Annotated in this window: 50 protein-coding genes (1 of these 50 only partly in view); 6 read left to right on the top strand and 44 right to left on the bottom strand. The window is 62.7% G+C overall.

All coding sequences use genetic code 11. From position 1 onward, the window contains the following. Both INF37_RS02565 and INF37_RS02560 read right to left on the bottom strand, forming a co-directional pair. Positions 1 to 66 carry the 5' end (the start) of a TIM barrel protein gene (locus INF37_RS02565; protein WP_193536239.1) on the bottom strand. 795 nt of this gene lie to the left of the window's left edge, so 66 of the gene's 861 nt are visible here — the first part of the coding sequence; it begins with the start codon at positions 64 to 66; its stop codon lies off the left edge, out of view. 1 nt (position 67) lies between these two features. Continuing rightward, on the bottom strand, positions 68 to 571 hold the full coding sequence (locus tag INF37_RS02560; RefSeq protein WP_328821007.1) for a YqeG family HAD IIIA-type phosphatase: 504 nt from the start codon (positions 569 to 571) through the stop codon (positions 68 to 70). Positions 572 to 692: 121 nt separating this feature from the next. On the opposite strand from INF37_RS02560, the gene INF37_RS02555 reads away from it, so the two are divergent. Continuing rightward, positions 693 to 1,469, top strand: a complete 777-nt coding sequence (locus INF37_RS02555) for a hypothetical protein (protein ID WP_193536237.1) — start codon at positions 693 to 695, stop codon at positions 1,467 to 1,469. Between the two features lie 3 nt (positions 1,470 to 1,472). Here the strand turns inward: INF37_RS02555 and INF37_RS02550 are convergent, their stop codons facing one another. The 3 genes from INF37_RS02550 to leuS form a co-directional block, all read right to left on the bottom strand. Beyond that, positions 1,473 to 4,142 carry a tetratricopeptide repeat protein gene (locus INF37_RS02550; protein WP_193536235.1) on the bottom strand — a complete coding sequence of 890 codons (2,670 nt, stop codon included), beginning with the start codon at positions 4,140 to 4,142 and terminating at the stop codon, positions 1,473 to 1,475. A 244-nt stretch (positions 4,143 to 4,386) separates the two neighbouring features. Then, the gene (rpsU, locus tag INF37_RS02545; protein WP_101693723.1) at positions 4,387 to 4,569 is read right to left on the bottom strand and encodes a 30S ribosomal protein S21; all 183 of its coding nucleotides are present in this window, start codon (positions 4,567 to 4,569) and stop codon (positions 4,387 to 4,389) included. Between the two features lie 180 nt (positions 4,570 to 4,749). Next, positions 4,750 to 7,173 carry a leucine--tRNA ligase gene (gene leuS / locus INF37_RS02540; protein ID WP_101693724.1) on the bottom strand — a complete coding sequence of 808 codons (2,424 nt, stop codon included), beginning with the start codon at positions 7,171 to 7,173 and terminating at the stop codon, positions 4,750 to 4,752. 198 nt (positions 7,174 to 7,371) lie between these two features. Between leuS and INF37_RS02535 the strand changes: the two genes are divergently transcribed. Continuing rightward, positions 7,372 to 7,881, top strand: coding sequence for a hypothetical protein (locus tag INF37_RS02535; RefSeq protein WP_193536233.1), 510 nt, complete (start codon positions 7,372 to 7,374; stop codon positions 7,879 to 7,881). A gap of 304 nt (positions 7,882 to 8,185) precedes the next feature. On the opposite strand, the gene INF37_RS02530 is transcribed toward INF37_RS02535, so the two are convergent. Continuing rightward, positions 8,186 to 9,319, bottom strand: a complete 1,134-nt coding sequence (locus INF37_RS02530) for an AI-2E family transporter (RefSeq protein WP_186962906.1) — start codon at positions 9,317 to 9,319, stop codon at positions 8,186 to 8,188. Positions 9,320 to 9,536: 217 nt separating this feature from the next. On the opposite strand from INF37_RS02530, the gene INF37_RS02525 reads away from it, so the two are divergent. Beyond that, positions 9,537 to 9,974, top strand: coding sequence for an iron-sulfur cluster assembly scaffold protein (locus INF37_RS02525; RefSeq protein ID WP_101693729.1), 438 nt, complete (start codon positions 9,537 to 9,539; stop codon positions 9,972 to 9,974). Between the two features lie 54 nt (positions 9,975 to 10,028). Here the strand turns inward: INF37_RS02525 and rsfS are convergent, their stop codons facing one another. From rsfS to INF37_RS02455, 14 genes are all read right to left on the bottom strand, one after another. Continuing rightward, entirely contained in the window at positions 10,029 to 10,391 is a 363-nt protein-coding gene (rsfS, locus tag INF37_RS02520) for a ribosome silencing factor (protein ID WP_101693730.1), read from the bottom strand. Between the two features lie 30 nt (positions 10,392 to 10,421). Next, positions 10,422 to 11,981, bottom strand: coding sequence for an LCP family protein (locus INF37_RS02515; RefSeq protein WP_101693731.1), 1,560 nt, complete (start codon positions 11,979 to 11,981; stop codon positions 10,422 to 10,424). Positions 11,982 to 11,986: 5 nt separating this feature from the next. Beyond that, the gene (nadD, locus tag INF37_RS02510; protein WP_235964160.1) at positions 11,987 to 13,189 is read right to left on the bottom strand and encodes a nicotinate (nicotinamide) nucleotide adenylyltransferase; all 1,203 of its coding nucleotides are present in this window, start codon (positions 13,187 to 13,189) and stop codon (positions 11,987 to 11,989) included. 38 nt (positions 13,190 to 13,227) lie between these two features. Next, positions 13,228 to 13,551 carry a ribosome assembly RNA-binding protein YhbY gene (gene yhbY / locus INF37_RS02505; protein ID WP_101693732.1) on the bottom strand — a complete coding sequence of 108 codons (324 nt, stop codon included), beginning with the start codon at positions 13,549 to 13,551 and terminating at the stop codon, positions 13,228 to 13,230. 31 nt (positions 13,552 to 13,582) lie between these two features. Next, positions 13,583 to 14,173 (bottom strand): RdgB/HAM1 family non-canonical purine NTP pyrophosphatase, encoded by a 591-nt coding sequence (gene rdgB / locus INF37_RS02500; protein WP_193536231.1) that lies wholly within the window; start codon positions 14,171 to 14,173, stop codon positions 13,583 to 13,585. Between the two features lies 1 nt (position 14,174). Further along, positions 14,175 to 14,894 carry a ribonuclease PH gene (gene rph / locus INF37_RS02495; RefSeq protein WP_101693734.1) on the bottom strand — a complete coding sequence of 240 codons (720 nt, stop codon included), beginning with the start codon at positions 14,892 to 14,894 and terminating at the stop codon, positions 14,175 to 14,177. 59 nt (positions 14,895 to 14,953) lie between these two features. Then, positions 14,954 to 15,862 (bottom strand): signal recognition particle-docking protein FtsY, encoded by a 909-nt coding sequence (gene ftsY, locus INF37_RS02490; RefSeq protein WP_101693735.1) that lies wholly within the window; start codon positions 15,860 to 15,862, stop codon positions 14,954 to 14,956. An 18-nt stretch (positions 15,863 to 15,880) separates the two neighbouring features. Then, a complete protein-coding gene (locus INF37_RS02485) occupies positions 15,881 to 16,144 on the bottom strand; it encodes a hypothetical protein (protein ID WP_101693736.1) in 264 nt (87 codons plus the stop codon). Between the two features lie 56 nt (positions 16,145 to 16,200). Continuing rightward, a complete protein-coding gene (gene smc, locus INF37_RS02480) occupies positions 16,201 to 19,779 on the bottom strand; it encodes a chromosome segregation protein SMC (protein WP_193536229.1) in 3,579 nt (1,192 codons plus the stop codon). 133 nt (positions 19,780 to 19,912) lie between these two features. Next, entirely contained in the window at positions 19,913 to 20,587 is a 675-nt protein-coding gene (rnc, locus tag INF37_RS02475; protein ID WP_101693738.1) for a ribonuclease III, read from the bottom strand. Positions 20,588 to 20,664: 77 nt separating this feature from the next. After that, positions 20,665 to 20,895, bottom strand: coding sequence for an acyl carrier protein (locus tag INF37_RS02470; protein WP_101693739.1), 231 nt, complete (start codon positions 20,893 to 20,895; stop codon positions 20,665 to 20,667). 135 nt (positions 20,896 to 21,030) lie between these two features. After that, positions 21,031 to 22,071, bottom strand: coding sequence for a phosphate acyltransferase PlsX (gene plsX, locus INF37_RS02465; protein WP_193536227.1), 1,041 nt, complete (start codon positions 22,069 to 22,071; stop codon positions 21,031 to 21,033). Positions 22,072 to 22,112: 41 nt separating this feature from the next. Continuing rightward, positions 22,113 to 22,343 (bottom strand): helix-turn-helix domain-containing protein, encoded by a 231-nt coding sequence (locus tag INF37_RS02460; protein ID WP_193536225.1) that lies wholly within the window; start codon positions 22,341 to 22,343, stop codon positions 22,113 to 22,115. A gap of 82 nt (positions 22,344 to 22,425) precedes the next feature. Continuing rightward, positions 22,426 to 22,656: a helix-turn-helix domain-containing protein gene (locus INF37_RS02455; RefSeq protein ID WP_101693742.1), complete on the bottom strand. Its 231-nt coding sequence runs from the start codon at positions 22,654 to 22,656 to the stop codon at positions 22,426 to 22,428. Positions 22,657 to 22,722: 66 nt separating this feature from the next. Here INF37_RS02455 and INF37_RS02450 point away from each other — a divergent pair, with 66 nt between their 5' ends. Beyond that, positions 22,723 to 22,956: a hypothetical protein gene (locus INF37_RS02450; RefSeq protein ID WP_180956895.1), complete on the top strand. Its 234-nt coding sequence runs from the start codon at positions 22,723 to 22,725 to the stop codon at positions 22,954 to 22,956. A 7-nt stretch (positions 22,957 to 22,963) separates the two neighbouring features. Here the strand turns inward: INF37_RS02450 and trmFO are convergent, their stop codons facing one another. From trmFO to INF37_RS02375, 15 genes are all read right to left on the bottom strand, one after another. Further along, positions 22,964 to 24,274, bottom strand: coding sequence for a methylenetetrahydrofolate--tRNA-(uracil(54)-C(5))-methyltransferase (FADH(2)-oxidizing) TrmFO (gene trmFO, locus INF37_RS02445; protein ID WP_101693744.1), 1,311 nt, complete (start codon positions 24,272 to 24,274; stop codon positions 22,964 to 22,966). Positions 24,275 to 24,283: 9 nt separating this feature from the next. Continuing rightward, positions 24,284 to 26,608, bottom strand: a complete 2,325-nt coding sequence (topA, locus tag INF37_RS02440; RefSeq protein WP_193536223.1) for a type I DNA topoisomerase — start codon at positions 26,606 to 26,608, stop codon at positions 24,284 to 24,286. Positions 26,609 to 26,793: 185 nt separating this feature from the next. Next, complete coding sequence (gene dprA, locus INF37_RS02435) at positions 26,794 to 28,026, bottom strand: DNA-processing protein DprA (protein WP_193536221.1); 1,233 nt, start codon at positions 28,024 to 28,026, stop codon at positions 26,794 to 26,796. Positions 28,027 to 28,088: 62 nt separating this feature from the next. Then, positions 28,089 to 28,853, bottom strand: a complete 765-nt coding sequence (locus INF37_RS02430) for a TrmH family RNA methyltransferase (RefSeq protein ID WP_193536219.1) — start codon at positions 28,851 to 28,853, stop codon at positions 28,089 to 28,091. 11 nt (positions 28,854 to 28,864) lie between these two features. After that, positions 28,865 to 29,515 carry a potassium channel family protein gene (locus tag INF37_RS02425; RefSeq protein ID WP_101693748.1) on the bottom strand — a complete coding sequence of 217 codons (651 nt, stop codon included), beginning with the start codon at positions 29,513 to 29,515 and terminating at the stop codon, positions 28,865 to 28,867. 16 nt (positions 29,516 to 29,531) lie between these two features. Beyond that, positions 29,532 to 30,908: a TrkH family potassium uptake protein gene (locus INF37_RS02420; protein WP_235964158.1), complete on the bottom strand. Its 1,377-nt coding sequence runs from the start codon at positions 30,906 to 30,908 to the stop codon at positions 29,532 to 29,534. A 261-nt stretch (positions 30,909 to 31,169) separates the two neighbouring features. Then, positions 31,170 to 33,110 carry a lysine--tRNA ligase gene (gene lysS, locus INF37_RS02415; RefSeq protein ID WP_186962916.1) on the bottom strand — a complete coding sequence of 647 codons (1,941 nt, stop codon included), beginning with the start codon at positions 33,108 to 33,110 and terminating at the stop codon, positions 31,170 to 31,172. Between the two features lie 20 nt (positions 33,111 to 33,130). Further along, complete coding sequence (greA, locus tag INF37_RS02410) at positions 33,131 to 33,610, bottom strand: transcription elongation factor GreA (RefSeq protein ID WP_101693853.1); 480 nt, start codon at positions 33,608 to 33,610, stop codon at positions 33,131 to 33,133. A gap of 114 nt (positions 33,611 to 33,724) precedes the next feature. Beyond that, positions 33,725 to 34,447, bottom strand: a complete 723-nt coding sequence (locus INF37_RS02405; protein ID WP_193536217.1) for a hypothetical protein — start codon at positions 34,445 to 34,447, stop codon at positions 33,725 to 33,727. A gap of 40 nt (positions 34,448 to 34,487) precedes the next feature. Beyond that, positions 34,488 to 35,672 (bottom strand): S41 family peptidase, encoded by a 1,185-nt coding sequence (locus INF37_RS02400; protein ID WP_193536216.1) that lies wholly within the window; start codon positions 35,670 to 35,672, stop codon positions 34,488 to 34,490. Between the two features lie 79 nt (positions 35,673 to 35,751). After that, positions 35,752 to 37,020, bottom strand: a complete 1,269-nt coding sequence (locus INF37_RS02395; protein ID WP_235964156.1) for a murein hydrolase activator EnvC family protein — start codon at positions 37,018 to 37,020, stop codon at positions 35,752 to 35,754. 19 nt (positions 37,021 to 37,039) lie between these two features. Continuing rightward, positions 37,040 to 37,927 carry a permease-like cell division protein FtsX gene (gene ftsX / locus INF37_RS02390; protein ID WP_193536212.1) on the bottom strand — a complete coding sequence of 296 codons (888 nt, stop codon included), beginning with the start codon at positions 37,925 to 37,927 and terminating at the stop codon, positions 37,040 to 37,042. Beyond that, complete coding sequence (gene ftsE / locus INF37_RS02385) at positions 37,914 to 38,603, bottom strand: cell division ATP-binding protein FtsE (protein WP_101693859.1); 690 nt, start codon at positions 38,601 to 38,603, stop codon at positions 37,914 to 37,916. Before ftsE ends, ftsX begins: the two co-directional genes overlap by 14 nt. A 157-nt stretch (positions 38,604 to 38,760) precedes the next feature. Further along, positions 38,761 to 39,852 carry a PucR family transcriptional regulator gene (locus INF37_RS02380; RefSeq protein ID WP_101693860.1) on the bottom strand — a complete coding sequence of 364 codons (1,092 nt, stop codon included), beginning with the start codon at positions 39,850 to 39,852 and terminating at the stop codon, positions 38,761 to 38,763. Positions 39,853 to 40,004: 152 nt separating this feature from the next. Continuing rightward, positions 40,005 to 40,742 (bottom strand): pseudouridine synthase, encoded by a 738-nt coding sequence (locus INF37_RS02375; protein ID WP_186962919.1) that lies wholly within the window; start codon positions 40,740 to 40,742, stop codon positions 40,005 to 40,007. A 120-nt stretch (positions 40,743 to 40,862) separates the two neighbouring features. Here INF37_RS02375 and INF37_RS02370 point away from each other — a divergent pair, with 120 nt between their 5' ends. Next, on the top strand, positions 40,863 to 41,339 hold the full coding sequence (locus tag INF37_RS02370) for a DUF4830 domain-containing protein (protein WP_193536210.1): 477 nt from the start codon (positions 40,863 to 40,865) through the stop codon (positions 41,337 to 41,339). Between the two features lie 47 nt (positions 41,340 to 41,386). On the opposite strand, the gene INF37_RS02365 is transcribed toward INF37_RS02370, so the two are convergent. The 9 genes from INF37_RS02365 to rpoB form a co-directional block, all read right to left on the bottom strand. Further along, positions 41,387 to 41,989: a hypothetical protein gene (locus INF37_RS02365; RefSeq protein WP_186962920.1), complete on the bottom strand. Its 603-nt coding sequence runs from the start codon at positions 41,987 to 41,989 to the stop codon at positions 41,387 to 41,389. A gap of 4 nt (positions 41,990 to 41,993) precedes the next feature. After that, positions 41,994 to 42,932, bottom strand: a complete 939-nt coding sequence (locus tag INF37_RS02360) for a mechanosensitive ion channel family protein (RefSeq protein WP_186962921.1) — start codon at positions 42,930 to 42,932, stop codon at positions 41,994 to 41,996. Between the two features lie 162 nt (positions 42,933 to 43,094). Further along, positions 43,095 to 44,294: an elongation factor Tu gene (tuf, locus tag INF37_RS02355; RefSeq protein WP_101693865.1), complete on the bottom strand. Its 1,200-nt coding sequence runs from the start codon at positions 44,292 to 44,294 to the stop codon at positions 43,095 to 43,097. A gap of 106 nt (positions 44,295 to 44,400) precedes the next feature. Then, positions 44,401 to 46,509 (bottom strand): elongation factor G, encoded by a 2,109-nt coding sequence (gene fusA / locus INF37_RS02350; protein WP_193536208.1) that lies wholly within the window; start codon positions 46,507 to 46,509, stop codon positions 44,401 to 44,403. A 15-nt stretch (positions 46,510 to 46,524) separates the two neighbouring features. Then, on the bottom strand, positions 46,525 to 46,995 hold the full coding sequence (gene rpsG / locus INF37_RS02345; protein ID WP_180956904.1) for a 30S ribosomal protein S7: 471 nt from the start codon (positions 46,993 to 46,995) through the stop codon (positions 46,525 to 46,527). 209 nt (positions 46,996 to 47,204) lie between these two features. Next, positions 47,205 to 47,639: a 30S ribosomal protein S12 gene (rpsL, locus tag INF37_RS02340; protein WP_101693868.1), complete on the bottom strand. Its 435-nt coding sequence runs from the start codon at positions 47,637 to 47,639 to the stop codon at positions 47,205 to 47,207. A gap of 66 nt (positions 47,640 to 47,705) precedes the next feature. Next, positions 47,706 to 47,954 carry a ribosomal L7Ae/L30e/S12e/Gadd45 family protein gene (locus INF37_RS02335; protein WP_101694023.1) on the bottom strand — a complete coding sequence of 83 codons (249 nt, stop codon included), beginning with the start codon at positions 47,952 to 47,954 and terminating at the stop codon, positions 47,706 to 47,708. A gap of 286 nt (positions 47,955 to 48,240) precedes the next feature. Next, on the bottom strand, positions 48,241 to 52,062 hold the full coding sequence (rpoC, locus tag INF37_RS02330; protein WP_235964155.1) for a DNA-directed RNA polymerase subunit beta': 3,822 nt from the start codon (positions 52,060 to 52,062) through the stop codon (positions 48,241 to 48,243). Positions 52,063 to 52,087: 25 nt separating this feature from the next. Then, positions 52,088 to 55,798 (bottom strand): DNA-directed RNA polymerase subunit beta, encoded by a 3,711-nt coding sequence (gene rpoB / locus INF37_RS02325; RefSeq protein ID WP_101693869.1) that lies wholly within the window; start codon positions 55,796 to 55,798, stop codon positions 52,088 to 52,090. A 388-nt stretch (positions 55,799 to 56,186) separates the two neighbouring features. Between rpoB and INF37_RS02320 the strand changes: the two genes are divergently transcribed. Continuing rightward, on the top strand, positions 56,187 to 57,542 hold the full coding sequence (locus INF37_RS02320; RefSeq protein ID WP_193536206.1) for a conjugal transfer protein TraL: 1,356 nt from the start codon (positions 56,187 to 56,189) through the stop codon (positions 57,540 to 57,542). Positions 57,543 to 57,671: the final 129 nt, after the last annotated feature.

Here is a 57,671-nt window from a genome sequence, read left to right as displayed (position 1 = left end):
CAGAGAGGACTTGTGCGCCCGGGAGAAGGAGTCGGAATTGCCCGCGGGCCCAAATGATACGCTCATGCTATTTGCTCCTTTGCTTGGCCAGGGCGCGGAAGGGCCACTCCGCCGCGTAGCGCAGATAGCGGCCCGGATTGCCCGCCAGCCGGATGGGCTCCACCAAAAGGGTGCGCACCCCGGCCCGCTTCCCGCCCAGAATATCGGTAAAGATCTGATCGCCCACGATGGCGGTCTGCCCGGGGCCCACGCCCATCTGCTCCATGGCCCGGTGGAAGGAGCCCGGCTTGGGCTTTCCCGCGTGTCCGATGTAGGGCACGCCCAGGGACTGGGCATAGCGCCTGGCCCGCTCGGGTTTGCGGTTATTCGAGAGGATGAAGAGGGTCACGCCCGCCTCCCGCAGGGCCCTTTCCCAGGCCCGCACCGGCTCGTCCGGCTCAGGCACGCCATAGGCTGAAAGGGTATTGTCCAGATCGGCCAGCAGGAGGGTGATGCCCTCTTGCGCCAGCCACCGGGGCGATATGGCTTGTACGGATGGGAATACCCGGTCCGCCAGCAGGGAAAGCGCCACGGTCCACCGCCTTTCCGCAGGACTGTTTCCAACTTGCCCTGCATAGAGTCCATTATACCGGCTTACGCCGTAATTTGCATTATAACATTGCTCCACCATGGATACAAGGGGGTACCTCAGCATGGTTACCGATTGCAAACTCATTTTTCTCACGCCGCCCGCCCTGGAGCGGTCCGCCCGGGAACAGAACCTGCCCGCGGCCCATCTGGCCTACCGGGTGGGCGGCGGGCCCCACCTGTTCCGGGCCAATCTGCCCGTGGCCGCCCGGGGCGGGATCCTGGCCATGGATTGTGAGGGCTTCGACGGCCGGGGAGAGCCCTCCGCCTTCTGCCAGGAGGTCCTGCGGGAGTGCTCGGCCCGGGGCTTTCAGGGGGTATACTGCGCCTTTCCCGACCGGCCCATCCCCGTGCTCCAGCGGGCGGTGGCCGAGCTGGGGGAGGCCCTCCAGCGCCGGGGCTGGCCCCTCTATGTGCCCGAGAGCTATGGGGCGGCCTCGGACCACGCCTGCGTGCTCATCCCCACGGCCCTGTCGGGCGGCTCCCTGGAGCAGCGCCTGGCCGAGGCGGCCGAGCAGTACGGCCCCTCCCGTCTGGCCCTCCGGATCGAGCGGCTGGCCCAGGATTTCCTCCTCCCCTCCCCCACGGGAGAGGGGGTCCCCCTCTCCCGTCCGGCGCTGGCCGAGCAGCTGGAGGAGCGGGGCGGCTCGGTCTTTTTCTCCCATGAGCTGTGCGCTCACTACTTCACCTACATGACCAAAACAGATGGAGCCCACTTCGTCCTCTTCGACGATGCGGGCTCCATCCGGAAAAAATGTCAGCTGGGCGCCCGGATGGGCATCTCCCACGCCTTTATTCCCTACGCACAGGTGGACGACCTGCTGCCCGGGCTGCTGGAATAGCCCTCAGCCCTTCAGCCGCTCCATGAGGCCCTCCAGTGCCTCCCGGAGATGGGCGTCCCCCTCGTTCTCCAGGTCCTGGCTCTCCAGGGCGCGGCGGCACAGCTCCCGGGCGGCGGCCGGGTCGGTCTCCACCGCCTTCCCCTCCAGATAGCACAGGGCCAGACGGTACATCCCCTCGGCGTCCTCCCGGTCGGCCGCCTGCCGGTAATAGGAGAGGGCCTTGGCCGGATCGGCCGTCACCTGGACGCCCTTCTCATAGAACCGGCCCAGGGCGCACAGGGCGCTCCCCTCCCCCAGCTTGGCGGCATGGCGGTAGTAGGTGAGGGCCTTTTCCAGATCGGGCTCCACCCCCTGCCCCAGCTCATAGCACTCGCCCAGGTTGTAGAGGGCGGTGTCGTCCTCCCGCTCGGCGGCACGGCGGTAGAGGGCCAGGGCGGCGTCATAGTCCCGTTCCACGCCCTTTCCCTTCCGGTAGAGCTCTCCCAGGTTGTTCATCCCGCGCAGGCTGCCCTCTTCGGCGGCCCGGCGGTACCAGTGGATCGCCTGGGGATAGTCGGTCTCCATCCCCAAGCCCCGCTCGCAGCACCAGGCCAGATTGCACATGCCGGTCAGGCTGCCCCGGTCGGCGGCGCGGCGGTACCACTCCACAGCGGTACTCCAGTCCTGCTCCACGCCCTCGCCCCGCTCATAGCGCAGGCCCAGCACGCACATGGCGTCGGAATCGCCCTGCTCGGCGGCACGGCGGAACCAGGCCACGGCCTGCTCCTCCTCTGCCGGGACCCCTTCGCCCCGGGTGTAGAGCCAGCCCAGATTGTACTGGGAGGAGGCGTCCCCCTGTTCCGCGGCCCAGCGGTACCAGCGCGCGGCCTCTTCTCCGCTCTGCTCCGCACCCCAGCCCCGCTCGGCGGCCAGGCCCAGGTAGAAGCCCGCGCGGACCACGCCGGCCTCGGCGGCGCGGCGGAACCAGTCCACGGCGGCGGTACGGTCCTCGGCCATGCCCCGGCCGTTCCAGGCGCACAGACCCAGCCAGTAGGCGCTCTCCTCATAGCCGCTGTCCAGGGCGCGGCGGAACCAGTCTGCCGCCTGGGCGTCGTCCTGCTCCACGCCGCCGTCTCCGTAGTAGTAGTTAATCCCCACATAGCACTGGGCCCGGCCATAGTCCTGCTCGGCGGCGGCACGGTAGAGGCGCATGGCCTCCCGGCTGTCGGCCTGTGGGACGCCCCGGCCCTGCTCATAACACACCCCCAGATTGGTCATGGCCCGGGGATAGTTCTGCTTCGCCGCCTTCTCATACCACGCCACGGCCTGGGCGTCGTCCTGGGGCACGCCGGAGCCGAACTCATAGCACCAGCCCAGATTGCACATGGCGGGCACATCCTCCAGCTCGGCGGCCCGGCGGTACCACTCCACAGCGGCGGCCGGGTCCTTAGGCACGCCGGAGCCGGTCTCACAGCACACCCCCAGCTCCCGCATGGCACGGGGATAGCCCTGTTCGGCGGCGGCACGATACCAGCGCACCGCCTCCTCCGGGTCCTGCTCCACACCGATCCCCATGTAGTAGCAAAAGCCCAGACAGCACTGCCCGGGGGCATAGTCCTGCTCCGCGGCGGCACGGTAGAGGGCCACTGCCCCCGGCACATCGGCCTTCGTCCCCTCGCCCCGCTCCAGACACACGCCCAGGTTGCACTGGGCCCGGGCATAGCCCAGAGCGGCGGCGGCACGGTACCAGCGCACCGCCTCGCTCATATCCCTTGGGACGCCGGTGCCGTACTCATAGCACCAGCCCAGACAGCACATGCCCCGGGGATTGCCCCGCTCGGCGGCGGCGCGATACCAGCGGGCGGCCGTCTCCAGGTCCTGGGGGACTCCGGAGCCGGTCTCACAGCACCAGGCGTAGTTTCCCATGGCCCGCACGTCTCCCGCCTCAGCGGCGGCACGGTACCACTGGGCGGCCCGGGCACGGTCGGCGGGCACGCCCACCCCGTACTCATAGCACACCCCCAGGCAGCACATGCCGTCCGCATGGCCCTGCTCGGCAGCGGCCCGGTACCAGCGCACGGCGATGGCGGCGGACTGCTCCACCCCGTCGCCGAACTCATACCGGCGGCCCAGCTCGGCCTGTCCGCCCGGGTCCCCCTGAAAGGCCGCCGCCTTCAGCCAGGCCAGGGATTCCGCCTCGTCCTGCTCTACCCCGATGCCCTCGTGGTAGCAGCGGGAGAGCAGGATCTGGGCCCGGGGAAAGGTCATCTCCGCGGCCTTGCGGTACCACTCCACCGCCCGCTCCGGGTCCCGTCCGGTGCCGATGCCGTTTTGCAGGCAGAAGCCGAAATTACACATGGCCGGGACGTAGTCCAGCAGGGCGGCCTGCTCGTAGAGCCACGCGGCCTGTCTGGGGTCGGCCTCCACCCCGATGCCGTTTTCCAGGCACCAGCCCAGATTGCTGATGCCGCAGGGATCCCCCACCTGGGCGGAGCGCCGGAAGCAGGCATAGGCCCGCGCCTCGTCCCGCCGGGGACCCTCGATCCACCAGCTGCCCAGCAGGGCCCAGTCCTTTCCGGTGAGGGCGGCCTCGCTCACCGCCCCCATGGAATGCCCGCACTCCGGACATACCGCGCCGTTCTCCTCCTGTTCCAGGATCATGGAGCATCCCGGATGGCTGCATCGATAAATCATGGCGTGAACCGCCCTCCTTCTCGGGGAGAGCACCCAGGCCCGCCCTGTCTCTGTGATCCGTACTTCATGGAAAAGCGTCCCCCGCCCGGATCTGGCTGGGACGCCGCTGAACTGGAACCAAAGTTCCATCGTAATAGGTCCAGTCTACCATTTTTCCCGTCCCATTGCAAGAATCCGGCATCCTTCCCGCCGTCTGCGGACAAGAAAAGCCCCGCACCGATGTGGTGCGGGGCCCAGCTTGCTTTTAATAAAACTTCTTGCGGTTCTTACGGGCAGCCTCAGACTTCTTGCGGCGCTTGACGCTCGGGCTCTCGTAGTGCTCACGCTTGCGCACTTCGGCCAGGACGCCCGACTTGGCGCAGCTGCGCTTGAAGCGCTTGAGCGCGTTCTCCAAGGACTCACCGTCCTTCACACGGACTTCCGACATTGATTTCCCCTCCCTCCGAAGCGGCGGTCACGCCGCCAAAGGGCCACATACTGATAGTTATGGCTTTAACAATAAGATATTATATGCAAATTTTCTGTTTTTGTCAAGCTATAAATTTTCCTTTGTCCACATCCCGGCGGGACGCGGTGGAAAAAATTCTGCTCAGACCGGGGCGCCGTCTTACTTCGCGATCAGGTTGACCAGCTTGTTGGGCACCAGGATGGTCTTGACGATCTGCTTGCCCTCCACAAACTTCTGCACCTTGGGATCGGCCAGGGCGGCGGCCACCACGGCCTCCTCCCCGCTGTCCATGGGAACGGTGATGGTGCCGCGGAGCTTGCCGGAGACCTGCACGGCCATGGTGACCTCGCTGGCCACGGTCTTGCTCTCGTCGTAGGTGGGCCAGCTCTGGGTGCAGGCCATGCCGCGCTCCTTGGCCAGGCCCAGGTTCTCCCACATCTCCTCCACCATGTGGGGGGCAAAGGGAGAGAGCATGAGCAGCAGGGCGCTCAGGTCGCCCTTGGAGCAGCCGTTCTGATAGAAGTCGTTGACCAGCGCCATGAGGGCGGCGATGGCGGTATTGAACTTCATGGCCTCAATGTCGGCGGAGACCTTCTTGATGGCCTTGTGGATGGCGCTCTCGTTGGCGCTGGAGTACTCCATGGAGTCGGCGCACTGCTCGGCCAGGTTCCACACCCGGTCCAGGAAGCGCTTGCAGCCCTTGACGGCGTTGTCGCTCCAGGCGGCGGCCTTCTCAAAGTCGCCGATGAACATGATATACAGGCGCATGGTGTCGGCGCCGTACTGGGCCACCACGTCGTTGGGGTTGATGACGTTGCCGCGGGACTTGGACATCTTCTCTCCGCCCTCGCCCAGGATCATGCCGTGGCTGGTGCGCTTCTGATAGGGCTCCTTGGTGGGCACCACGCCGATGTCGTAGAGGAACTTGTGCCAGAAGCGGGAGTAGAGCAGGTGCAGGGTGGTGTGCTCCATGCCGCCGTTGTACCAGTCCACGGGGGACCAGTACTTCAGGGCCTCGGGCGAGGCCAGGGCCTTGTCGTTGTGGGGGTCCATATAGCGCAGGAAATACCAGGAGGAACCGGCCCACTGGGGCATGGTGTCGGTCTCCCGCCGGGCGGGACCGCCGCAGCAGGGGCAGGTGGTGCTGACCCAGTCGGTCATCTTGCTGAGGGGGCTCTCGCCGTCGTCGGTGGGCTCATAGCTCTCCACGTCGGGCAGGAGCAGGGGGAGCTGGTCCTCGGGAATGGGCTGCCAGCCGCACTTCTCACAGTAGACCATGGGAATGGGCTCGCCCCAGTAGCGCTGACGGGAGAAGACCCAGTCGCGCAGCTTGAAGTTGACCTTGGCGTGACCGATGCCCTTCTCCTCCAGCCACTTGGTGATGACGGGGATGGCGTCCTTCACGGTCATGCCGTTGAGGAACTCGGAGTTGACCAGGATGCCGGTCTCGTCCTTGGCGGTGAAGGCGGCCTTCTGCACGTCCTCGCCGCCGGAGACCACCTCAATGATCTCACAGCCGAACTTCTTGGCAAACTCCCAGTCGCGGTCGTCGTGGGCGGGCACGGCCATGATGGCGCCGGTGCCGTAGGTGGAGAGGACGTAGTCGGAGATGAAAATGGGGATCTCCTTCCCGTTGACCGGGTTGACGCCCTTCACACCGGCCAGGCACACGCCGGTCTTTTCCTTGTTGAGCTCGGTGCGCTCCAGATCGGACTTGGAGGCGGCGGCGGCCTGGTAGTCCTTCACCTCGGCGGCGTTGGTGAGGGTGCCGTTCTCCAGCCACTTCTTCACCAGGGCATGCTCAGGGGAGAGCACCATATAGGTGGCGCCGAAGAGAGTGTCGGGACGGGTGGTAAAGACCACGATCTCCTCCCCGGTGGTGGCCTTGAAGGTGACCTCCGCGCCGGTGGAGCGGCCGATCCAGTTCTTCTGCTGGGTCTTGACCCGCTCGATGAAGTCCAGTCCGTCCAGATCGTCGATGAGGCGCTGGGCGTACTCGGTGATCTTGAGCATCCACTGGCTCTTCTCCTTGCGGATGACGGGGGAGCCGCAGCGCTCGCACACGCCCTCCACCACTTCCTCATTGGCCAGGACGCACTTACAGGAGGTGCACCAGTTCACGGGCATGGTGGTCTTGTAGGCCAGACCCTTCTTCCACAGCTGAAGGAAGATCCACTGGGTCCACTTGTAGTAGCTGGGGTCGGTGGTGTTGACCTCCCGGTCCCAGTCGAAGGAGTAGCCCAGCATCTGGAGCTGCTTGCGGAAATTCTCGATGTTGTCGTGGGTCACCTTGGCGGGGTGGATGTGGTTTTTGATGGCATAGTTCTCGGTGGGCAGGCCGAAGGCATCGTAGCCCATGGGGAAGAGAACGTTATAGCCGTCCATGCGCCGCTTGCGGGCCACCACGTCCATGGCGGTGTAGGGGCGGGCATGGCCCACGTGCAGACCCTGTCCGGAGGGATAGGGGAACTCCACCAGGGCGTAGAACTTGGGCTTGTCGCTGTGGTCGGGCGTCTTGTAGACGCCGGCCTCCTGCCACTTCTTTTGCCACTTGGGCTCAATGGATGCGAAATCGTACTTCAACGCTATCACGCTTTCCTAGAAAATATCGGTTCCGGCCCCAGCTGACGCCCTTGGACCGGCTTTTTACGGAATCTGTTTCATTATACCGAAAAAGTGCCGGGATTGCAAGGGGCTCCCGTCAAAAGCGGGCGGAGCGGGTGTTTTTCTTGCCTGATCCGGCCCTCCATGCTAAAATGAGGCAAAAGGAGGTGGTCCCATATGAGAAAACGGGGCATCTCAGTCCACGCCCTTGTGATCGCTCTGGCCGTGCCGGCGGTTTTACTGGCAGCTGCGGCGGCTCTCCTGTTTCTCCTTCTGCACAGCTTTGGATTCCATCCGATCCACAGTCTTGCCGATATTACCGATGAGGACCTGCGCGGGGGAAGCAGCTCCTATCGCCAGACCTTTTGGATGGGCCACACCCTACCCGGCGGCTATGCCGCTCAGTGGCACTCCATGACCGGGTGGGACACCCTGGGCACCCTCTCCCTGCCGGAGGGTGGGACCTGTACCCTGCGCTATACGGTGGAGGACCCCGGTACCGGCTACCGTCTGGTCCTCTCCGATCCGGAGGGCGGCCTCACCGATCTGGAGCCGGGGGACAATACCCTCACGCTCCCTGCCGGGGAGACCCGGGTGGTCCTGGCTGCCTATGAGACCAGCGGAGCCTTCTCGCTGGAACTTCTGCCCGGAAGTCCTGCCAAGCCGGATTTCCAGGTCGACGACTGATCTTTTCCACAAACTGCGCCGCTCCCGGACTGCTGCGATGGTCCGGGAGCGGCGCTTTCTGTCTCTATTCCGGCAATTGCTCCAGCCAGTGTCCAGGCCCAGCGGCATCCTCGGAGCCGATGGGGATGTACCAGTATTGCAAGGTGCACCACGACCCGGTACCGCTCCACCACCTGCCCGGCTTCCTCTCTGTCCATGACCGTCACCTCCTGTCCCTTCTACTCATAACACGGCCTATGGCGTGAAAAGGTTACCAGTCCTTCCAAAAAAATTCCCGGTCCGACTGGACCGGGAAATGGGTGTATCACAGATCATGTCTTTCGGCGAGGCGCTTGCGCACATCCTTTTTCAGCAGCGCATAGAGCACCGAGGCCACGGGAACGCTGAGGAGCACGCCCGGCAGTCCGAAGAGACCGCCGCCCACCGTGACCGCCGTCAGCACCCAGATGCCGGGCAGGCCAATGGAGGTGCCCACCACCCGGGGATAGATGACGTTGCCCTCGATCTGCTGGAGGATGGACAGGAAAATCAGGAAAATAAGGGCCTTGAGGGGGGAGACCATCACCAGCAGAAAGGCCGCCAGAATGGCTCCGATATAGGCGCCCGCCACCGGAATGAGGGCGGAGACGCCGATGATGACGCCCACCAGGGGGGCATAATCGGCCTGGATGAAGAGCATTCCCCCGGCGCACAGACCGCCCAGGATGCAGGCCTCGATGAGCTGTCCGGTGACAAAATTCGTGAAGGTGTCCGCCGTCAGATGGACCACATCCAGCACCGCCGCCGACGTGCGGGGCCGGGTGTAGGCCTGGAGCAGCCGCCGGCACTGGGGCAGCAGCTTCTCCCGGCCGCCCAGCATGTAGATGGAGAAAATGATGGAGAGTACGCCGGTCACCACCATAGAGATCAGGCTGCTGGTCAGGGAGACCACGCCCAGCAGGGTGCTGCTCAGTCCCTGGGCCAGGTTATCCAGGATGTCCTTCAGATAGGTGCTGAGCTGGGGAATGTTGGGCAGACTCTGGGCCAGATTCTCCAGATGCAGATACTGAGAGAGTTCCCAGCATATCTTTTGCAGATTATAGAGGTATCCGCTCAGGTTCGAGGCAAAGATCTGGATGCTCTCCACCACCTTGGGCGTGATGAAAGAGGTGATGACGGTCACCACCGCGATCAGCAGCACATAGGAGGAGGCCACCGCCAGGGGGCGGCTGAGTCCGTCGGCTCTGGTGCGGCCAAGCCCTCGGTGATAGAGCCGGTAAAGGGCCTGACAGGGCCGGTTGAGGATAAAGGCCAGCGCAAACCCGATATAGACCGGCTTGAGCAGCCCCACCAGATAGGAAAACAGCCGCATCAGCTCATCAAACTTGATGACCACCAGCACCAGCAACACGGTATAGGTGATGATGAGAAGAATGCTCCGAAGTAATTTTTTATCCATACGTTCTCCTTTCCTGCCCCTCTATTCCGGCGGGAGCAGGTTTCTGTGCGGCCCTTCCCTTCGCAGAATATGCCGCTTTTTGTCCACTATACCATTCCCCGAACCGTTCGTCAATGAAAAGCCCCTGTCTTGACTTTTCCCACCCTGCTTCTTATAATTCATATTAGGACTTTTAAACTGTTTGGTGCGCCTGTGGGCGCCCGGAAAGGATCCTGCTATGTATACCGATCAGGTCATGGACCATTTTTATCATCCCCGCAATCTGGGCACCATCGAGCATGCCGACGCGGTCGGCGTGGCCGGAAACCCCAAGTGCGGCGACATCATGCAGATCACCCTGCGGGTGGAGGACGGCATCATCACCGACGCCAAATTCAAGGTCTTTGGCTGCGGCGCCGCCGTGGCCACCAGCTCCATGGCCACCGAGCTCATCAAGGGCCGCACGGTGGAGCAGGCCTTCACCCTGACCAACGACCAGGTGGCCCAGGCCCTCGGCGGACTCCCCCTGCACAAGATGCACTGCTCCGTACTGGCCGAGCAGGCCATCAAGGCCGCCATCGGGGACTACTATGTCCGGCAGGGCATCCTCTCCCCGGATGAGGTCCAGGTCTATGACGACCCCCACGGGGAGGATACTCCGGACGAAGAGGTCTGAGCTCCTCCGTACACAAAAAAGCCCCATCTCCGCTGCGGAGATGGGGCTTTTTCTTTAGCCGTTGGGCAGCACGATGTCGCTGATGTCCACCTCGGTGGCATCGGACCAGAGCCGCTCCAGATCATAAAACTTCCGGGACTCCTCCATGAACACATGGATCACCACGGAGGAGAAGTCCAGCAGGATCCAGCCGCCGTCCCGGTGGCCTTCCACATGGTGGGGCATCTCCCCCTGATCCTTGAGCATCTTCTCACAGGTGTCGGCCAGGGCCTTGACCTGCGTGGTGGAGGTGGCGGTACACAGGACAAAATAGTCGGCCAGGGTGGTCAGGTGTCCGGTCTCCAGGACCTTGATGTCCTGGCCCTTTTTGCTGTCCAGGGCCTTGACCGCGGCCAACGCAAGTTCTTTGGGCGTCATAGACGATTCTCCTTCTTTCTCTTTTGTGGATTAACTGACCGCCTCGGGCGGGAGCACGACCTCTCCGCCGCCATCTGCGGGCGGAGCGGTGGGCGCTGCCGTGGGAGCGGCCGTCGGCGCCGGAGTGGGTTCTGCGCTGGGCGCCGGGGTAGTTGTCTCAACCGGGGTGCTGGGCGCGGGGGTCGCGCTCTCCACCGGCTGAGAGGGCTGTGCGCTCTCGGTGGGGGTCTCGCTGGGCTTGGTTGTCGGAGTGGCCGTCACCTCGGGCTTGGGGGTCGCAGAGGGCTTTGGCGTGCTGGAGGGCTTGGAGGTGCTGCTCCCGCTCTGGCTGCTGGAGGAGGAACTTCCGCCGCCGGAGCTGTTGGCCTTGGTGTCCTCCACCCGCCCAGTGGTGGAATGGAGGCGGCCGTTGTCGTCCACGCTCATGATGTCCAGCTCACTGGGGTCCAGATCTTCCTTATAGGGATTGAAGCACTCGTTGACCAGATCCACCAGCTCGTCCTCAATGGGGGTCACATAGGACTGGTAGTTGTGGTAGCTGCGGCTCCACACCATCTCTCCCTGGTTGGGCATGGTGCAGAAGTTCACGTTCTCCATCTGCAAGCCGCCGAAAATGGCCTGCTGGGCAAACCACGCCAGGTTGTTGACGGTGAGGTCGGTGGTCACATTCTTGGTAAAGACCTTGGCCAGCTCATTGATGCGGGTCACATTCTGGATCTGGAGGCACTGCTCCACCACGGCGGTGAGGAAGGCCTGCTGGGTCTCGATCCGGCCCAGGTCCCCGTTGGGGTAGCCCTTCATCTTGCCGTTGACCATATTGTCGTGGCGGTAGCGGACCACGCCCATGGCCTGCTCGCCGTTGAGCTTCTGATAGCCCTTGTTGATGTGGATGTGCAGGTCCTGGGTGGGATCGTCATAGTTCATGTCGATGGGGACGTCGAAATACACGCCGCCCAGGGCATCCACCAGCTCGCCCACAGCCTCCCACTCCACGATGACCTCGTAGTCGGGGACAAAGCCCACCAGCTGGCTGATCTCCTTGTACAGGGCCTGGATGCCCTCATCCCCGCCGCCGTAGAAATTATAGACCGAATTGATCTTTTTAATATCCCAGGGCACATTGACCATGGTGTCGCGGGGGATGCTCATGACATTGAGCTTCTGATTGGGCACATCGTAGGCCGCCAGCATGAGGGTATCGGTGTTACCGCCGCCGCCGGTATCCCGGCCGATCACCAGGAAGGTGAAGAAATCCTCCTTCCGGTCGGCGGAGGTGCGGCCGGGCCGGTCCGTGGCCAGCAGCTCCCCGCTCTCCTGCGGCATGGGGACCTTGGGCTCCGTGGGGAGCGTGGGCTTTTGAATAAAGAAGTGCAGAAAGAGGAAGGCTGCCAGCAGCACCGCGGCCAGCACCGCGGCCACGATCAGAAGGACCCGGAGGACCTTCTCCTGCGTTCTGAGCTGCTTCCATGGCTTTTTCGGCCCTTTGGACCGGTTTTTCCGGGGCTTGCCCGGCTCTTTCCTGCTGGGACCGGAGGCAGTATGCTGCAGCCGCGCGCCGCCCCGCCGGTGTTCTCTCTTATCTGTTTCCATTCCGTCTAGTCTCGCTTTCTGTTCCGCAACCAATCATAGGCCTCCTGGGTACGGAAGTGGACGGGCTGTCCCCGCTCCTCCATATCCTGGATGCTCATTTCACACCCCAGGAGCACCGCGGCGTCCAGGTCGCTGTAAGCCAGCTCCCTTAGCCGCTCCACTCCCTCAAAATCCCGGTTTGGCTCCATATAGTCGGCCACATAGAGGATCTTCTCCAGCAGGGTCATATTCCCCTTGCCGGTGGTGTGCCAGTAGATGGCGTCATACACCTCCTGCGGCATGCCGAAGACCTCCCGGGCGATGGCCGCGCCGGTCTTGGAGTGAAGCAGCTTGACCGCGCGCCGCTCCAATTCGTCCAAAACGATACCATATTTCGCGCATAAATGCAACTGCTCGTCCAACTCCAAATATTTCGTGCAGTCATGGAGGATGCCCGCTTTGCGGGCCAGCTCCGCATCCGCGCCCCAGTGGAGGGCCAGGCGCACCGCCTCCTCCTCCGTCCCGCGGATGTGCCGGATCCGCTTGGCCCGTACCATGGAATAGGAGCAGGCCCGCAGCTGCTCGTCGGTGAGCCTGGTCAGATCCGCGTGGGTGCCGTACAGCCCGTGCATCAGGATATAGCCGTACACGGCGGGACACAGATAGGTCCCCCCCTCCCCCCGGGCCAGCATGCCCCGCAGCTCGGTGGAGGAGACCTCCACGATCTCGGGCAGCTGCACGGTGCACACCCGCGCGCCGTAGGTGTCGTGGAGATACTTGCTCTGGATCTCCAGCATCTCCCCGCAGTCAGACTGGGTGCGGGCAAAGGCCGCCACCCCCGCGTAGCGCAGGATGACCTCCGGCTCGTGCCAGTTTTGGAGGGTGAGGAACATATCGGTCCCCATGAGGAACCACAGCTCATCCTCCGGATAGCGCTCGTGGAGCGCCCGGATGGTGTCGGAGGAGTAGCTCTTCCCCGTCCGGTGGAGCTCCAGGTCGTCCACCTCCACCTGTCCGGGGCGCAGGAGATTGTCCGCCATCAATTCGGTCATGGCAAGGCGTTCCGCCGCAGGGGGTGTCCCCTCCGGCAGCGTCTTATGGGGCGGGAGGGCCGCCGGGACAAAGAGCAGCTTGTCCAGGCCCAGGGCGTCCATGGCGAAGCGGGCCGCTGCCATATGGCCCAGATGTGGCGGATTGAAGGTTCCTCCGTAAATACCGATTTTCATCATACCGCACCCTTTCCGCGCCGGGATTCCGGCCTAATTGTTTATCCCCGCTTTTTGGTGTCCTTCACCAGCACGATGGGGTTTTTCAGATCCTTGCGGTGGCTCTTCCGGTAGAGGACAAATTTGGTACCGATGACCTGCACCACCTCGGCCCGGGCCTTGACGGCCAGCTCCTCGGCGGCCTCCCGGGGGGAGAGCATGGAGTTCTCCAGCACCCGGCCCTTGATGAGCTCCCGGGCCTCCAGGGCGTCGTTGACCTGCTTGAGCAGGTTCTCCCCGATGCCGTCCTTGCCCACCTGTACGATGGTGTCGATGCTGTTGGCCAGGCCCCGAAGCTGGGCCCGCTGCTTGCTTGTCAGATCCAATGTTCTATCTCCTTTGTATTTGATTTGTGGTTCAGCCTTCCAGGTAGGCCTTGAGCTTCTCGCCAAAGGCCTCCAGCGCCCTGCCCCGGTGGGAGATGGCGTTCTTCTCCTCCGCCGTCAGCTCAGCAAAGGTCTTTTTCCGCTCGGGCAGGAAGAAAATGGGGTCATAGCCGAAGCCGTCGCTCCCCTTGGGGGCATAGGCCAGGGTGCCCGGGCACTCGCCCCGGGCCTCCACCCGGTCCCCGTTGGGGAAGCAGCAGCAGATGGCCGAGACGAACCGGCACCGCCGGTCCAGCTGGCCCCGCATGTTCTCCAGCAGGAGCCGGTAGCGGCCCACGTCGTCCAGCCCCGGCCCGCCGTACCGGGCGGAGTAGACCCCGGGAGCGCCGTTCAGGGCGTCCACGCACAGGCCCGAGTCGTCGGCCACGGCGGGGAGACCGCCGGCCTCCATCACCGCATGGGCTTTGAGGAAGGCGTTCTCCTCAAAGGTAGTGCCGGTCTCCTCCACGTCCACGTCGATGCCCACCTGGGACTCCAGCACCACCTCGATCCCCTGGGCGGAGAGGATGGCCTGCAATTCCAGGAGCTTTTTGGGGTTCTTGCTGGCTAATACCATTTTCATCTCACAGCACCCCCACGATGTCGGCCTGGAGCTTCTGGAGCTCCTGAATGCCCTTGCCGCACAGGTCCACCAGGGCGCGCTGCTCCTCGATGGTGAAGGGGCGGCCCTCGCCGGTGCCCTGGATCTCGATGAGGCGGCCGCTGCCGTCCATGACGCAGTTCAGGTCCACCTGGGCGGAGGAGTCCTCCTCATAGCACAGGTCCAGCAGGGGGGTGTCCCCCACGATTCCGGCCGAGACCGCCGCCACATAGCCCCGCAGGGGCATCTGCTCCAGCACGCCCTCCTCCATCAGCTTCCGGCAGGCCAGGGCCAGGGCCACAAATCCGCCGGTGACCGAGGCGGTACGGGTGCCGCCGTCTCCCTGGAGCACATCGCAGTCCACGGTGATGGAGCGCTCGCCCAGGGCCTTGCGGTCCACCACGGCCCGGAGTGCCCGGCCGATGAGCCGCTGGATCTCCGCCGAGCGGGGAGAGAGCTTGAGCTTGGCGATGTCCCGCTTGGAGCGCTCCCGGTTGGCCCGGGGGAGCATGGAGTACTCCGCGGTCACCCAGCCCTCCCCCTCGGGGACGTGGGGCGGGGTGCGGTCCTCCACACTGGCGGTGCACAGCACATGGGTGTTGCCGCAGCGGATCAGGCAGGAGCCCTCCGCAAACCGGTTGATGCCGGGAATAATCTCCACCGGCCGGAGCTGGTCCGGGCGGCGGCCGTCGATTCTTTCCATGGTATAAAACCTCCTGACTGTGGGCCGCCGGGGCGGCCGTTTGTTCCGAATGGTCCCTTTTATACGAATGCCTTCACAAACTCGGCGGGCTCAAAGGGCATCAGGTCGTCGATGCCCTCGCCCACGCCGATGAACTTGACGGGCACGCCCAGCTCCTGGGCGATGGCGATGACGATGCCGCCCTTGGCCGAGCCGTCCAGCTTGGTGAGGACGATGCCGGTGATCCCGGCGGCCTCCTTGAACTGCTTGGCCTGGATGAGCCCGTTCTGCCCGGTGGTGGCGTCCAGCACCAGCAGGGTCTCCCGGTCGGCGCCCGGCAGCTCCCGGTCCAGAATGCGGCTGATCTTGTTGAGCTCGTTCATCAGATTCTGCTTGTTGTGGAGCCGGCCGGCGGTGTCCACCAGCACCACGTCGGTTCCTCTGGCCTTGGCCGCCGAGAGGGCGTCAAAGACCACTGCCGCCGGGTCGGCCCCCTCGTGCTGGCGGACGATGTCCACCCCGCAGCGCTGGGACCAGATCTCCAGCTGGTCGGCAGCGGCCGCCCGGAAGGTGTCGGCGGCGGCCATGAGTACCCGCCGGCCCTCTCCCTTCAGGTGGGCCGAGAGCTTGCCGATGGTGGTGGTCTTGCCCACGCCGTTTACCCCGATGAACAGGGCCACCGACGGCTTGGTATCCAGCTTGAGGGAGAGGTCCCCCACCTCCAAAAACTCCGTGAGGATAGCGCGCAGGCACTCCCGGCCCTCCTCGGCGTTCTTGATCTTCTCCGCTTTGGCCCGGCGGCGCAGCTCCTCCACCGCCTTCATGGCGGTCTCCACTCCCATGTCGGAGAGGATGAGGGTCTCCTCCAGCTCATCATAGAAGTCATCGTCCAGCTCCCCTGCAAAGAGCTGGTCGAAGGAGTGGCCGATGTTGGAGATATTCTCCTTTGTGCGGGTCAGGCCCGCCTTGATCTTATCAAAAAAGCCCATATCCTTCTGTTCCTTTCGTTAATTCAGTTCCTTGTGGCATTTCGGGCACATCTTGGGCATACGCATCAGCCAGTCGGTCACCCGCAGCCGGTCCCCGCAGTGGGGACAGCGGCACCACTTGAAGTGCACCACAAAGCCGGCTGCCGCCAGCACCACCGCCAGTCCCACCAGTCCCCAGAACAGGATCTGGGAGCGGGTGGCAAAGTAGCCGCCCAGCATGACGATGAAGACCGCCAGCACGGTCAGCCGGTTGGAGTATTTCCAGGCTTTCTTATAATCCATCTCTTGTTTCCTCTCTCTTTCTTATCGGTTGCGTTCCGCGGTAGGTCCTGTGGAATTTACTCGATGCCCAGCTCCCGCTCCACATCGTTGAGGTTGATGGTCAGCATCCGGCTCACGCCCCGCTCCTGCATGGTCACGCCGTAGAGCACATCGGCCTCTTCCATGGTGCCCCGGCGGTGGGTGATGACGATAAACTGGGTCTTGTTGGACACGCTGCGCAGATAGCGGGCAAAGCGGGTCACATTGGCGTCGTCCAGCGCCGCCTCGATCTCGTCCATGACGCAGAAGGGGGTGGGCCGGACCTTCAAAATGGCAAAATAGAGGGCGATGGCCACAAAGGCCTTCTCCCCGCCCGAGAGGAGGGAGAGCACCTTCAGCGCCTTGCCCGGCGGCTGGACCCGGATCTCGATTCCGCAGTTGAGGATGTCCGACGCGTCCTCCAGCTCCAGGGCCGCCTGACCGCCGCCGAAGAGCTCCCGGAAGGTGGTCTGAAAGGCCTCGTTGAGCAGGACGAACTGCTCTCCGAAGAGGCGCTTCATCTCGGCGGTGATGCCCGCGATGATCCCGGCCAGATCCGCCTTGGCCTTTTCCACGTCGTCCCGCTGCTCGGTCAGATAGGTGTACCGCTCGTTTACCCGCTCGAATTCCTCGATGGCGTCCAGATTGATGTTCCCCAGCCCCGCGATGCCCCGCTTGAGCTCGGCCACCCGGCGCTGGGCCTGGGCGGTGCTCTCCAGGGGCACCCGCTGCTGGAGGGCCGCCTGGTGGGTGAGCTCGTAGCTCTCCCAGAGCTTGTCCAAAAGCCCCTTTTCCTCCATAGCGTGGGCCTGTTTCTTCTGCTCCAGGCCCGCGGCCGTGCGCTCCAGCTGAAGGAGCTGGGCATTTTTCTCCCGGCTGTCCCGGTCGGCCCGGTTGCGCCTGGCCTCCAGCTCCAGCTTCTCCTGGTTGAGCCGGAGGATGTCGGCCTCGGCGGCCTCCTTCTCCTCCCGGATGGTCTGGAGGGCGGCCTCCTTTTCCCGGATCTCGGCCTCCATGGCCTCGTTCTGTCCGGCATATTCCCGCAGGCGCTCGGCCTGCTGCTCCCGGTCTCCGGCCAGCTCCTTCCGCAGGGCCTCCAGCTCCCGGAGGCTGCCCTCGGTGGTCTCCCGCTCGGCCTCCAGTCCGGCCAGGCGCCGGTGGAGGGCGTCCATCGCCGTGCGGATCTCCTCCGCCCGCTGCCGGACGGCGGCCTGTCCCGCCTCTTTTCCGGCCGCCTCGGAGCGCAGGGCCTCGGCCGCGCCCTCCAGCGTCTCGATGCGTGAGCGGGCCTGGGCGGTGTCCGCCTCGGTCTGTTCCTGCCGCCGGAGCAGCTGGGCCAGTTCTTCCTTTCGCTCGTCCAAGCGGGCGTGCAGCTCGCCCAGGCGTTCTTTCTGGCGCTCCGCCCGCTCCTCCAGCTGGAGGATGCGGTCCTCGTGCCGGCGCAGCTCCCCCCGGGCGCTCTCCAGTTCATAGCGCCCGGCGGTGGCCTCCCGCTCGGTCTCGGACTGCCGCGCCTTGGCCTCTTCCAGGGCGGCGGCAAGTTCCTGCTCCTGGGCGGAGAGCTGCTGCAGCTCGTTGGAACGGCTCAGGATTCCCGCCGAACGGCTCACCGAGCCGCCCGTCATGGAGCCGCCCGGATTGAGCACCTGTCCGTCCAGGGTGACGATCTTAAAGCGGTGGCCGTAGGCGCCGGCGATGGCCACGGCGGCGTCCAGATCCTCCGCGATCACCGTGCGCCCCAGCAGGTTGGCACAGATCTTTCCATAGGCCGCCTCGCACTCCACCAGGGCGTCCCCCATGCCCACAAAGCCGGAGGACTGCTCCACCCCGCTCTCCCGGAAGGGGACGGGACGGATGGTGTCCATGGGCAGGAAGGTGGCCCGGCCGCCCTCCCGGCGTTTCAGCCACTGGATGGCCGCCTTTCCGTGCTCCTCCCGCTCCACCACCAGGTGCTGCATGGCGCCGCCCAGGGCGGTCTCGATGGCCACGGCATAGGGAGCCGGCACCCGGATGAGGCTGGCCACCGGGCCCCGCACGCCCTTCAGGCGGCCCCGCTCGGCCTCCCCCATCACCAGCTTGACCGCTCTGGAGTAGCCCTCATAGGACCGCTCCAACTCGGTAAGCATGTGGATGCGGGAGCGGAGGGTGTGGTCCTCCAGCTCCAGCGCGCGCACGCGCTCCCGGGCGGCGGCGGCCTTCTTCTCCCGGGCCTCCACCCGCAGCACATGGCCCTGGATGATGTTTTCCAGGGCGTCCCGGTCGGACCGGGCGCTCTTCAGGGCCGTATCGTTCTCCCCGGCCTCCTGTTCCAGATTGCCCAGGCTCTCCTCCTCCTCGGCGAGAGCCCGGCGCAGGGTGGATTCCCGGTCCAGCAGCTCCTGGGCAGCAGCCGCCAGGGCGGAGAGGAGGGCACGGGCCTCGGCGGCCGAGGCGCTGTCCAAGCGCTCCTGCTGCCGCAGGGCCTCCAGCTCCGCCGCCAGAGCGCCCGCCTGTCCGGCCGCCGCCCCGGCTTCTTTTTCTTTAGACGCCAATTCCCCGCGAATGGTTTCCCCGTCGCGCAAAATGGCGGTCAGACGCGCCCGGCGGGCCGCGATCTGGGCGGACAGGGCGTCGTCCCGCCCGGTCTGCTGCTCCAGCTCCCGCCGGATGCGCCCCTCGTTTTCCTGATTGTGGGCGATGCCGCTGCGCAGGACGGCGATGGCGCTCTCTAAGGTGTTGGCCTCGCTCTGTCCCTGCATGACGGCCGCCCGGCGCGCCTCGGCCTCCACCTCCCGGGTCCGCATCTCCCCGGCCAGGGCCTCGGCCTCGGCATAGAGCCGCTCCTGCTCCCGCTGCTCCTCCTCCTTCTGCCGGAGGGCCTGCTCGCAGGCGGCGTTGGTCTTGATGGCGGCGGTACGCACCCGGTCCAGCTGCTCCAGCCAGAGGGAGATCTCCAGCCCGCGCATCTCATCCCGCAGGAGCAAAAAGCGCCGGGCCTTCTCCGCCTGCTGGCGGAGGGGCCCCACCTGGAGCTCCAGCTCGTCGATCTTGTCCCGGATGCGCACCAGGTTCTCCTCGGTCCGCTCCAGACGGCGCTCGGCCTCCTCCTTCCGGTGGCGGAAGCGGGAGATGCCCGCGGCCTCCTCAAAGATCTCCCGGCGGTCGGCGCTCTTGACCGAGAGGATCTCGTCGATCTTGCCCTGGCCGATGATGGAGTAGCCCTCCCGCCCCAGTCCGGTGTCCATGAAGAGCTCGTTCACGTCCCGGAGGCGGACCGTGCGGCGGTTGATGTAGTACTCGCTCTCTCCGGAGCGGTAGTAGCGGCGGGTCACCATGACCTCGTCCTCCGGCAGGGAGAGGGCGTGGTCCTGGTTATCCAGCACCAGGCTGACCTCGGCAAAGCCCACCTGACGGCGCTTCTCGGTGCCGCCGAAGATCACGTCCTCCATCTTGCCGCCCCGGAGCGCCCGGGTGGACTGCTCCCCCATCACCCAGCGGATGGCGTCCGACAGATTGGATTTGCCCGAGCCGTTGGGGCCCACGATGGCGGTGATGTCCTCCCCAAAGGTCAGCACGGTCTTGTCCGGAAAGGACTTGAACCCCTGGATCTCGAGCGCTTTTAAGTACAAACCGGACACCTCTCAGTCGTCGACCGCCCCTCAGGGCACAAAATCACATGGTAATAAAGTATTATATCAATTTCCCCCTGCCATTGCAAACGCTTTCCCACAAAAAACACGCCGCGGCAGCCCCTCCGCGGCGTGTTTTGGTTTATGGATGCTCCAGATGGCCGATGGCGGCCCGGGCGGCGTTCTGCTCCGCCTCTTTTTTGCTGTGGCCCTCGCCCTGGCCGATGGTGGCGCCGTTCAGGTCCACCTCCACCGTGAAGATCTTGGCGTGGTCGGGCCCGCTGGAGCCGGTCAGGCGGTACTGCAGGACCTGGCCGCTCTCCCGCTGCACCAGCTCCTGCAGGGCGGTCTTGTAGTCCCGGTTGCGGGCCTTCTCGCTCTCCCGGTCCAGAATGTATTTCTGGATGATCTTGCGGGCCGAGCCGATGCCGCCGTCCAGGTAGACCGCGGCCAGCACGGCCTCCACCGCGTCGGCCTGGATGGAGGGACGGCGGCGGCCTCCGCCGGCGTTCTCTCCCTTGCCCAGGCGGAGGTATTCCCCCAGTCCCCAGGCCTTGGCCACTTCCACCAGGCTCTCCTCGCACACCAGGGCGGCCCGGGTGCGGGTCAGGTCCCCCTCCGGCAGGTCGGGGTGGGTGCGGAACAGATAGTCGGCGGTCACCATGCCCAGCACCGAGTCCCCCAGGAACTCCAGACGCTCATTGCTCTGGCAGCCCTTGAACCGGTTCTCATTGGCATAGGAGCTGTGGGTGAGCGCGTTCTCTAAGAGGGAACGGTCGTGAAAGGTATATCCAAGGGTCTCTTCCAGATGGCGCATGGTGGTTCCTCCTCTTCTCCAGTTCCATACGATTCAAAACGCAAGCCCCGCCGTGGGCGGGGCTTGCAGGCAAACGATCAATCCAGCTTGGTCTGCAGGAAACGGACGAAGTCTCCCACAGTGGTCATGTCGGACAGGTTCTCATCGGCCAGGTCCTCCAGGTTGAAGGCCTCCTCCACCGCCATGGTCAGATCGACCACGTCCACGGAGTCGGCGCCCAGCTCCTCAAAGGAGGTGTCCATGGTGATGTTCTCGGCGTCCACGCCCAGCTGCTCGGACAGCAGAGCCACGATTTTCTCAAAAATCATATCTATCTTCTCCTATCATATCGTTCTGTATTCAGGAACGGTAATTGCACTAAAATAATAGGCAAGATAAGGCAAGCTGTCAATAGGATTTTTGATTTTTTCTCTCCCCGTGGGAAAATCGTGGAAAACCCACAATCAGCCCTCTTCCTTTTTCACCTGCACGGGGAGACGCATGTGCTCCACATTCTCGGTGATGTCCTCAATGATGCCCGAGGCGGCAAACTTGGCGGCCTGCCGGATGGCATTCTTGATGGCATAGTCGTCAGAGGAGCCGTGGGCCTTGATGACCGGCTTGGAGATGCCGATGAAGGCGGTGCCGCCCACCTCTCCGGCGTCCAGGATCTTCTTGAAGGAGCGGATGCCGCCCGAGACCAGAAGGGCCGCCAGCTTGGTGATCAGGTTCTTCTTGAACATGGCCTTGAGCTGCTTGGCCAGGAAGCCGCCGGTCCCCTCCATGGTCTTGAGGAAGATATTGCCCGAGTAGCCATCGGAGACAATCACGTCCACCGCGCCGTAGACCGCCTCTTTGCCCTCCACGTTGCCGGTGAAGTGGATGCGGCCCTGCTCCCCGGCCTCCTGCAGGAGGGCGTAGGTCTTCTGCTGCAGCTCGGTGCCCTTGGAGGGCTCGGCCCCGATGTTCAGGAGGCCCACCCGCGGCTCCGGACGGCCCAGCACCCGCTCGGCATAGTAGGAGCCCATGAAGGCAAACTGGAGCAGGTATTCGGGGGTACACTCGGCAGTGGCGCCGCAGTCGATGAGGACGGCCCCGCCGTTTCCGGTGGGCACCACCGGGGCCATGGCCGCCCGGCGGATGCCCTTGATGCGCTTGACGATGAGGGTGGCCGCCGCCAGCAGCGCGCCGGTGCTGCCCGCCGAGACAAAGGCGTCGCCCTTGCCGTCCTTGAGCAGATTGAGCCCCACTGTGAGGGAGGAGTCCTTCTTCTCCCGGAAGGCGGTGGCCGGATTGTCACAGATCTCCACCACCTCGGAGGCATGGACGATCTCCATCCCTGCCGGGGGCTCCTTCATGCCCTCCTCGTTGAGGACCTGGAGGATCTCCTCCCCCCGGCCCACCAGGATGACCTCTACTCCCTGCTCCCGGATGGCAGCCAGTGCACCCTTTACGTTTGAGGCGGGCGCGTTGTCGCCGCCCATGGCGTCTACGATGATCTTCATGACTTTTCCCTCTTCTTTCTGTGTTCTCATCCGGACCAGCCCTATGCCAACGGCCGCGGCTCGTCTGTCAGACCCAACAGGTAGTCGGCAGACACCTCAAAGGTCTTGCAGAGCTTATACAACCGCTCCATGGAGGTCCCGGCTTTTCCGTTGGCCATGTCGCTGACCTGCGCGGTAGAGACCCCCAGCGCCCGGGCCAGCTGGGCATAGGTCATGTTCCGCCGCTGAATGAGTTCTTTCAGCCGGGCCGAAAAGATGGCGCGCTCAAACATACGCTGCCCCCTCACAGATCAGATACAATCTCATTTTGACTGCATTTGGTCCTGCTTCTGATTGACAGGGTTACTCCTTGTCTCATCTCAATGGCCGTGGCTCATCCGTCAAACCTAAAAGATAATCAGCCGTGACATTGTAATGCGCACAGAGCTGCGCTAATTTTGCAAGGGTCGTAGCACCCCGGCCATTTTCCATTTCTCCGATCTGGTTTGGCTTTACACCCAAAACCTCCGCCAGTTCCCGTTGCGTCTCATGGTTGTGACTGCGCATCTTGCGTAAGCGCAAACCAAATAATTCGTTATGGTACATGGCTCCCCCTTGACATATCCAATAAAACCGTGTATATTGCAATCATGGTTTTATTGGGGTGATGGTGTGGATAACTTACTCTTTGCCTTGTATGAACTCGCTGCCCGGCTGGACCGGGACGCCGGGGATCTCCCGGACTGCTATGCCCTCCGGGAGCGGCACCTGGGCCGGGTCCGGGAGGAAATGGGCGATCCCTTCTGCGAAAAGCTCCGGGACGCGGCCGACGAGTGCGCCCAGCTGGACGCCGAGGCGGCCTTTCTCCGGGGCCTGCGGCTGGGACTGGCCCTCCACCGGCTGTAAGGGTCGGTTACAGCTCCGCCGGGTCCAGCTTGTCCAGGATCTCCAGCGCCCGGCGGCTCAGCTCGGCATTCTTGTTTCTTTTGCCCTTGACCTTATAGCCCAGGGGCGGGATGATGCCGAAGTTCACGTTCATGGGCTGGAAGTCGCCCACCGTCTCGTTGCTGATGTAGAGGGCCAGCGCCCCCACCGCCGTCTCCTGGGGAAAGTCCACCGGGGGCTTGCCCTGAAGTCTGCGGGCCAGCTCCACCGCCGCCAGGAAGCCGGAGGCGGTGGACTCCACATATCCCTCCACGCCGGTGATCTGTCCGGCGAAGCACACCCGGGGCTCATGCTTGACCCGGTAATAGCGGTCCAGCATCCGGGGGGAATCCAGGTAGGTGTTCCGGTGCATCACGCCGTAGCGCACGAATTCCGCGCTGCGCAGGGCGGGGATCATGGAAAAGACCCGCCGCTGCTCGGGCCACTTCAAATGGGTCTGGAAGCCCACCAGATTGTAGATGGAGCCCTCGGCGTTGTCCTTGCGCAGCTGCACCACGGCGAAGGGCTCCTTCCCCGTCTTGGGGTCCTTGAGGCCCCGGGGCTTGAGGGGGCCGTAGCAGAGGGTCTGCTTCCCCCGTCGGGCCATGACCTCCACGGGCATACAGCCCTCAAAGACCTGTTTGTCCTCAAAGCCGTGGACCTCAGCCTCCTGGGCGGCGCACAGCTCGGTCCAGAAGGCGTCGTACTCCTCCTCCGTGAGGGGGCAGTTGATATAGTCCGGCGTGCCCTTGTCGTAGCGGGAGGCAAACCACGCCGAGGTCATATCCACGCTCTCAAAGGTGACCAGGGGGGCCGCCGCGTCGTAGAAGTTGAGATAGCGGCTCTCGGGGAAAAAGGCCTTGATGCGCTCGCTCAGGGCCTCGGAGGTGAGGGGCCCGGAGGCCACGATCACATTTCCCTCCGCGGGGATCTCGGTGACCTCCCCCTCCACCACGGTGATGAGGGGGTGCTCCTTCACCGCCCGGGTGATGGCCCCGGAAAAGGCGTGGCGGTCCACCGCCAGGGCGCCGCCCGCCTCCACCCGGTGCTCGTCGGCACAGCGGAGGATGAGGGAGCCCAGGCGGCGCAGCTCCTCCTTGAGCAGGCCCACCGCATTCTCCAGCTGGTCGGAGCGCAGGGAGTTGGAGCACACCAACTCTCCAAAGTCGTCCGAGTGGTGGGCGGGGGTCTTTTTCCGGGGCTTCATCTCATGCAGCTCCACCGGAATGCCCCGCTGGGCCAGCTGCCACGCGGCCTCACATCCGGCCAGGCCCGCGCCGATCACGATAACAGGTTCCATGTGTTCTCCTTACGCTTCCTCTGTCTTCTTGGCCGTCTTCTTCGCGGTGGTCTTTTTGGCCGGCTCCTTCTTGGCCGCCGCTTTTTTGGTGGTCTCGGTCTTTTTGGCCACGGTTTTCTTGGCCGCCGGCTTTTTCGCGGCGGTCTTCTTGACGGTCTTTTTCTCCTCCTCGGGCGGCACGCCCTCGGCGAGATTGGCGTTTTCCGGGGTCTTCTTCTTATAGCCCCGCTGATCCTCCGGCAGGAAGTTGGGGCACTCGGGATTGATGCAGAAGGGCTTCTTGAAGCCCCGGCCCGACTTCTTGAAGAGGGTGTGTCCGCACTCGGGACAGGTCTCCTTGACCGGCACATCCCAGGTCATGAAGTCGCAGCGCTTGCTCTCATCCTTGTTGGTGTTGTTCTCACAGCCGTAGTAGGCATAGCCCCGCTTGGAGGTCTTTTTCAGGATCTTGCCGCCGCACTTGGGGCACTTGCCCGGCATCTCGATGACGATGGGCTGGGTGTGGGGGCACTCGGGCCAGCCGGGGCAGGCCAGGAAGCGGCCGAAGCGGCCGGACTTGAAGACCAGATTGCGCCCGCACAGGGGGCAGATGACGTCGGACACCTCGTCGGGCACCTTGATGCGCTCAGTGTCCTGCTCGGCGGCCTGGAGCTCCCGCTCAAAGTCCCCGTAGAAGCCGGAGAGGATGTCCTTCCAGTTCTCCTTCCCCTCTTCCACCTCGTCCAGCAGCTCCTCCATCCGGGCGGTGAAGGCGGTGTCCACGATGTCGGGAAACTTCTCCTTCATCAGGTCGTTGACCACCTCGCCCAGGGGGGTGGTGCGCAGGTTCTTCCCCTCCTTCACCACATACTCCCGGTCCAGGATGGTGGAGATGGTGGGGGCGTAGGTGGAGGGACGGCCGATCCCCTTCTCCTCCAGGGCCTTGATGAGGGTGGCCTCGGTGTAGCGGCTGGGGGGCTGGGTGAAGTGCTGTCCCGGCTCGCTCTTGAGGAGCTCGAGGGCCTCCCCCTCCCGCAGGTCGGGCAGGGGGGACTGGCGGAGGACCTCCTCGTCCTCGTCCTTGCCCTCCACATAGACGGCGGTATAGCCGGAGAACTTGAGGGCCGAGTGGTTGGCGCGGAAGCGGTATCCGGCGCTCTCCACCTCGATGGTGACGCTGTCATAGACGGCAGGGGCCATCTGGCAGGCCAAGAAGCGGCTCCAGATCAGCTTGTAGAGCCGGTACTGTTCGCTGGTCAGGTCCTTCTTGAGCTGCTCGGGGGTCAGGTTCACGTTGGAGGGACGGATGGCCTCGTGGGCGTCCTGGGCCCCGGACTTGGTCTTGAACACCCGGGGCTTTCCGGGGTAGTAGTCGGCCCCGTAGCGGCCCTGGATAAAGTTTTTGGCGGCCTCCGTGGCCTCGTCCGAAAGGCGCAGGGAGTCGGTACGCATATAGGTGATGAGACCGATGGTCCCCTCGCCCTCGATGTCCACGCCCTCGTAGAGCTGCTGGGCGATGGACATGGTGCGGCGGGGGGTCATGTTCAGCTTGCGGCTGGCCTCCTGCTGCAGGGTGGAGGTGGTGAAGGGGGGCGCGGGATTGCGCTGCTTATCCTGCCGCTTGACCCCCTGGACGGTGAAGGAGTCGGCCTGAACGGCGGAGACCACCGCCTGGACCTCCTCCTCGCTGTGCAGGTCCATCTTCTTCTCCCGGCCGTAGAAGGCGGCCCGGAACTGGCCCAGGTTGGGGGCGATGCGCTCCAGGTCCACATCCAGGGACCAGTACTCCTCGGGCACGAAGGCCTTGATCTCGGCCTCCCGCTCGGCCACCAGGCGGGTGGCCACCGACTGGACCCGTCCGGCGCTCAGGCCCCGGCGGATCTTCTTCCACAGCAGGGGGGAGATCTGGTAGCCCACGATGCGGTCCAGCACTCTTCTGGCCTGCTGGGCGTCCACCAGATTCTGGTCGATGGCACGGGGGGCGGCGATGGCCTCGTTGACCACCTTCTTGGTGATCTCGTTAAAGGTGACCCGGTAGGTCTTGTCGTCGGGGATCCCCAGCAGCTCCTTGAGGTGCCAGGAGATGGCCTCGCCCTCCCGGTCCGGGTCGGTGGCCAGAAAGACTTTTTCGCTCTTCTTGGCCGTCTTCTGCAGGTCGTCGATGACCTCTTCCTTGCCCTTGATGGGCTGATAATCCAGCGTGAAGCCGTGTTCCACGTCCACGCCCAGCTTGCTCTTGGGAAGATCGCGCACATGTCCCATGGACGCCTTCACCTGATAGCCGGGACCCAGGTATTTTCCGATGGTCTTGGCCTTGGCGGGGGACTCCACGATCACAAGATTCGATTTCGCCACAATAGTACCTCCAATTGGGTCTCTCCGTCTCTGTTCCGGAGGCCCTTCTCTCGTCCGCGCCTGGGCGGACCAACTGCGCCCTCTGGTGGGCGTCAGAGCGGATCTGATCATCGGCAAACCACCGCGCTCCGGGTTTGGTTTGCCGATGTTCAGGTACGCCCTTGGGCGGGAGATCCCGCCGGTGCTCAGTCCTTCTCCCGCAGCAGGATCAGGGCTTCAAAGAAATTGCCCGGCCGCTGGGCCAGGATGCCCCGCATAGTCAGCATGGTGAGGCTGGCCAGCACCCCGCTGGCCGGGAGGCCGGTACGCTCCACCAGGTCGTCCGGCCGCAGCCGCTCCTCCCCCAGGGCCAGGAGGATGGCCTTCTCTTCGGCCGTAAACTCTCCGGTCTGCTCTTGAAAGGTACTATAAGCCCTTCCTTCCGAGTTGTCAACCGCCTGGGGGGCCGGCTCCGGCCCTTTGGGGCGGGGATGCTGGGGAGCCTCTTGCGCTCCTGGTTCCCTTTTCTCCCGCTTTCGCGGTGGGCCGGGCCGCAGGCGGGCCGAATAGAGTCCCTCGTACTCCACCAGGATGTCGGCGGCCGACTGGATGAGCTTGGCCTCCCCCCGCTGGATGAGGAGATTGGTCCCCTGACTGCCGGGATTTCCCGCTAACCCCGGAAAGGCAAAGACGTCCCGGTTCTGGTCCAGCGCGGTGCGGGCGGTGATGAGGGTGCCGCTCTTCACGCTGGCCTCCACTGCCGCCACGCCCAGGCTCAGACCGCTGATGATGCGGTTGCGGATGGGGTAGTGCCACCCCTCGGTGGCGGTCCCCGGCGGATACTCGCTGATAAGGGTGCCCACCTGGGGCACCACCCGGTAGAGGTCCGCGCTGGAGGATGGATAGACCACGTCGATCCCGCCGCCCAGCACCGAGCACACGGTGCCTCCGGCCCGGATGGCGCTGCGCAGGGCGGCGGCATCCACTCCCTGGGCCACGCCCGAGACCACCACCGCGCCCCGGCGGGCCAGGTCCCGGCCCAGCTCCGCCGCCTTCTCGATCCCGTAGGGGCTGGCCCGGCGGGAGCCCACCACGCCGATGACCACCCGCTCGTCAAAGGGGAGGTTCTTCCCCTTCACGTAGAGAAGGGCGGGCGGCGCGTCGATCTGGCGCAGACGCTCCGGGTAGGCGGCGTCCTGTATGGTCAAAATCCGGATGTTCCGCCGGGCGCAGTCCTCCAGGATGCGCTCCGGCCAGTCCATCTCCTTGTGGCAGAGCTCCTCCCGGAGCTTAGAGGGCAGACCCAGCAGCTCATACTCCGCCCGGTCGGCCACATAGACCTGTTCGGCCCCGCCCAGACGCTCGGCCAGGGCGGCCGCCTCCCCCGGCCGGATGGAGGGCCGGGTGGTGAGCCACAGCCAATACTTCAGCACAGACATGGAATTTCTCCCTCTCTTTCTCTACCGGGATCTCACTCCGTCTATCCGTTCTTCCCTTTTGTTCAGTGGCCGCGGGCCATCTCCCAGAGCACCACGGTGGCAGCTGCCGCCGCGTTGAGGGACTCACACCGCTCCCGCATGGGGATGCGGATGGTCTTTTCACACCGGGCCAGGGCCTCCTGGGAGATGCCCCTGCCCTCGCTGCCGATGACCACGGCCGCCCGCTCCAGAGGCAGCTCCCGCACATCGGCCGTATCCTCCCGCAGGGCGGTGGCGTACAGGGGGATCTCCGCCGCCGCCAGCCGGGGACACAGGTGCTCCAGATCGGTCTCCCACACCGGGAGCCGGAAGCAGGCCCCCATGGTGGAGCGGACCGTCTTGGGCGAAAAGGGGTCGGCGCAGCGGGGCAGCAGGACCACTCCCGCAGCTCCCAGCGCATCGGCGGTGCGCCAGATGGTGCCCACGTTCCCCGGGTCCTGGAGTCCGTCCAGCACCAGATACCCGCCCGGCGCCATGGTCTCAGGCAGCGCCGTCTCCGGTCTGCGGCACACGGCCAGGACGCCCTGAGGGGTCTCCACGGTGGAGAGGCTCTCAAAGAGTCCCTCAGGCACCTCCACCAGACGGATCTCCTGGGGCAGGTCCTCGGGGGGAGTCTTTCCCCGGGCGTAGACCAGGGTCTCCACCCCGGCGCTCCAGCGCAGGGCCTCCCCCACCAGTTTTTCGCCCTCGCAGAGGTACTGTCTCTGGCTCCGGCGGTACTTCCCCTCCGCCCCCAGCTTGCGGATGTGGACGGCCAGCGGATTCTGCCGGCTGGTAATTGATTCCATCTTCATCTTCCTTACAGGCTATGCAGCAGGTTGATATACTCGGTACGGCCCAGCACCACGATCCGTCCGCCCTGGACCAGCCGGTAGTCGCCGCCGGGGGCCACGTCCAGCACGCCCTCCGGGCCGCGCACCGCGATGACGTTGACATGGTGCTTGGCACGGATGTCCAGCTCCCGGATGCTCTTGCCCATCCACACCTTGGGCACCGCCAGCTCCACGATGCTGAAGTCGTCGGAGAGCTCGATAAAGTTGAGCACGTTGGAGCTGGAGAGGCCCTGGGCCAGCTTCAGTCCCATCTCATGCTCAGGGAAGATCACCCGGTCGGCTCCGATCTTCTCCAGTACCTTCCGATGTACATGGCTTTGGGCCTTGCACACCACCTGCTTGACCCCCACTTCCTTCAGATTGAGGGTGATGAGGGCGCTGTTGCCCACGTCGTTGCCGGTGGCCACGATGGCGCAGTCATAGTTGCGCACGCCCAGCGCCCGCAGGACCGCCGCGTCTCTGGCGTCTCCGGTGACGGCGTGGGTCACCAGATCCACCACCTTCTGCACCTTCTCCGGGTCGGCGTCGATGGCCAGTACCTCATGGCCCAGCGTGCACAGCTCGGTGGCCACAGCGTTTCCAAATCGGCCCAGACCGATGACAACAAATGTTTTCATGCAATCCCCTTCTTTTTTATCCGATCATAATGTCCACATTGGGATACTGGATCTTGGCCAGTTTTTTACGCCGGGTCAGGAATGCGATGGAGAACGAAAGCACGCCCACACGGCCCAGATACATAAACAGGACAAGCACTGCCTGGGAAAAACGGGAGAGATGCGCGGTGATGCCGGTGGTCAGGCCCACCGTACCCAGTGCCGACGCCACTTCGAAGGCGCAGTCGATGTAGGGCAGGCTCTCCACCGAGGAGAGGATGATGGACCCGGTCAGAAACAGCGTGATCACCACCAGCGTCAGGGTCATGGCATTGATGACCCGCTGATAGGAGATGGCCCGGCCCCGCAGGGTCACCTGCTCCTTCCCCTTCAGCCCCGCCCGCAGAGCCAGCATGAGCACCGCCAGCGTCACAGTCTTGATGCCGCCCGCGGTGGAGCCCGACGAACCGCCCACCAGCATGAGCACCACCGAAATGGCCTTGGTGTTGTCGTGGAGCCCGCCCTGTCCCAGCGCGTCAAAGCCGGCTGTACGCAGGGTGGTGGACTGGAAAAAGGCGTTGAGCAGTTTCTGCCACAGGGGCATGTTCCCCAGCGTGGCGGGATTGTGGTATTCCGCCAGCAGGGTAAAGACGGTGCCGAAGAGCAGCAGTCCCGCCGTCATCACCAGCACCAGCTTGCTGTACAGGGAGAGCTTGCGCCAGCACCGGCTGCGCACCAGATCCTCCCAGACGAAAAATCCCAGGCCGCCGATGATGATGAGGGCGGCCGTGGTGAGCAGTACAACCGGGTGATGGTTCGCCCCGATCATACTGGAAAAGGGGCCGTACTCTCCGCCCATCAGATCAAAGCCCGCGTTGCAGAACGCGGAGATGGCGTGGAAGATGCCATGCCAGATCCCCCGGAGCAGTCCAAAGGTTGGAATGAAGCAGATGGAGAGGATCACCGCCCCCACCCCCTCGATCAGAAAGGTGCCCATGAGCGCATGGCGTACCATGCGCACCACACCATCCAGATCGTTGAGGTTGAAGGTGGACACCATGATGAGCCGCTCCGACAGGCCGATGCGGCGGTGGAGCGCAAAGGACACCATGGTGATGAGGGTCATAAAGCCAAGGCCCCCCAGCTGGATCATCATAATGATGATGATCTGCCCAAAGAGGCTCCACTGGACCCAGGTATCCACGGTAATGAGTCCGGTGACGCAGGTGGCTGAGGTGGCGGTAAACAGTGCGTCAAAAAAACCGACGCTCATCCCGCTGCGCGAGGCGATGGGAAGGGTCAGCAGCAGTGCGCCCAGCAGGATGATGCACCCAAAGGATGCTGCCACGATGCGCGTGGGATTCATCCCTCGTTTACTGAGCAGCAGATTGCGTGCGCGAATGGTAATACTCATAATATCTGATCGGCCTTTCTCTCCCGGTCCGGCACAGCCTGGACCGTACTGGCCTGTCCACACACACCGACAGGCCGCTTTGGTCGCGGTATGGGAGCATGTCCTGCTCCCATACCGACGAAAGGCCGCGCCCGGGACCAGGCACGGCCTCCAGAATCTCTGAATCAGTCCAGATGTTTCATGGTGGGAAGTACTCCTATGCGTATGTGATCGTCATTCGTTTCCATCCCCCGCCGTTTCAGAGACCGGATCATCGCGCCCTTAATAGAGCTTCGCGCCCGCCGGAATGTGCGGATCCACCATCAGGCAGTGGAGCTTCTCCACGCCCTCCTCATGATGGACCGCGGAGATGATCATGCCGCAGGAGTCGATCCCCATCATCTTCCGGGGCGGAAGGTTCGTGATGGCGATGAGGGTCTTGCCCAGCAGCTCCTCCGGCTCATAGGTGTCGTGGATGCCGCTCAGGATCACCCGGTCGGTGCCGGTGCCGTCGTCCAGAACGAACTTCAGCAGCTTCTTGCTCTTGGGCACAGCGGTGCAGTCCTTGACCTTGACGGCCCGGAAGTCGGACTTGGCAAAGGTCTCAAAGTCCACGAAATCCTGGAAGAGGGGCTCGATCTCCACCTTGGAGAAATCGATCTTCTCGTCGGTGACCACCACCGGCTCGGCCCGCTTCTCGGCCTTGGCGGAGGTGTCCTTCTTATCCAGGGGCTTCATGGTGGGGAAGAGGATGACGTCCCGGATGGAATCGCTGTTGGTCAGCAGCATCACGCAGCGGTCGATGCCGATGCCCAGGCCGCCCGTGGGGGGCAGACCGTACTCCAGGGCGGTGATATAGTCTTCATCCATCATGCCGGCCTCATCGTCGCCCTTGGCGCGCAGCTCGACCTGCTTCTGGAAGCGGCCGCGCTGGTCAATGGGATCGTTGAGCTCGGAGAAGGCGTTGCCCATCTCACTGTGGCAGATGAACAGCTCAAAGCGCTCGGTGAGGCGGGGGTCCTTGGGGGAGCGCTTGGCCAGGGGGGAGACGTCCACGGGATGCATGGTGATAAAGGTGGGCTGGATCAACTTCTCCTCCACCTTCTGGTCAAAGCACTCGTAGAGGGCGTTGCCCCAGGTGGGATCGGCCGTCTCGGGCAGCTCCACACCGATGGACTTGGCCATGGCCACCGCCTCGGCGTCGTCGGAGACCGCCATAAAGTCAAGGCCCGTGTACTTCTTGACCGCCTCGGCCATGGTCAGGCGGGGCCAGCCGGGCGCCAGGCAGATCTTCTCTCCCTGCCACTCCACATCGTAGGTGCCCAGGATCTTGTCCGCGGCGGAGGAGAGCAGGTCCTCAAAGAGGTCCATCATATCGTTGAAGTCGGCATAGGCCTCATAGAGCTCCACCGTGGTGAACTCGGGGTTGTGCTTGGGGTCCATGCCCTCGTTGCGGAAGATGCGGCCGATCTCATACACCCGCTCCATGCCGCCCACCACCAGGCGCTTGAGGGGCAGCTCGGTGGCGATGCGCATGTACATGTCGATGTCCAGGGTGTTGTGATGGGTGATGAAGGGACGGGCCGTGGCGCCGCCGGAGATGGTGTTGAGCACGGGGGTCTCCACTTCCATATAGCCCCGGTTGTCCAGGAAGCTGCGCACATGCTGAATGAACTTGGAGCGGATGACAAAGGCCCGGCGCACCTCGGGATTCATGATGAGGTCCACATAGCGCTGACGGTACCGGGTCTCCCGGTCGGTCAGACCGTGGAACTTCTCCGGCAGGGGCAGCAGGGACTTGGAGAGCAGGGTGACCGAGTGGGCCTTCACGGAGATCTCGCCCCGCTTGGTGCGGAACACTTCGCCCTCCACGCCCACGATGTCGCCGATATCCACCTTCTTGAACTTGGCAAAGGCCTCCTCGCCCAGCTCGTCGATGCGGACATAGATCTGGATGCGGCCCTGTCCGTCCTGCAGGTCGCAGAACACGGCCTTGCCCATGCCGCGCTTGGACATGAGACGTCCGGCGATGGCCTTGATCTGGCCCTCCATCGCCTCAAAATTCTCCCGGATCTCGGTGCTGTGGGCAGTTACCGGAAAGCGGGTCTGCTGGAAGGGATCCTCGCCGGCGTCCTGGAGCTCCTTGAGCTTGGCGCGCCGGATCTGAAGCAGCTCAGACAGAGAGGGCTCCTCCTGCTGGGGATTCTTCTTCTCTTCACTCATGCGTCTGTTCTTCCTCTCTTTTATGCCTTCTGAATGTTCAGGATCTTATAGTACAGGGTGCCGGCGGGGGCCTCCACCTCCACCTCGTCGCCCACGGCCTTGCCCAGCAGCGCCTTGCCGAAGGGGGAGTCCTCAGAGATCAGGCCGTTCATGGGGTCGGCCTCCTGAGAGCCCACCACCTCATACTGGACCTCTTCCTCAAACTCCTTGTCCAGCACCGTGATGCGGCTGCCCAGCCGGACCATGGTGGTGTCGTCGCTGTGCTCGTCCTCAATGACGATGCAGTTGGCCAGGATGTTCTCCACCTCCGCAATGCGGGAGTAGAGCTTGCCCTGCTCGTTTTTCGCCTCGTCGTACTCGCTGTTCTCGGACAGGTCGCCGAAGGAGCGGGCCTCCTTGATCTGATCGGCCACTTCCTTCTCACGCACCGTCTTGAGATAATTGAGCTCCTCTTTCAGCTTTTCAAAGCGCTCGGGGCTCAGCTTATATTCTTTTGCCATTGCCGTGCACACCTTTCTTTTCGCCGGAAATATGAGAAATGAGCCGTCTCCGGCTCGCAATCCTCCAGACTATCATTTTGTGTTTATACATTATATGTAGTTTGTCCGGTCCTGTCAAGTCATTTGCGCCGCCGCACTGGAAGATATTTCTATGTCCTCCAGCGCAAGCCGCCCCTCTTCCCAGAGCAGCGCCGCAAAGGCTCGTACCTCCACTTCATCCGGTACCGGACGCACGGGATGGAGTTCCAGTCCGCCCAGGGAGAGCCCGGGGGCGCACAGCACCAGATCCTCCGGTCCGGTCTCCCCCTCCGGCGGCGTGAACCAGAGGCGCACCTGGGCGCCCCTTCCGTTCTCCAGCACCGGGATGCCGTACTCCCGCTCCAGCCACTGGGCCAGCTCCCGTCCCTCCTCGCCCGCCCGGATCACCAGACGGCGGACCCGGGGGACCAGGGTGCAGGCCGCGTCAAAGAGGCTCCGGTCCACCCGGCTGCCCAGAAGGACCACCGTGGCCCCGGTCTCCGGGACCCCGTGCTCCGCCAGGTAGGTCCCCGCCAGCCGGGCGGCCAGGGCTTGGCAGAGCCCGCCGGGGTCCACTGCCTGCAAGCCGCTCTCGTGCAAAAGGTCCCAGAGCGGGAAGCCCGGCGGCGTGAGGCAGCGGCGGCAGCCCGCTTTCCGCAGAAGCTGCGCGCCCCGCTTCACCCGCCGGTTCCGGGCCGCGGGGGAGAGCGCGGCGGGCGCGGGTATACCGGCACGGCATACCCGCAGTCCTTCTAGGCGCACCTCTTCCACCGTACTTCTCCAGCCCCGCCGCTCTTCCAGGACCATCCAACCGATCATACCCTCACCTCAGAGGGAGGGTATGCAGCAAAATCTCATCTTATGCCGCGATCCCCAGCAGCTCCAGAGCCGCCTGGAACTGCTCGTCTTCCGCCAGAGGCAGCACCCCGGCCGTGAACTCGGCCTGATCCTCCTCGGAAAGGGCGATCTCCCGGTCCAGGTGCAGTCCGGTTCCGATGAGGCTCACACCGTTGCCGGTAAAATACTCGGCGGTGGAGATCCCCAGAGCGCCCCCGTTGAGCAGGGGAAAGAGCTGCTGGGAGTATCCCTTTCCGCTGGTGGGGGTCCCGATCACCACGGCCGCCCCCTCCTCCTGGAGCTCGGCGGCAAAGATCTCCGCCGCGCTGTATGTATTCTCATTGACCAGTACCGCCATGGGGAGGTCCACACATGCCGCGTCCGATTCATAGATCTTTTCCGCGCCGGTGTGGCTGCGGGTCTGGAAGATGGGGCCCTCCGGCAGCAGGAAATCCAGCATGGGGATGAGCTCATCCAGATAGCCGCCCCCGTTGTCCCGCATATCAAAGACCAGCGCGGTGGCCCCCTGACTCTGAAGGTCGGTGACGGCCTCCTTCACCCGGTCGGCGCTTCCCGCAAAGAAGTTGGAGAGCTTGACATAGCCCACGCCGTTCTCCAGGTACTCGTAGGAGACCGGGTCGGTCTGGATGCTCTTGCGCACCAGCTCCACCTCCCGACGGTTCCCATCGAAACCCTGGACGGTGAGACGGACGGTGCTCCCCTCTTCTCCCGCGATGCGGTCGGGGGCCTCATACCGCGCCTCTCCGGCAATATCCTCGCCGTCCACCGCGGTGATGATCTCGCCCTCGACCAGCCCCGCCTCTTCGGCTGAGCCGCCCGGCACCACGGCGCGGATGGTCAGTCCCGCTTCGCTGGTGTAGTCCACGGTGACGCCGATGCCCACATAGACATTGGCCCGGCGCTCCTGCTCGGCCTGGTATGCCTCCTCGTCCAGATAATAGGACCAGCGGTCTCCCAGGCCCTCGATCATGCCGGACAGGGCCTGATCGGTCACCTCCTCCGTCTTCTCCCCCACGAACTGGGTCTTGACCAGCGTGATCCCCTGGAGCAGGGAGAGTCCATCCCGTCCCAGCACCAGCCATGCCGCGCATCCCAGCACGATCAGCGTCACCACCAGCGTGGCCGCAGCCGTACCGATGAGAGCGCCCACGCCAAAGCGTTTTTTCTGCTTTCTTTTTTCTTCCATAGCGGACCTCCTTGCCGGATGAAACAGAGGGGAGCGCGGATCCCGCGCTCCCCTCCTTCGTGCTCTATTCTATGACAGCTTACCAGTTATATGCGCGTACAAACGAGTTATACAGTCCCGGGAAGCACTTCTCCGGGTCGGTCCGGGTGTAGTTGACCCGGATCTCCAGATGCAGATGGTTTCCGGTGGAGGAACCCGTGGTCCCCACATAGCCGATGACCTGTCCCTGGCTCACCATCTGTCCCTCGGACACCGCCCGGCTGCTCATGTGGGCATAGAGGGTGGAGTTGCCGTTGCCGTGGTCGATGACCACATAGTTTCCGTAGGAACTGTGATAGGCCGACGTGACCACCTGTCCGCCCTTGCAGGCCTTGATGGCCGTGCCGCCGGGCGCCGGGATGTCAATGCCGGTGTGGCTCTGGGGCCGATGGGTGATGGGATGGATCCGGTAGCCAAAGGCAGAAGTGAGCTTATAGTAGCCGGGCAGGGGCCACAGATAGTCGCCGCCCGGGTCCAGAACGATGTTGTTCTGCTTACGCTCTTCCTCCAGCTTCTTCTGCTTGGCCACGATCTCCTTCTGGATCTCAGCGGCCGCCGCGCTCTCAGCCTCCAGCTGACGGTTGACCTCAGCGGCGTCGGCGTTGATCTGATCCAGCAGTGCCTGGGCCTCGGCCACCTTCTGCTTCTGCTCGGCCTTTTTGGCCTCCTGCTCCGCTTTCTTGGCCTCCTGCTCGGCGCGTGCCGTCTCCAGATCGGCCTTGAGGATCTCGATCTGCTTACGGGTGGCCACCAGCTCGTCCATGACGGCCTGGTCATAGCTCATGATCTCATCAACCATGTTGATCCGGTCCAGCAGATCGGTAAAGTCCTCCGCCTGGAAGATGATGGACCAGTAGGAGACATTTCCGCCCTCCTCCATGGCCCGCACCCGCTGGCAGAAGAGCTCGTACTGGGCCTCTTCCCGGGCCACAGCCTCCACCCGCTCGGCTTCCTTCTGGGCGATCTCGCCGTCATAATAGGTGATCTGGTTCTGGATGTTGGTCAGCTCCGTGTTGATGGCCTCCAGCTGCTGCTGAAGGATGTTCCGCTTGGCCTGGGCATCCGCCTGATCGTTCTTAAGGTCATTCAGCTCCTGCTTGAGCTCCTCCTGGCGGTCTTTGGAGGCCTGCTGCTCCTGCTTGAGCTTGTCGATCTCCGACTGGCTCACTGCGCCGGCCGTGCCGCTGACGATCATGCTGACCATGGGCAGGATCATCAGCGCCGCCATCAGCAGCGCAAGCCCTGCCACCACCACGCGGTGAACGCCCCACTTCTCCTTTTCCGGTTTCTTTCTTGTCTGCTTCGCCATAGACATATTACTCCTTGTATTAAACCTGAAGGAACTTACGGATCGCCATCAAGCTTCCTCCCACACCGATCACAAAACCGGTGCCCAGGAAGACGCCCAGCACCATCATGGCCATCTGCTCAAAGGGCAGAATGGTGATGAGCTGCATGGTGTCCGATGCGTTGATGGCCTTTCCGATGAGGGTATACACGCCCCACTGGATGAGGTAGGCCAGCAGCGCGCCCACCAGTCCCAGGATCAATCCCTCAAACACAAAGGGCCAGCGCACAAATCCGTTGGTGGCGCCGCACATCTTCATGATGGCGATCTCCTCCCGGCGGTTGAAGGTGGCCAGCTTGATGGTGTTGGTGATGATGAAGAGAGAGACCAGCAGCAAAATGGCCACCAGGATCACCGCCACGCCGCTTGCCACGTTGCGCACCACGGTGAAGCCCTCCGCAACCTCATAGGCCGCGCTGGTCTCCGCCACGCCGGTGATCCCCTTCACCTGCTCCACCGTCTGTCGGAGCTGGTTGAGATCGTTCACATGGATCCGGAAGCGGTCCCGCAGCACCGTATCGGGCAGGCTCTCAAAGAGTTCGGTCTCCTCCTGCTTGGCAGCAAATTCCTCTTTGGCCTGCCCCCGGCTCATAAATTCTGCCGACGCCACATTGGGTACCGCCAGAATCTGTTCCTCCAGGGCACGGGCCTGCTCCTCGGTGTAGGTCTCGTCGATGTAGGCCAGAAACTCATTCTGTTTCTCGAAGTCCCCCAGCATATTGTCCAGGTTGACCGCCACCAGAGAGAAGGAACCCATGATCAGCAGACAGCAGATGATCATACACACCGCCGCAAAGGACATCAGTCCATGGGTAAAGATGCTCTGAAAGCCCTCTACAAAAAAGTAACCAATATTAAATCGTCTCATTGTCGTAATACCCGCCCATTCCGTCGCTGATGATCCGTCCGTTTTCGATGGCGATCACCCGCTTGGCAAAGCGGTTGACCAGCTCCTTCTCATGGGTGACCACCAGCACGGTGGTGCCAAGCTCATTGATCTTCTCCAGCAGCATCATGATCTCCAGTGAGCGCTGGGGGTCCAGGTTTCCCGTGGGCTCGTCCGCGATGATCATGCTGGGATTGTTGACCAGCGCCCGGGCGATGGCCACGCGCTGCTGTTCGCCGCCCGAGAGCTCATCCGGCCGCCGGTCGGCTTTGGTGTCCAGTCCCACCAGCTCCAGCACGTAGGCGATGCGCTTCTTGATCTCCCGGGGGGAGGCGCCCACGGCCCGCATGGCAAAGACCAGATTGTCGTAGATACTCTTCTTCTCGATCAGGCGGAAGTCCTGAAAGATGACACCCAGAGTCCGGCGCATATAGGGCACCTGTCTGGGCCGGATGGTGTTCAGGTTATAGCCGTTGACCATGAGACGTCCATCGGTGGGGGCCACCTCCGCCGTGATCAGCTTGATGATGGTGGACTTTCCCGAACCGGAGGGGCCGACCAGAAAGACAAATTCCCCGTCGTCAATGCGCATGGAAATGCCCTTCAATGCCTTGGTCCCATTGTCATAGGCCTTATAGATATCGATAAAACGAATCATAACTACCTCTTTTATGTAAAGGAACTGTATAAGAAGAATGCAGAATACAGAGTGCTCCTGTGTTTCTGTATTCTGCATCGTTCCATATCCGGCTCTGCCGGTATTGCCGCGGATCCCGGGCGCTGTCACGCCGCAGCGGTCCGCAGACTTCTCATGCTCAGTTGTCGATGCCGCGGGAGATGAGGTACTTCTTGACCATCAGGGCCACCTTGAAGGTGATGGCGTCGTCGAACTCCCGCAGGTCCAGACCGGTGAGCTTCTTGATCTTCTCCAGGCGGTAGACCAGGGTATTCCGGTGGACGAAGAGCTTCCGGGCGGTCTCGGACACGTTCAGGTTGTTCTCAAAGAACTTGTTGATGGTAAAGAGGGTCTCCTGATCCAGCGCGTCAATGGGATTCTTCTTAAAGACCTCCTGCAGGAACATCTCACACAGGGTGGTGGGCAGCTGATAAATCAGGCGGCCGATACCCAGGTTCTCGTAGTTGATGATGGACTTCTCAGTGTCAAAGACCTTGCCCACCTCGATGGCCACCTGGGCCTCCTTGTAGGCGCGGGCCAGATCCCGGATGTGCCCCACGATGGTGCCGATACCGATGACTACCTTGATGTTGAGCTCCTCGGTGATGGCCTCTTCCACCTGCTTGGCGATCTTGTAGAGGTCCTTGCCCTCGGTCCCCTCGTTGAGCTGCTTGATGAGAGCCACATCGGTCTCGCTGATGGAGAGCACAAAGTCGGTCTGCTTGTCGGGGAAGAGATTCTGCACCACGTCGATGGCGGCCACATCATTGCTCTCCACCTGACGGATCAGGAACACGGCCCGGGGCAGCTCGGAGACAAAATGAAGCTCCTTGGCCCGGACATAGATATCGCCCAGAAGAATGTTGTCCGAAATAATATTCTTGATAAAAGTCGCCTTGTCGTGCTTTTCCTCATAATAGGTCTTGGCGCCATTGAGGGCCACCACCGCCATGGAGCACACCAGCTTTGCCTCGGCGTCATCTCCACGGACAAAGGCGGCATAGTCAAACTGGGAGCCCCAGCCGGTCAGGGTCTTGAAGGTGCGGCCCTCATAGGCCACGGCGTTGCCCTCACCACTGTTGACCGCCTCTACCACACCAGGCCAACGCTCGCCAATGCAGGTAAGCTCGTTGCAGGCGACCACCGTTCCCTCGGAGTCGATCACGCCGATGGCCCGGTCCGTGCTGTCCTTCATTTGGAGAACGACGCTTTGAAAAATCCTGCTAGACATTTACAATGCCCCCCTAAACTTTGTACTTGCGTTGGGAACCCTTCTCAAAAATTCACACGCATTTCTACCATTTCACTCATATGGAACTATTATAGCGGCTTTTTTTTCTCTTTTCAATAGGTTGTGTAAAGTTTTTTGTGGAAAATGCCGAACTACAGCGTTTCCTTTCTGCCCGCGCGGGGCCCATGCTCCCGCAGTGCCTGTACTTCCTCCGCTGACAGAGGGCGCCATTGTCCCTTCTCCAGCGACGGGTCCAGCACCAGAGGCCCCATGGTCAGACGCTTGAGATAGACCACCGGCTTCCCCCGATCCTCCAGCATCCGCTTGATCTGGTGGTACTTTCCCTCCCGCAGGGTGACAATCCCCTCATCCGGGCGCTCCAGGCGCTCCAGACCGGCGGGCAGGCATTCCAGTCCATCCTCCAGCTTCATCCCGGCGGCAAAGGCGGCGCAGTCCTCCTGATTCAGGACCCCGTCAACCCGCACAAAGTAGGTCTTGTCCACATGCTTGCGCGGGGAGAGCAGATCGTGGGCCAGCGCCCCGTCATTGGTCAGCAGCAGCAGTCCCTCCGTATCCCGGTCCAGCCGCCCGGCCGGAAAGAGCCCGATCCGCTTCAGGTGGGGCGGCAGCAGATCCAGCACGGTCTTCTGCCGTGGGTCCTCGGTGGCAGAGACCACCCCTCCCGGCTTGTGCAGCATGAGATAGGTGTACTTCTCCCCGGAGACCGGGAGGCCGTCCACCTCCAGCACCAGCCCCTCCCGGTCGTATTTTTCCTCCGCAGAGCGCGCCTTGCTTCCATTCACCGTCACCCGGCCGGCGCGCACCAGCTCTTTGACCTCCCGCCGGGACCAGCGTCCCGTACCAGAGAGGATCTTATCCAGTCGTTCCATGTTCCTTGCTCCGTTTCTTCCATCGCCTTCCGGCGCGAGATCCAATCGGTGTTATTGTATCATATTTTTTTCCGGGTGCACATATCCATAGAGACAAAGAATGGAAAGGAGCGTTGCGCTGTGTTTATTTGGACGACTCGGCTCAGCCGGGGGCGCATCGTCGCCGGCGTTGCGGCCGCCGTGCTGATCTGCGGCTGTGTGCTGACAGGTGTGGCGGCTTTGCAGACACAGGATGCGGAGGCTTCCGCCACGGTCAGCGGCAAGGGGATCAAAACCAACGAGGATCGGATCGCCTATCTGGCCTCCTATGGCTGGGAGGTCTCCCCCGAGCCCATCTCGGTGGAGGAACTGCAGATCCCGGAAGAATTTGACGACACATACACCCAATATCTGGAGCTTCAGGCACAACAGGGCTTTGACCTGACCAAATACCGCGGAAAGCGGGTCAAACGCTATACGTATGCCGTCACCAACTATCCAACGGGAGAGAGCGGTGTTCAGGCCGGTCTGCTCCTCTATCGAAACACCGTGATCGGCGGGGACGTGTTGTCCAACGCACTGGGCGGCTTTATCCACGGTCTGACCATGCCCACCTGAAAAATCTCATAAAAAATGTTCCAGGAAAAAATTCCTGGAACATTTTTCTATTCCACCGCAAGGGTCTTCATGCTCAAAAATAGAAATTTGACGTACATTCCCATGGCCGTCAGCAGCAGCACATTGGCCAGGATGGTCACAAAGCGCATGACGCCGGCCGGCGTGGGCAGCAGGCTCAGCACGTAGCTGAAGACCGCCACAGCGGTTACGATGATATAGAGCAGCGCCGCCTGCTCTCCCTGCGCCGCCAGGCCGTCCGCTCTCCGCTCCATCAGCTGTCCGCACGTGGCCCGACAGCAGAATCGGACCACCAGACAGACTAGGATCTGTGCGATGCAGCTGAGGAGGAGCACCAGTACCGGAAGGATCTCAAGGGTGATCATCACTCCCAGAATGGATGCCGCGATCGAACCGGCAAAGACCACAACCACATTGGCAATGGAAAAGTGGAAGGCCAGCTGATAGGACCCGTCAACACTGCGCAGGGTGTACAGCCCCGCCAGTGTCATCGCCATGCATCCCAGGCTCAAAAATCCGGAGAAGAACAGCTGGCTCAATCCCACCAGATTGGCCAGGCCCAGCAGGAGCTGAAGCCCTTCCGCCGCCAGCAACAGCTGCAATCCCTGGTTCAGGGCGCGATTTTTTGTCATGTGATTATGAACTCCTTTCCGATCCGCTCTTCCCCTCCAGCACGTGGAGGTTGAAGTGCGGATAGGTCAAATCAATCCCCGCGCGGTCAAAGGCCGCACGTACCTGCTCCAGCAGGTCAAAATAGAGAGACCAGTAATCCTCCGTCCGGCACCAGACCCGCACCGTATATTCCACCGAGCTGTCCCGGAAGGCCGACAGGCGCACAAAGGGCTCCGGATCGGAGAGCGCCATCGGATGGGCATCGATCACACCCCGAATGGCCCCGATCACCGCCTCCGTGGTGTCATCATAGGAGGTATTGAAGGTCAGATCCACCCGGCGGTTCTCCTGAGCGTTATAATTGACGATCTTGGCCGCCGAGATCTCACTGTTGGGCACAAAAATGATCTTGTTATCCACCGTCACCAGCTTGGTGTGGGACATGCTGATCTCCGCCACCGTTCCGCTGACGCTGTTGGTCTCGATGTAGTCCCCCACTTTAAAGGGCTTGGACAGTAGGACCTGGATCCCTCCCGCCAGATTGGACAAGCTCCCCTGTACGGCCAGGGAAATGGCAAGGCCGACCACGCTCAACACGGCCACCAGAGAGGTCACGTCGATGTTCAGGGCGCTGGCCACAATCAGCGCAAACAGGAACCAGAGCAGGATGTTCACACTGGTCCGCAAAAAGGTATGCAGGCTCTTTTCGATCTTCCCGCGCTCCAAAATCCGATTCAAAAAGTGCTGGATCACTTTGATCACGGCAAGACAGCATACGATCAGGAGTGCCAATGAGATCAGTCTTGCAGGGGTCAGTCCGGTAAAATCCTTCAGGATGGGGGCCAGTCCGGTGGAATCAACCACTTCATTGATCACATCGGTAACGGAACTTCCCGCGGTATCCAAAATCTCATCCACCGGTCCAGCGGTTGCACTGGGCGATGGAATGGGTGTAGCAGACATCTGATTCGACTCCTTTCCAAAGACTCATAATCTGATTTCCAGGAAACACAGTGTATCATAATTTGATGGAAAGGGCAAGTTTCTGTCAAAGTCTGTCCACCCAGCCATTCGGTAAAAAAAGAGCGGCGGTCCCTAAGGACCGCCGCTCTGAAAGAGCTTAAATTACTCCTCGATGTCGATGACGACGCCGGAACCAACGGTACGGCCGCCCTCGCGGATAGCGAAGCGCAGGCCCTTCTCGATGGCGATGGGGGTGATCAGCTCGACCTTCATGTCGACGTTATCGCCGGGCATGCACATCTCGGTGCCCTCGGGCAGGGTGATGACGCCGGTCACGTCGGTGGTACGGAAGTAGAACTGAGGACGATAGTTGTTGAAGAAGGGGGTGTGACGGCCGCCCTCGTCCTTGCTCAGGACGTACACCTGGCCCACGAACTTGGTGTGGGGGTGAATGGAGCCGGGCTTGCACAGAACCTGACCGCGCTCGATGTCGGTCTTGGCAATGCCGCGCAGCAGGGTGCCGATGTTGTCGCCAGCCTCAGCGTAGTCCAGCAGCTTGCGGAACATCTCGATGCCGGTAACGGTGGTCTTCTTCTTCTCGTCGGACAGACCCACGATCTCGACTTCCTCGCCCATCTTGATCTGGCCACGCTCAACACGGCCAGTGGCCACGGTGCCGCGGCCGGTGATGGTGAAGACGTCCTCGACGGGCATCAGGAAGGGCAGGTCAGCCTTGCGGTCAGGAGTGGGGATGTAGCTGTCGACAGCGTCCATCAGCTCCTTGATGCAGGCGTAGTCGGGATCGTCCACGCCGCCCTCGCAGGTCAGAGCGTTCAGAGCGGAACCCTTGATGACGGGGATGTCATCGCCGGGGAACTCATAGCTGGACAGGGTCTCGCGGACCTCCATCTCAACCAGCTCCAGCAGCTCCTCGTCGTCGACCTGGTCGCACTTGTTCAGGAACACGACCATGGCGGGCACGCCGACCTGACGGGCCAGCAGGATGTGCTCCTTGGTCTGAGCCATGGGGCCGTCGGTAGCAGCGATAACCAGGATAGCGCCGTCCATCTGGGCAGCACCGGTGATCATGTTCTTGATATAGTCGGCGTGGCCCGGGCAGTCAACGTGAGCATAGTGACGAGCGTCAGTCTCGTACTCAACGTGAGCGGTGTTGATGGTGATGCCGCGCTCGCGCTCCTCGGGAGCCTTATCGATGCTGGAGTAGTCCTCGTACTGAGCCTGACCCTTCAGAGCCAGGTACTTGGTGATGGCGGCGGTCAGGGTGGTCTTGCCGTGGTCAACGTGGCCGATGGTGCCGATGTTGACATGGGGCTTAGTGCGCTCAAACTTCTGCTTAGCCATGTTTGATATCCTCCTTAAATTCAAATCAAATACATTGAAAAAGATGGGATGATGATGCTATTTTATCCTAGGAATGGATAAAATGCAACCTCATTTTTAGACCTGCTTACTCAGCGTCCTTGCGGCCGCGCTCAGCAATGATCTTCTCAGCAATGCTCTTGGGAATCTCCACATAGCTGTGAGGCTCCATGGAGTACTGGCCGCGGCCCTGAGTGGAAGAACGCAGGTCCGTAGCGTAGCCGAACATGCTGGCCAGAGGCACCAGGGCATCCACCTGGGTGGCGCCGGGACGGCTCTCCTGACCCTGGATCATGCCGCGGCGGCTGGTCAGGTCGCCGATCACGTTGCCCAGATACTCGTCGGGCACGATGACGGAAACCTTCATCACAGGCTCCAGCAGCACGGCGTCAGCCTTGCGGCAGGCCTCCTTGAAGGCCATGGAACCGGCGATCTTAAACGCCATTTCAGAGGAGTCGACCTCGTGGTAGGAGCCGAAGGTCAGGTGGACCTTCACGTCCACGACGGGGTAACCGGCCAGGATACCCGCCTGCATGGCGCCCTGGATACCGGCGTCGACCGCGGGGATATACTCCTTGGGGATGACGCCGCCGGTGATCTCGTTGAGGAACTCGTAACCCTTGCCGGGCTCGTTGGGCTCGATCTTGATGCGGACGTGACCGTACTGGCCCTTACCGCCGGACTGACGGGCATACTTGGTATCCTGCTCGACAGACTTCTTGATGGTCTCCTTGTAGGCAACCTGGGGCGCGCCCACGTTAGCCTCGACCTTGAACTCGCGGAGCAGACGGTCGACGATGATCTCCAGGTGGAGCTCGCCCATGCCGGCGATGATGGTCTGACCGGTCTCCTCATCGGTGTAGGTCTTAAAGGTGGGGTCCTCTTCGGCCAGCTTCACCAGCGCCAGGCCCATCTTCTCCTGACCAGCCTTGGTCTTGGGCTCGATGGCGACGCGGATAACGGGCTCGGGGAACTCCATGGACTCCAGAATGATGGGAGCCTTCTCATCGCAGAGGGTATCACCGGTGGTGGTGTTCTTCAGACCCACGGCGGCGGCAATGTCGCCGGAGTACACAACCTCGATGTCCTCGCGGTGGTTGGCGTGCATCTGCAGGATGCGGCCGATGCGCTCCTTCTGCTTCTTGGTGGAGTTGAGCACGGAAGAACCGGTGCTCAGAGTACCGGAGTACACACGGAAGAAGGACAGACGGCCCACATAGGGGTCAGTCATGATCTTGAAGGCCAGCGCGGAGAAGGGGGCGGAGTCGTCGGCGGGACGCTCGTCCTCTTCCTCGGTGTCGGGATCCACGCCCTTGATGGCGGGGATGTCCAGGGGGGAGGGCATGAAGTCGACGATGGCGTCGAGCAGCTTCTGCACACCCTTGTTCTTGTAAGAAGTACCACAGGTCACGGGAACCAGCAGGTTCTCGATGGTGCCGTGGCGCAGGGCAGCGCGGATCTTCTCCACGGGGACGGGCTGCTCCTCCAGGGCCAGCTCCATGATCTCGTCGTCGATGTCAGCGACAGCGTCGATGAGCTTGGTGCGGTACTCCTGAGCCAGCTCCAGCATGTCAGCGGGGATCTCCTCCACGCGCATATCCTTGCCCAGATCATCGTAGTAGATGTCGGCGTTCATCTCCACCAGGTCGATGATGCCCTTGAAGGTATCCTCGGAGCCAATGGGGAGCTGAATGGGCACGGCGTTACACTTGAGGCGGTCGTGGATCATGTTCAGCACGTTGTAGAAGTCAGCGCCCATGATGTCCATCTTATTGACGTAGATCATGCGGGGGACCTTGTAGTGGTCGGCCTGACGCCACACAGTCTCAGACTGGGGCTCAACGCCGCCCTTGGCGCACATAACGGTCACAGAGCCGTCCAGCACGCGCAGGGAGCGCTCCACCTCGACGGTGAAGTCCACGTGACCCGGGGTATCAATGATGTTGATACGGGTCTGGGGGAACTGATCCTTGGAACCCTTCCAGTAGCAGGTGGTAGCAGCGGAGGTGATGGTGATGCCGCGCTCCTGCTCCTGAGCCATCCAGTCCATGGTGGCGGTACCATCATGGGTCTCACCGATCTTGTAGTTAACACCGGTGTAGAACAGGATGCGCTCGGTGGTAGTGGTCTTACCGGCATCGATGTGAGCCATGATGCCGATGTTGCGGGTATTTTTCAGGGTAACCTTTCTAGCCATATGCTGTTACCCTCCTTACCAGCGGTAGTGAGCGAAGGCCTTGTTGGACTCGGCCATCTTGTGGGTGTCCTCGCGCTTCTTGACAGCGGAACCCAGGTTGTTGGCGGCGTCCATGATCTCGCCAGCCAGACGCTCCTTCATGGTCTTCTCGCTGCGGGCGCGGGAGTAATTGGTCAGCCAGCGCAGACCAAGGGTCTGACGGCGCTCGGGACGAACCTCGATGGGCACCTGATAGGTGGCGCCGCCGACACGACGGGCCTTGACCTCCAGGGACGGCATGATGTTCTCCAGAGCGGCAGTGAAGACCTCCAGAGGATCCTTCTCGGTCTTCTCCTTGATGATATCGAAAGCGCTGTAGACCACCTTCTGGGCCACGCCCTTCTTGCCATCCAGCATGATGCTGTTGACGAGCTTGGTCACCAGGACGGAGTTATAAAGCGGATCAGGCAGAACCTCCCGCTTGGGTACATTACCTCTTCTGGGCACTTTGCTTCCCTCCTTCATAGTATGATTTCATAGGTACTCGAACCGCTCATGCGGCCCGTGTAAAGACAAGTGCCTGCTTGTCCAGTGCCTGTCCGAGGTCTACCCTATATGGTAAACGCTCGGCAAGGCGATTTGCCTTGCGCGTAAGCGCACAATGCAATTCAAATGTGGCGCATTCCGCGCCGGTGTGCATGCATCCCTGCGGAAGATTACTTCTTCGCGCCGCCCTTGCCGGCCTTGGGACGCTTGGCGCCGTACTTGGAACGGGCCTGCATACGACCATTGACGCCCTGGGTATCCAGAGTGCCGCGGATGATGTGGTAACGAACGCCGGGCAGGTCCTTAACACGGCCGCCGCGGATCATGACCACGGAGTGCTCCTGCAGGTTGTGGCCGACACCGGGAATGTAGGCGGTGACCTCGTAGCCGTTGGTCAGACGCACACGAGCGATCTTACGCAGAGCGGAGTTAGGCTTCTTAGGAGTAGCCGTACGGACCGCGGTGCAGACACCTCGCTTCTGGGGAGAGGGCAGATCGGTCTCACGATTCTTCAGGGTGTTCAGGCCGTACTGCATGGCGGGAGAGTTGGACTTGTAGGTCGCAGCCTGACGTCCCTTGCGCACGAGCTGATTAAAAGTAGGCATGAGTAGTTCCTCCTTTCTTAATGGGTTGATTGTATTATTTTAACCGAATCTCCGAAGATGATTCCGTTAAAACCCAGTTAATAGTGCGGCCACGGCGGAACCCACCGCAATGCCGCAGGCCGTGCCCAGTTCCTTCATATGGGGCACGCGCTCCACAGGTACACCGCGCTCCCGGCAGAGGGTCTCTACCGGTTCAATGACACGGGGATCGGCGTCCTCTGCCAGAAAAACTCTGGCCGCTCTGCCATCGCCCAGCGCGCGCTTGGTCTGCTTCACACCCACGACCTTGGGGCCTGTTTTCAGTTGAGTCAGCACCATGCACGCCTCCTGTCGTTGCACTTGGAAACACCGCACAAAGGGGTATTTCCTGTCTGCGGCAGGTACACCTGCGCGATTTTGAATTATAGCATAGGAAACCCCATCCGTCAAGCAAAAAAGCTCTGTTTTTTTCTCCTTTTTCCACGCTTTTCCCCGTCAAATCGCCGGATGGAGTGTTCTTTCTCTCTTTGGGCGACCCATGCGTCTTTTCAAGACGGACAAAAGGCCCCGGAGCATGGCTCCGGAGCCTTTTGATAAACAGTCAGATCAATGGGCTGTGCGATCAGTCCTCCGCGCCCTCATCCATGGTGATGGAGAGGATCTCCTCCTCCATGGGGGCGATGCCGACGATCTCATCGGCCTGCTCGGGGACGCTCTCCTCGTGGCTGTGCTCATGCTCGCAGCCGCAGGTGCATTCGTCCTCGATCTTGTCATACTTGCGGTAGACCGACAGACCGGAGCCGGCCGGGATGAGCTTACCGATGATGACGTTCTCCTTCAGGCCCAACAGGTGGTCCACCTTGCCCTTGATGGCGGCCTCGGTGAGGACCTTGGTGGTCTCCTGGAAGGAGGCGGCGGACAGGAAGGACTCGGTGGCCAGAGAGGCCTTGGTGATACCCATCAGCAGGCGGGTGGCGGTGGGGAGACGCAGCTCCATGCCGTCGTTGGTCTCGCCGGCGTCGATGCGCTTCTGGACCGCCTCCTTGGCGTCCTCAAACTCGATGAGCTCCACGGTGGAGCCGGAGAGCAGGTTGGAATCGCCGGCGTCCTCGACCCGCACCTTGCGCATCATCTGACGGCAGATGACCTCGATGTGCTTGTCGTTGATGTCAACGCCCTGCTGACGGTAGGGCTTCTGGACCTCGCGGATCAGGTAGTCGTACACCGCGTGGACGCCCCGGATGCGGATGACGTCCTGGGGATAGAGGGCGCCCTCGGTGAGCGCGAAGCCCTTCTCCACGGTCTCGCCGTCCTTCACGCGGATGCCCGCACTGTAGGGCAGCGGATAGGTGACCACCTCGCCGTCGGGGGCGGTGATGCTCAGGTTGCACATGGAATTGCGCTTGGTCTCCTCGATGGATACCCGGCCGCCGATCTCGGCCAGCTGGGCCATCTTCTTGGGCCGACGGGACTCGAAGAGTTCCTCGACGCGGGGAAGACCCTGGGTGATATCGCCGCCGGCGACGCCGCCGGTGTGGAAAGTACGCATGGTCAGCTGGGTACCGGGCTCACCGATGGACTGAGCGGCGATGATACCGACGGCCTCGCCCTCGCCCACCGGCTCGCCGATGGCCAGGTTGATGCCGTAGCACTTGGAACATACTCCGCTGCGGGCGCGGCAGGTCAGCACGGAGCGGATCTTCACGGCGTGGATGCCGTGCTCCTCCAGCATGGCGGCGTCGTCGGGCACCATCATGCGGTCCTTGGAGATGAGGACTTCGCCGGTCTTGGGATCGCAGATGTCCTCCACGGGATAGCGGCCCTTGAGTCGCTCGCCGAAGGTCTCGATGACCTGGCCGTTCTCGCTGATCTCGGAGACCATGATGCCGTCGTCGGTACCACAGTCGTGCTCGCGGATGATCACTTCCTGGGACACGTCCACCAGACGGCGGGTCAGGTAACCCGAGTCGGCGGTACGCAGAGCGGTATCGGCCATACCCTTACGGGCGCCTCGAGCGGAGATGAAGTACTCCAGCACGGACAGACCTTCACGGAAGTTGGACTTGATGGGGATCTCGATGGTACGGCCGGAGGTATCGGCCATCAGGCCGCGCATACCGGCCAGCTGACGGATCTGAGCGGAGCTACCACGGGCGCCGGAGTCGGCCATCATCCAGATGGGGTTGTAGCGGTCCAGGCCCTCCATCAGGGCGTTAGACACGTCGGCAGTGGTCTTCTCCCAGGCGGACACCACCAGGCGGTAGCGCTCCTCGTTGGTCAGGAAGCCGCGCTTGTACTGGCGCTCGATCTTGACGATCTCCTTCTCGGTATCGGCGATCATGCCGTACTTCTTCTCGGGGATGGTCATGTCGTAGATGGAGACGGTCAGGGAGCCGCGGGTGGAGAACTTGTAGCCCTTGGCCTTGATGGTATCCAGCACGCCGGCGGAAACGGTGAAGCCGTGCTTGGTGATGCACTTGTCGATGATCTTGCCCAGCTGCTTCTTGCCGGTGATGAAGTTGATCTCGGGCTCGAACATGGTCTCGGGGTTGGTGCGGTCCACAAAGCCCAGATCCTGGGGGATGCCCTCGTTGAAGATCAGGCGGCCCACGGTGGTGCGCACCATCTTGTGCTGCTCCACGCCGTCGACCTCCATGCTGCGGCGGACCATGATGGGCACGTGCAGCTCCAGCTCGCCCTCGTCATAGGCCAGGCGGGCCTCATTGTCGCTGCCGTACACCGGCAGGCACTCCCGGGGGAGCTCCCCGTCGGGGGTGTTGGCGGCGATGTCGGCCACGGTGGGGATGTCGTCCAGAGAGCCGGGATTCTTCACCCACACCATATCGGCCACGGTGATCTTCCCCTCGGCCAGGGCAGCGCGGACAGCCGCGCAGTCCTCATAGACCTCCTCGCTGTCGTGGGCGGGATAGCGCTCAAAGGTCAGGTAGTAGGAACCCAGCACCATGTCCTGGGTGGGCACGGTGACGGGGCCGCCGTCCTGGGGCCGCAGCAGGTTGTTGGCCGAGAGCATGAGCACCCGGGCCTCGGTCTGGGCCTCGGCGGACAGGGGGACGTGAACGGCCATCTGGTCGCCGTCGAAGTCGGCGTTAAAGGCGGTACACACCAGGGGGTGGAGCTTGATGGCGCGGCCCTCGACCAGCACGGGCTCAAAGGCCTGGATGCCCAGGCGGTGCAGCGTGGGGGCGCGGTTGAGCATGACGGGATGCTCCTTGATGACAAACTCCAGGGCGTCCCACACCTCGGCCTTGCCCTTGTCCACCATCTTCTTGGCGGACTTGATGTTGTTGGCCACGCCGTCCTCCACCAGCTTCTTCATGACGAAGGGACGGAAGAGCTCAATGGCCATCTCCTTGGGCAGGCCGCACTGGTAGATCTTCATCTCGGGGCCGACCACGATAACGGAACGGCCGGAGTAGTCCACGCGCTTGCCCAGCAGGTTCTGGCGGAAGCGGCCCTGCTTACCCTTGAGCATGTCGCTCAGAGACTTGAGGGCGCGGTTGTTGGCGCCGGTGACGGCACGGCCGCGGCGGCCGTTGTCGATGAGGGCGTCCACCGCCTCCTGGAGCATCCGCTTCTCGTTGCGCACGATGATGTCGGGCGCGTTGAGCTGGATGAGGCGCTTGAGGCGGTTGTTGCGGTTGATGACCCGGCGATACAGGTCGTTCAGGTCAGAGGTGGCGAAGCGGCCGCCGTCCAGCTGCACCATGGGGCGCAGCTCCGGGGGAATGACGGGCAGCACGTCAATGATCATCCACTCGGGCTTGTTGCCGGAGATCCGGAAGGCATCCACCACTTCCAGGCGCTTGACAATGCGCATCTTCTTCTGGCCGGAGGCGTCCTTCAGCTCGGCCCGGAGCTGCTCGGAGAGCTGCTCCAGATCGATGTCCTGCAGGAGCTTCTTCACGGCCTCGGCGCCCATGCCGGCCTCGAAGTCGTCCTCGTACTTCTCCCGCATGTCGCGGTACTCCTTCTCGGAGAGGATCTGGTTCTTGGCCAGAGGAGAGAAGCCGGGATCGGTGACGATATAGCTGGCAAAGTAGAGCACCTTCTCCAGAATACGGGGGGAGATGTCCAGCAGCAGGCCCATCCGGGAGGGGATGCCCTTGAAGTACCAGATGTGGGACACAGGGGCGGCCAGCTCGATGTGGCCCATGCGCTCACGGCGGACCTTGGCGCGGGTCACCTCGACGCCGCAGCGGTCACAGATCTTGCCCTTATAGCGGATCTTCTTATATTTACCGCAGTGACACTCCCAGTCCTTGGTGGGGCCAAAGATGCGCTCGCAGAACAGGCCGTCGCGCTCGGGCTTGAGGGTGCGGTAGTTGATGGTCTCCGGCTTCTTGACCTCGCCGTAAGACCACTCACGGATCTTCTCCGGGGAGGCAATGCCGATTTGGATGGCGTCAAACTCAGCGTAACTCATAGAATAGATCGTTCCTCCCTCTCTCTTACATGTCCTGGTCGTCCAGGAACGCGTCGTCGTCAGACGCGACGCTCTCGTCGTCGCTCACAGCCAGGTCGTCGTCGTCGCTCTCGGCCTTCAGGGTGAAGCCGGCGGCCGCGAACTCGGACTCAGCGTCGCCCTCGCGGTAGCTGTAGAAGTCGTCGTCGTCCCGGATGCGATCAGGCTGGTAGTTGTCCTCTTCGTCATCCTTGAGCTCGATCTCAGCGCCGTTCTCGTCCAGCACCTTCATATCCAGGCACAGGGACTGCAGCTCCTTGACCAGAACCTTGAAGGACTCGGGCACGCCGGGCTTGGGCACGTTGTGGCCCTTGACAATGGCCTCGTAGGTGCGCACACGGCCGGTGACGTCGTCCGACTTGACGGTGAGGATCTCCTGCAGGGTGTAGGCCGCGCCGTACGCCTCCAGAGCCCACACCTCCATTTCGCCGAAGCGCTGGCCGCCGAACTGGGCCTTGCCGCCCAGAGGCTGCTGGGTGACCAGGGAGTAGGGGCCGGTGGAACGGGCGTGGATCTTATCGTCCACCAGGTGGTGGAGCTTGAGGAAGTACACATAGCCCACGGTGACGCGGTTGTCAAACCGCTCGCCGGTACGGCCGTCGTACAGCCAGCTCTTGCCGTCGGGGGACAGGCCGGCCATGGTCAGGACCTCGGCGATGTCCTTCTCGTCGGCGCCGTTGAAGATGGGGGTGGCCACCTTCCAGCCCAGGGTCTTGGCGGCGTAGCCCAGATGGACCTCCAGCACCTGACCGATGTTCATACGGGAAGGCACGCCCAGGGGGTTCAGAACGATGTCCAGCGGGGTGCCGTCGGGCAGGAAGGGCATATCCTCCTGGGGCATGATGCGGGAGACAACACCCTTGTTACCGTGGCGGCCGGCCATCTTGTCGCCCACACTGATCTTACGCTTCTGGGCGATGTAGACGCGGACCACCTCGTTGACGCCGGGAGAGAGCTCATCGCCGGCCTCGCGGGTGAAGACCTTCACGTCCACGATGATGCCGCTCTCGCCGTGGGGCACCTTCAGGGAGGTGTCACGGACCTCGCGGGCCTTCTCACCGAAGATGGCGCGCAGCAGGCGCTCCTCGGCGGTGAGGTCGGTCTCGCCCTTGGGGGTGACCTTACCCACCAGGATGTCGCCGGAGCGGACCTCGGCGCCCACGCGGATGATGCCGCGCTCGTCCAGGTCCTTCAGGGCATCCTCGCCCACGTTGGGGATGTCCCGGGTGATCTCCTCGGGGCCCAGCTTGGTGTCGCGGGACTCGGTCTCATACTCCTCGATGTGGATGGAGGTAAAGACGTCCTCCTTGACCATGCGCTCGTTGAGCAGGATGGCGTCCTCGTAGTTGTAACCTTCCCAGGTCATGAAGCCCATGAGGATGTTCTTGCCCAGGCCGATCTCGCCGTTGCAGGTGGAGGGGCCGTCCACGATGACCTCGCCCTTGCTGACCTTCTGGCCGGCCTTGACGATGGGACGCTGGTTGATGCAGGTGCCGTGGTTGGAGCGCAGGAACTTGATGAGCTTATACTCCTTGAGGCCCAGGTTCTGATAGCGCACGGAGACATACTGGGCGGAGACCTTCACGACCTCGCCGTCCTCCTCGGCCAGGATGGCGACCTCGGAGTCCACGCAGTTCTTGTGCTCCTGACCGGTGGCCACGATGGGGGCCTGGGTGGTCAGCAGGGGCACGGCCTGACGCTGCATGTTGGCGCCCATCAGAGCACGGTTGGCGTCGTCGTTCTGGAGGAAGGGGATCATGGCGGTTGCCACGGAGAACATCATCTGGGGGGACACGTCCACGTAGTCCACCTGGTTGGCGGCCACCGAGACGATCTCGTTGCGGTGACGGCAGGTGATACGCTCGTTGACGAAGCAGTTGTTCTCGTCCATGGGCTCGGTGGCCTGGGCGATGGTGAACTCGTCCTCCACATCGGCGGTCATGTAGTGGATCTCGTCGGTGACCCGGCCGGTCTCCTTGTCCACCTTGCGGTAGGGAGCCTCGATGAAGCCGAAGCGGTTGACCCGGGCATAGGCGGAGAGGTAGGAGATCAGGCCGATGTTGGGACCTTCGGGGGTCTCAACGGGGCACAGGCGGCCATAGTGAGAGTAGTGGATGTCTCGCACATCGAAGGAGGCGCGGTCACGGCTCAGACCGCCGGGGCCCAAGGCGGACAGACGGCGCTTGTGGGTCAGCTCGGCCAGGGGGTTGGTCTGGTCCATGAACTGGCTCAGGGGGGAGGAACCGAAGAACTCCTTGATGGAGGCGGTGACAGGACGGATGTTGATGAGGGACTGGGGGGTGACGATGTCCAGATCCTGGATGGTCATGCGCTCACGGATGACGCGCTCCATGCGGCTGAAGCCGATGCGGAACTGGTTCTGGAGCAGCTCACCCACGCAGCGCAGGCGGCGGTTGCCCAGGTGGTCAATGTCGTCGGGGGTGCCCACGCCGAAGGCCAGGGCGTTGAGGTAGTTGATGGACGCCATGATGTCGTCCACGATGATGTGCTTGGGGATCAGGTCGTCCAGGTGATCCTTGATGGCGTCCTTCAGCTCCTCGCCGGAGAACTGATTCATCAGCTCCATGAGCACAGTGTAGCGCACCCGCTCGGTGACGCCGCACTCCTCGGGGTCAAAGTCCACGAACTTGGACATGTCCACCATGTGGTTGCCGAACACGCGCACCATGGTGCCGTCCACGTCCACCACGGCCTCGTTGACACCCTTGTCCTCCAGCTCATGGGCCCGCTCACGGGTGAGGACCTCGCCGGGCTCGGCGATGATCTCGCCGGTGGTGGGATCCACCACGGGGAGGGCCAGCTTCTGGTTGGTCAGACGGGGACCCATGGACATCTTCTTGTTGAACTTGTAGCGGCCCACGGCGGACACGTCGTAGCGGCGGGGGTCAAAGAAGAGGGCGTTGAGCAGGCTCTCGGCGGAGTCCACCGTGGGGGGCTCGCCGGGACGGAGCTTGCGGTAGATCTCCAGCAGGGCCTCCTCATAGGTCTTGCAGGTGTCCTTCTCCAGAGTGGCCAGGATGCGGGGATCCTCGCCGAACATCTCGATGATCTCGGCGTCGGTCTTGGGACCCACGGCGCGGATCAGGCAGGTGATGGGGAGCTTGCGGTTCTTGTCGATGCGGACATAGAACACGTCGGACAGGTCGGTCTCATACTCCAGCCAGGCGCCCCGGTAGGGGATGACGGTGGTGGCGTAGGTGACGTTGTCGGCCTTGTCGGCGGTGCGGGAGTAGTACATGCCGGGGGAGCGGACGATCTGGGAGACGATGACGCGCTCGGCGCCGTTGATGACGAAGGTGCCCCCCTGGGTCATGATGGGGAAGTCACCCATGAAGATCTCCTGCTCCTTGATCTCCTCGGTCTCCTTGTTGCGCAGGCGCACACGGACCTTGATGGGAGCGGCGTACGTGGCGTCCCGGGCCTTGCACTCCTCCACGTTGTACTTGGGGGGTTCGTCCATGGAGTAGTCGATAAAGGACAGCTCCAGATTACCGGCGTAGTCGGTAATGCAGGAGACATCCTTGAAGACCTCCCGCAGTCCCTTGTCCAGGAACCACTGGTAGGACTTCTTCTGGATCTCCAGCAGATTCGGCATCTCCAGGATTTCCTTGTGGCGGGCAAAGCTCTTGCGGAGGGTCTTGCCATAGTAGACGTCTTTGATCCTGTCTGTGACCATTCTGAATGACCATTCCTTTCCCTTAGCATCTGGCGGTCGTTCGGACAGCCGTCCAAACTTTTCGTACCTGCTCCCCGCCCCAGAGGACCGGAGAGCCCTGTTTCTGCGTCAGGTTCCGATTTTTCTCGTCCTCACTCCGTCATTTCCGCCAAAGCGGAGGTCCCGCCTCCAAAATGACACACACGGAGTTGTTGGCGAATTGTGTTCCACCGCCCCTTGCGGAGCACCGTGGAAACTGTTATACTCACTATAACATGGGATGGTATCGAAATCGGATGCTCTATTTGTAATAGCGCTCTATTATACCACGGATGTACAAAAGAGTCAATTTTTATATCTGTAAAGTTCGGAGAAATTCCGGACTTTTTTCTGTTTTTGAGGTGATATTATGCCGAAAATCCCCTCTCCCGCGCCCCGGGCACAGCTTCTTTTCCCCTGGCTCCCGGGTGCGCTCCTGCTGGCCGGAGTGTTCTGGCGCTGCTCTTCCCTGACACTGGGCGGACCGGCCGTCGGATGGATCACCGGTCTCTGTCTGCTCCTGTGGACCGGGCTGGCCCTTCTCCCCCTCCGCCGGGCGGGGTATGGGGGGAATAAATTGGCTCTGGCCTTTCTGGTCCTGGCGCTCGCGGCGCTGCTGCGGGCAATGTGTCTGGATCATATCACCTACGACTACCGGGACTTCCTCTCCCAGTGGGCCGCCTTTTTCCGGGAGAACGGCGGCTTTTCCGCGATCAAAGAGCCTGTGGGCGACTACAACGCGCCCTATCTCTACTTCATGGCCGCCATCTCCTATCTCCCCTTCCCGGATCTCTATGCCATCAAGCTTTTTTCCATCCTGTTTGACGGGATTCTGGCCTGGGGCGGCCTGCGGCTGGTCGGGGCCCTGTCCGGCCGGAAAGATGGTCCCGCTCCCCTGACGGCCTATCTGCTCCTTTTGCTCCTCCCCACGGTGGTCCTCAACGGCTCCTTCTGGGGACAGTGCGACGCCCTGTACGGCGCGCTGGTCCTCCACGCCATGGCCTCCGCCTGGGAGGACCATCCCAAGACCTCGGTGGCACTGCTGGCCGTGGCCTTCTCCTTCAAGCTCCAGACCATTTTTCTCATCCCCCTCTGGGGCGGACTGTGGCTGGTGCGGAAGCTCCGCTTCTCCCACTTGCTGGTCTTTCCGGCCGCCTATGCGGTGGCCGTCCTCCCGGCCCTGCTGCTGGGCAAGCCCCTGGCCGACATCCTGGGTGTCTATTTCAAGCAGGCAGGACAGTACAGCTATGCTCTGGTGTTCAACGCCCCTTCCCTCTTCGCCCTGATCCCCTACGGGGTGGATGTGGCGCAGCAGCCCCTGGCCCGGGCCGGGATTCTGGCGGCCTTTGCCCTGTGTCTCTTTGTGCTGGGATGGCTCTTTTTCCACCGCAGCCGCTTCTCCGGTGCACAATTTCTGGCGGCTGCCGCCGTTTTGGCCCTGGGGGTCCCCTTTCTTCTCCCCTATATGCACGAGCGCTATTTTTTCCTGGCCGATGTGGTCACCCTGGTCTGGGCGGTGTGGGACCGCCGGCGTATTCCCATCGCCCTGCTGACCCAACTGGCCTCCCTCAGCTCCTACTGCGTGTATCTGCGCCTGCAATACACAATGCCCGTCCACCTCTTCGGACAGACCTGGACCATGGCGCTGGAAGCGCTGTGTATCCTCGCCGCCCTGCTCCTGTCGCTGGGCGCTCTGCTTCGCCGGAGGGACGATTTCAGGCGCTGACTTTGCCCCAAAAAGAACGTGGCTCCGCCCAATTGGGAAGAGGCCGCGTTCTTTTTCTATTGACATAATATTTCGCCTTTTTTCCCGCTTCTGCTGGGTTTTCAAATAATGTCTGTTCTCCTACCGGTA

This window comes from Pseudoflavonifractor gallinarum, assembly GCF_014982855.1.
GTDB lineage: Bacteria > Bacillota > Clostridia > Oscillospirales > Oscillospiraceae > Pseudoflavonifractor_A > Pseudoflavonifractor_A gallinarum.
This window is presented reverse-complemented; position numbering and strand designations above follow the sequence as displayed.

Excerpts from the sequence above, each read along its gene's own strand:
- INF37_RS02405 (WP_193536217.1), bottom strand. The coding sequence starts at position 34,447 with ATGATCGGTTGGATGGTCCTGGAAGAGCGGCGGGGCTGGAGAAGTACG.
- rpoB (WP_101693869.1), bottom strand. The coding sequence starts at position 55,798 with ATGGTCACAGACAGGATCAAAGACGTCTACTATGGCAAGACCCTCCGC.
- greA (WP_101693853.1), bottom strand. The coding sequence starts at position 33,610 with ATGGCAAAAGAATATAAGCTGAGCCCCGAGCGCTTTGAAAAGCTGAAA.
- INF37_RS02470 (WP_101693739.1), bottom strand. The coding sequence starts at position 20,895 with ATGATTTTTGAGAAAATCGTGGCTCTGCTGTCCGAGCAGCTGGGCGTG.
- INF37_RS02420 (WP_235964158.1), bottom strand. The coding sequence starts at position 30,908 with ATGAGTATTACCATTCGCGCACGCAATCTGCTGCTCAGTAAACGAGGG.
- trmFO (WP_101693744.1), bottom strand. The coding sequence starts at position 24,274 with ATGGAACCTGTTATCGTGATCGGCGCGGGCCTGGCCGGATGTGAGGCC.
- INF37_RS02555 (WP_193536237.1), top strand. The coding sequence starts at position 693 with ATGGTTACCGATTGCAAACTCATTTTTCTCACGCCGCCCGCCCTGGAG.
- INF37_RS02515 (WP_101693731.1), bottom strand. The coding sequence starts at position 11,981 with ATGGAAACAGATAAGAGAGAACACCGGCGGGGCGGCGCGCGGCTGCAG.
- rph (WP_101693734.1), bottom strand. The coding sequence starts at position 14,894 with ATGGAAAGAATCGACGGCCGCCGCCCGGACCAGCTCCGGCCGGTGGAG.
- rpoC (WP_235964155.1), bottom strand. The coding sequence starts at position 52,062 with ATGAGTTACGCTGAGTTTGACGCCATCCAAATCGGCATTGCCTCCCCG.
- INF37_RS02535 (WP_193536233.1), top strand. The coding sequence starts at position 7,372 with ATGAGAAAACGGGGCATCTCAGTCCACGCCCTTGTGATCGCTCTGGCC.
- INF37_RS02530 (WP_186962906.1), bottom strand. The coding sequence starts at position 9,319 with ATGGATAAAAAATTACTTCGGAGCATTCTTCTCATCATCACCTATACC.
- INF37_RS02425 (WP_101693748.1), bottom strand. The coding sequence starts at position 29,515 with ATGAAAACATTTGTTGTCATCGGTCTGGGCCGATTTGGAAACGCTGTG.
- plsX (WP_193536227.1), bottom strand. The coding sequence starts at position 22,071 with ATGAAGATCATCGTAGACGCCATGGGCGGCGACAACGCGCCCGCCTCA.
- rdgB (WP_193536231.1), bottom strand. The coding sequence starts at position 14,173 with ATGAAAATGGTATTAGCCAGCAAGAACCCCAAAAAGCTCCTGGAATTG.
- INF37_RS02400 (WP_193536216.1), bottom strand. The coding sequence starts at position 35,672 with ATGGAAGAAAAAAGAAAGCAGAAAAAACGCTTTGGCGTGGGCGCTCTC.
- tuf (WP_101693865.1), bottom strand. The coding sequence starts at position 44,294 with ATGGCTAAGCAGAAGTTTGAGCGCACTAAGCCCCATGTCAACATCGGC.
- INF37_RS02455 (WP_101693742.1), bottom strand. The coding sequence starts at position 22,656 with ATGTACCATAACGAATTATTTGGTTTGCGCTTACGCAAGATGCGCAGT.
- INF37_RS02550 (WP_193536235.1), bottom strand. The coding sequence starts at position 4,142 with ATGATTTATCGATGCAGCCATCCGGGATGCTCCATGATCCTGGAACAG.
- INF37_RS02525 (WP_101693729.1), top strand. The coding sequence starts at position 9,537 with ATGTATACCGATCAGGTCATGGACCATTTTTATCATCCCCGCAATCTG.
- rpsU (WP_101693723.1), bottom strand. The coding sequence starts at position 4,569 with ATGTCGGAAGTCCGTGTGAAGGACGGTGAGTCCTTGGAGAACGCGCTC.
- INF37_RS02360 (WP_186962921.1), bottom strand. The coding sequence starts at position 42,932 with ATGTCTGCTACACCCATTCCATCGCCCAGTGCAACCGCTGGACCGGTG.
- INF37_RS02395 (WP_235964156.1), bottom strand. The coding sequence starts at position 37,020 with ATGGCGAAGCAGACAAGAAAGAAACCGGAAAAGGAGAAGTGGGGCGTT.
- INF37_RS02460 (WP_193536225.1), bottom strand. The coding sequence starts at position 22,343 with ATGTTTGAGCGCGCCATCTTTTCGGCCCGGCTGAAAGAACTCATTCAG.
- INF37_RS02430 (WP_193536219.1), bottom strand. The coding sequence starts at position 28,853 with ATGGAATCAATTACCAGCCGGCAGAATCCGCTGGCCGTCCACATCCGC.
- ftsY (WP_101693735.1), bottom strand. The coding sequence starts at position 15,862 with ATGGGCTTTTTTGATAAGATCAAGGCGGGCCTGACCCGCACAAAGGAG.
- INF37_RS02375 (WP_186962919.1), bottom strand. The coding sequence starts at position 40,742 with ATGGAACGACTGGATAAGATCCTCTCTGGTACGGGACGCTGGTCCCGG.
- rnc (WP_101693738.1), bottom strand. The coding sequence starts at position 20,587 with ATGCGCCATCTGGAAGAGACCCTTGGATATACCTTTCACGACCGTTCC.
- INF37_RS02365 (WP_186962920.1), bottom strand. The coding sequence starts at position 41,989 with ATGACAAAAAATCGCGCCCTGAACCAGGGATTGCAGCTGTTGCTGGCG.
- dprA (WP_193536221.1), bottom strand. The coding sequence starts at position 28,026 with ATGTCTGTGCTGAAGTATTGGCTGTGGCTCACCACCCGGCCCTCCATC.
- ftsE (WP_101693859.1), bottom strand. The coding sequence starts at position 38,603 with ATGATTCGTTTTATCGATATCTATAAGGCCTATGACAATGGGACCAAG.
- INF37_RS02485 (WP_101693736.1), bottom strand. The coding sequence starts at position 16,144 with ATGGATTATAAGAAAGCCTGGAAATACTCCAACCGGCTGACCGTGCTG.
- rsfS (WP_101693730.1), bottom strand. The coding sequence starts at position 10,391 with ATGACGCCCAAAGAACTTGCGTTGGCCGCGGTCAAGGCCCTGGACAGC.
- INF37_RS02380 (WP_101693860.1), bottom strand. The coding sequence starts at position 39,852 with ATGTCTAGCAGGATTTTTCAAAGCGTCGTTCTCCAAATGAAGGACAGC.
- lysS (WP_186962916.1), bottom strand. The coding sequence starts at position 33,110 with ATGAGTGAAGAGAAGAAGAATCCCCAGCAGGAGGAGCCCTCTCTGTCT.
- nadD (WP_235964160.1), bottom strand. The coding sequence starts at position 13,189 with ATGATGAAAATCGGTATTTACGGAGGAACCTTCAATCCGCCACATCTG.
- ftsX (WP_193536212.1), bottom strand. The coding sequence starts at position 37,927 with ATGAGACGATTTAATATTGGTTACTTTTTTGTAGAGGGCTTTCAGAGC.
- fusA (WP_193536208.1), bottom strand. The coding sequence starts at position 46,509 with ATGGCTAGAAAGGTTACCCTGAAAAATACCCGCAACATCGGCATCATG.
- rpsL (WP_101693868.1), bottom strand. The coding sequence starts at position 47,639 with ATGCCTACTTTTAATCAGCTCGTGCGCAAGGGACGTCAGGCTGCGACC.
- INF37_RS02320 (WP_193536206.1), top strand. The coding sequence starts at position 56,187 with ATGCCGAAAATCCCCTCTCCCGCGCCCCGGGCACAGCTTCTTTTCCCC.